59 protein-coding genes and 1 pseudogene (1 of these 60 running past the window's edge) are annotated in these 57,671 nt (G+C 44.2%); 24 read left to right on the top strand and 36 right to left on the bottom strand.

From position 1 onward, the window contains the following. Positions 1 to 283: 283 nt before the first annotated feature. Complete coding sequence (locus MRK00_11230; protein ID MDR4517944.1) at positions 284 to 667, top strand: hypothetical protein; 384 nt, start codon at positions 284 to 286, stop codon at positions 665 to 667. Positions 668 to 1,072: 405 nt separating this feature from the next. Here the strand turns inward: MRK00_11230 and MRK00_11225 are convergent, their stop codons facing one another. Together MRK00_11225 and MRK00_11220 are read right to left on the bottom strand one after the other, a co-directional pair. Further along, complete coding sequence (locus MRK00_11225; protein ID MDR4517943.1) at positions 1,073 to 1,690, bottom strand: hypothetical protein; 618 nt, start codon at positions 1,688 to 1,690, stop codon at positions 1,073 to 1,075. A 292-nt stretch (positions 1,691 to 1,982) separates the two neighbouring features. Continuing rightward, entirely contained in the window at positions 1,983 to 2,750 is a 768-nt protein-coding gene (locus MRK00_11220) for a sulfite exporter TauE/SafE family protein (protein ID MDR4517942.1), read from the bottom strand. A gap of 642 nt (positions 2,751 to 3,392) precedes the next feature. Between MRK00_11220 and MRK00_11215 the strand changes: the two genes are divergently transcribed. Next, on the top strand, positions 3,393 to 4,844 hold the full coding sequence (locus tag MRK00_11215) for a porin (protein ID MDR4517941.1): 1,452 nt from the start codon (positions 3,393 to 3,395) through the stop codon (positions 4,842 to 4,844). A gap of 214 nt (positions 4,845 to 5,058) precedes the next feature. On the opposite strand, the gene MRK00_11210 is transcribed toward MRK00_11215, so the two are convergent. Continuing rightward, entirely contained in the window at positions 5,059 to 6,129 is a 1,071-nt protein-coding gene (locus tag MRK00_11210) for an IS630 family transposase (protein ID MDR4517940.1), read from the bottom strand. A gap of 88 nt (positions 6,130 to 6,217) precedes the next feature. On the opposite strand from MRK00_11210, the gene MRK00_11205 reads away from it, so the two are divergent. Together MRK00_11205 and MRK00_11200 are read left to right on the top strand one after the other, a co-directional pair. Beyond that, positions 6,218 to 6,622: a hypothetical protein gene (locus MRK00_11205; GenBank protein MDR4517939.1), complete on the top strand. Its 405-nt coding sequence runs from the start codon at positions 6,218 to 6,220 to the stop codon at positions 6,620 to 6,622. 57 nt (positions 6,623 to 6,679) lie between these two features. After that, positions 6,680 to 6,885, top strand: a pseudogene (locus MRK00_11200) (IS3 family transposase). Positions 6,886 to 6,955: 70 nt separating this feature from the next. Here MRK00_11200 and MRK00_11195 read toward each other — a convergent pair. Next, the gene (locus MRK00_11195) at positions 6,956 to 7,189 is read right to left on the bottom strand and encodes a hypothetical protein (GenBank protein ID MDR4517938.1); all 234 of its coding nucleotides are present in this window, start codon (positions 7,187 to 7,189) and stop codon (positions 6,956 to 6,958) included. Positions 7,190 to 7,252: 63 nt separating this feature from the next. Beyond that, on the bottom strand, positions 7,253 to 8,185 hold the full coding sequence (locus MRK00_11190; protein ID MDR4517937.1) for a LysR family transcriptional regulator: 933 nt from the start codon (positions 8,183 to 8,185) through the stop codon (positions 7,253 to 7,255). 105 nt (positions 8,186 to 8,290) lie between these two features. On the opposite strand from MRK00_11190, the gene MRK00_11185 reads away from it, so the two are divergent. The 5 genes from MRK00_11185 (at position 8,291) to istB (MRK00_11165) (ending at position 12,969) form a co-directional block, all read left to right on the top strand. Further along, a complete protein-coding gene (locus tag MRK00_11185; GenBank protein MDR4517936.1) occupies positions 8,291 to 8,746 on the top strand; it encodes a DoxX family protein in 456 nt (151 codons plus the stop codon). After that, entirely contained in the window at positions 8,727 to 9,569 is an 843-nt protein-coding gene (locus tag MRK00_11180) for a pirin family protein (protein MDR4517935.1), read from the top strand. Before MRK00_11185 ends, MRK00_11180 begins: the two co-directional genes overlap by 20 nt. A gap of 9 nt (positions 9,570 to 9,578) precedes the next feature. Next, a complete protein-coding gene (locus MRK00_11175; GenBank protein MDR4517934.1) occupies positions 9,579 to 10,550 on the top strand; it encodes a glutathione S-transferase family protein in 972 nt (323 codons plus the stop codon). A 228-nt stretch (positions 10,551 to 10,778) separates the two neighbouring features. Then, positions 10,779 to 12,239 (top strand): IS21 family transposase, encoded by a 1,461-nt coding sequence (gene istA, locus MRK00_11170; GenBank protein ID MDR4517933.1) that lies wholly within the window; start codon positions 10,779 to 10,781, stop codon positions 12,237 to 12,239. Then, on the top strand, positions 12,232 to 12,969 hold the full coding sequence (gene istB, locus MRK00_11165) for an IS21-like element helper ATPase IstB (GenBank protein ID MDR4517932.1): 738 nt from the start codon (positions 12,232 to 12,234) through the stop codon (positions 12,967 to 12,969). The genes istA (MRK00_11170) and istB (MRK00_11165) overlap by 8 nt, the downstream gene beginning before the upstream one ends. 29 nt (positions 12,970 to 12,998) lie before the next feature. Here the strand turns inward: istB (MRK00_11165) and MRK00_11160 are convergent, their stop codons facing one another. Both MRK00_11160 and MRK00_11155 read right to left on the bottom strand, forming a co-directional pair. Beyond that, complete coding sequence (locus tag MRK00_11160) at positions 12,999 to 14,060, bottom strand: hypothetical protein (GenBank protein MDR4517931.1); 1,062 nt, start codon at positions 14,058 to 14,060, stop codon at positions 12,999 to 13,001. A gap of 183 nt (positions 14,061 to 14,243) precedes the next feature. Next, entirely contained in the window at positions 14,244 to 15,116 is an 873-nt protein-coding gene (locus tag MRK00_11155) for a hypothetical protein (GenBank protein ID MDR4517930.1), read from the bottom strand. A 437-nt stretch (positions 15,117 to 15,553) separates the two neighbouring features. Between MRK00_11155 and MRK00_11150 the strand changes: the two genes are divergently transcribed. Beyond that, entirely contained in the window at positions 15,554 to 15,904 is a 351-nt protein-coding gene (locus MRK00_11150) for a hypothetical protein (protein MDR4517929.1), read from the top strand. Between the two features lie 478 nt (positions 15,905 to 16,382). Here MRK00_11150 and MRK00_11145 read toward each other — a convergent pair whose 3' ends face one another. Further along, positions 16,383 to 16,574 carry a hypothetical protein gene (locus tag MRK00_11145; GenBank protein ID MDR4517928.1) on the bottom strand — a complete coding sequence of 64 codons (192 nt, stop codon included), beginning with the start codon at positions 16,572 to 16,574 and terminating at the stop codon, positions 16,383 to 16,385. Between the two features lie 108 nt (positions 16,575 to 16,682). Here MRK00_11145 and MRK00_11140 point away from each other — a divergent pair, with 108 nt between their 5' ends. Both MRK00_11140 and MRK00_11135 read left to right on the top strand, forming a co-directional pair. Then, the gene (locus tag MRK00_11140; GenBank protein ID MDR4517927.1) at positions 16,683 to 18,476 is read left to right on the top strand and encodes an ATP-dependent helicase; all 1,794 of its coding nucleotides are present in this window, start codon (positions 16,683 to 16,685) and stop codon (positions 18,474 to 18,476) included. A 328-nt stretch (positions 18,477 to 18,804) separates the two neighbouring features. Continuing rightward, entirely contained in the window at positions 18,805 to 19,695 is an 891-nt protein-coding gene (locus tag MRK00_11135; protein MDR4517926.1) for a hypothetical protein, read from the top strand. A 144-nt stretch (positions 19,696 to 19,839) separates the two neighbouring features. Here MRK00_11135 and MRK00_11130 read toward each other — a convergent pair whose 3' ends face one another. Then, complete coding sequence (locus tag MRK00_11130) at positions 19,840 to 21,084, bottom strand: phage/plasmid replication protein, II/X family (protein ID MDR4517925.1); 1,245 nt, start codon at positions 21,082 to 21,084, stop codon at positions 19,840 to 19,842. Positions 21,085 to 21,303: 219 nt separating this feature from the next. Then, positions 21,304 to 21,486, bottom strand: a complete 183-nt coding sequence (locus tag MRK00_11125) for an AlpA family phage regulatory protein (GenBank protein MDR4517924.1) — start codon at positions 21,484 to 21,486, stop codon at positions 21,304 to 21,306. A 485-nt stretch (positions 21,487 to 21,971) separates the two neighbouring features. Here MRK00_11125 and MRK00_11120 point away from each other — a divergent pair, with 485 nt between their 5' ends. Next, positions 21,972 to 22,640, top strand: a complete 669-nt coding sequence (locus MRK00_11120; GenBank protein ID MDR4517923.1) for a hypothetical protein — start codon at positions 21,972 to 21,974, stop codon at positions 22,638 to 22,640. 8 nt (positions 22,641 to 22,648) lie between these two features. On the opposite strand, the gene MRK00_11115 is transcribed toward MRK00_11120, so the two are convergent. Further along, the gene (locus MRK00_11115; protein ID MDR4517922.1) at positions 22,649 to 23,875 is read right to left on the bottom strand and encodes a tyrosine-type recombinase/integrase; all 1,227 of its coding nucleotides are present in this window, start codon (positions 23,873 to 23,875) and stop codon (positions 22,649 to 22,651) included. 309 nt (positions 23,876 to 24,184) lie between these two features. On the opposite strand from MRK00_11115, the gene MRK00_11110 reads away from it, so the two are divergent. Continuing rightward, the gene (locus tag MRK00_11110; protein MDR4517921.1) at positions 24,185 to 24,604 is read left to right on the top strand and encodes an Arm DNA-binding domain-containing protein; all 420 of its coding nucleotides are present in this window, start codon (positions 24,185 to 24,187) and stop codon (positions 24,602 to 24,604) included. A 36-nt stretch (positions 24,605 to 24,640) separates the two neighbouring features. Here the strand turns inward: MRK00_11110 and MRK00_11105 are convergent, their stop codons facing one another. After that, on the bottom strand, positions 24,641 to 25,852 hold the full coding sequence (locus tag MRK00_11105) for an IS256 family transposase (GenBank protein MDR4517920.1): 1,212 nt from the start codon (positions 25,850 to 25,852) through the stop codon (positions 24,641 to 24,643). 98 nt (positions 25,853 to 25,950) lie between these two features. On the opposite strand from MRK00_11105, the gene MRK00_11100 reads away from it, so the two are divergent. Then, positions 25,951 to 26,856 (top strand): site-specific integrase, encoded by a 906-nt coding sequence (locus MRK00_11100; GenBank protein MDR4517919.1) that lies wholly within the window; start codon positions 25,951 to 25,953, stop codon positions 26,854 to 26,856. A gap of 29 nt (positions 26,857 to 26,885) precedes the next feature. Here MRK00_11100 and MRK00_11095 read toward each other — a convergent pair whose 3' ends face one another. The 7 genes from MRK00_11095 to MRK00_11065 all read right to left on the bottom strand — a co-directional run bounded on the left by MRK00_11095 (position 26,886) and on the right by MRK00_11065 (position 34,160). Continuing rightward, positions 26,886 to 28,652, bottom strand: a complete 1,767-nt coding sequence (locus MRK00_11095) for a DUF262 domain-containing protein (protein ID MDR4517918.1) — start codon at positions 28,650 to 28,652, stop codon at positions 26,886 to 26,888. Between the two features lie 57 nt (positions 28,653 to 28,709). Continuing rightward, entirely contained in the window at positions 28,710 to 29,144 is a 435-nt protein-coding gene (locus MRK00_11090) for a type II toxin-antitoxin system death-on-curing family toxin (GenBank protein ID MDR4517917.1), read from the bottom strand. Continuing rightward, a complete protein-coding gene (locus MRK00_11085) occupies positions 29,144 to 30,169 on the bottom strand; it encodes a hypothetical protein (protein ID MDR4517916.1) in 1,026 nt (341 codons plus the stop codon). The genes MRK00_11090 and MRK00_11085 overlap by 1 nt, the downstream gene beginning before the upstream one ends. A gap of 142 nt (positions 30,170 to 30,311) precedes the next feature. Continuing rightward, the gene (locus tag MRK00_11080; GenBank protein ID MDR4517915.1) at positions 30,312 to 30,875 is read right to left on the bottom strand and encodes a hypothetical protein; all 564 of its coding nucleotides are present in this window, start codon (positions 30,873 to 30,875) and stop codon (positions 30,312 to 30,314) included. A 154-nt stretch (positions 30,876 to 31,029) separates the two neighbouring features. Then, entirely contained in the window at positions 31,030 to 31,857 is an 828-nt protein-coding gene (gene istB, locus MRK00_11075; GenBank protein MDR4517914.1) for an IS21-like element helper ATPase IstB, read from the bottom strand. Continuing rightward, positions 31,850 to 33,382 carry an IS21 family transposase gene (gene istA, locus MRK00_11070; GenBank protein MDR4517913.1) on the bottom strand — a complete coding sequence of 511 codons (1,533 nt, stop codon included), beginning with the start codon at positions 33,380 to 33,382 and terminating at the stop codon, positions 31,850 to 31,852. The genes istB (MRK00_11075) and istA (MRK00_11070) overlap by 8 nt, the downstream gene beginning before the upstream one ends. Before the next feature lie 115 nt (positions 33,383 to 33,497). Further along, positions 33,498 to 34,160 carry a toll/interleukin-1 receptor domain-containing protein gene (locus MRK00_11065; protein ID MDR4517912.1) on the bottom strand — a complete coding sequence of 221 codons (663 nt, stop codon included), beginning with the start codon at positions 34,158 to 34,160 and terminating at the stop codon, positions 33,498 to 33,500. A 465-nt stretch (positions 34,161 to 34,625) separates the two neighbouring features. On the opposite strand from MRK00_11065, the gene MRK00_11060 reads away from it, so the two are divergent. Next, positions 34,626 to 35,237, top strand: a complete 612-nt coding sequence (locus MRK00_11060; GenBank protein ID MDR4517911.1) for an arylesterase — start codon at positions 34,626 to 34,628, stop codon at positions 35,235 to 35,237. 164 nt (positions 35,238 to 35,401) lie between these two features. Here MRK00_11060 and MRK00_11055 read toward each other — a convergent pair whose 3' ends face one another. The 3 genes from MRK00_11055 to MRK00_11045 are packed head-to-tail and all read right to left on the bottom strand — an operon-like array spanning position 35,402 to position 36,034. Next, positions 35,402 to 35,551, bottom strand: coding sequence for a hypothetical protein (locus MRK00_11055; GenBank protein ID MDR4517910.1), 150 nt, complete (start codon positions 35,549 to 35,551; stop codon positions 35,402 to 35,404). Continuing rightward, positions 35,548 to 35,709, bottom strand: a complete 162-nt coding sequence (locus MRK00_11050; GenBank protein ID MDR4517909.1) for a hypothetical protein — start codon at positions 35,707 to 35,709, stop codon at positions 35,548 to 35,550. Before MRK00_11050 ends, MRK00_11055 begins: the two co-directional genes overlap by 4 nt. Next, complete coding sequence (locus MRK00_11045; protein ID MDR4517908.1) at positions 35,684 to 36,034, bottom strand: hypothetical protein; 351 nt, start codon at positions 36,032 to 36,034, stop codon at positions 35,684 to 35,686. Before MRK00_11045 ends, MRK00_11050 begins: the two co-directional genes overlap by 26 nt. A gap of 247 nt (positions 36,035 to 36,281) precedes the next feature. On the opposite strand from MRK00_11045, the gene MRK00_11040 reads away from it, so the two are divergent. Both MRK00_11040 and MRK00_11035 read left to right on the top strand, forming a co-directional pair. Further along, entirely contained in the window at positions 36,282 to 36,563 is a 282-nt protein-coding gene (locus MRK00_11040; protein ID MDR4517907.1) for a type II toxin-antitoxin system RelE/ParE family toxin, read from the top strand. Positions 36,564 to 36,574: 11 nt separating this feature from the next. Continuing rightward, positions 36,575 to 36,862, top strand: coding sequence for a HigA family addiction module antitoxin (locus MRK00_11035; GenBank protein MDR4517906.1), 288 nt, complete (start codon positions 36,575 to 36,577; stop codon positions 36,860 to 36,862). A 195-nt stretch (positions 36,863 to 37,057) separates the two neighbouring features. Here the strand turns inward: MRK00_11035 and MRK00_11030 are convergent, their stop codons facing one another. The 4 genes from MRK00_11030 to MRK00_11015 form a co-directional block, all read right to left on the bottom strand. Next, positions 37,058 to 37,477, bottom strand: coding sequence for a septal ring lytic transglycosylase RlpA family protein (locus MRK00_11030; protein ID MDR4517905.1), 420 nt, complete (start codon positions 37,475 to 37,477; stop codon positions 37,058 to 37,060). 325 nt (positions 37,478 to 37,802) lie between these two features. After that, on the bottom strand, positions 37,803 to 38,420 hold the full coding sequence (gene coaE, locus MRK00_11025; GenBank protein MDR4517904.1) for a dephospho-CoA kinase: 618 nt from the start codon (positions 38,418 to 38,420) through the stop codon (positions 37,803 to 37,805). Between the two features lie 3 nt (positions 38,421 to 38,423). Further along, positions 38,424 to 39,284, bottom strand: coding sequence for an A24 family peptidase (locus MRK00_11020; protein ID MDR4517903.1), 861 nt, complete (start codon positions 39,282 to 39,284; stop codon positions 38,424 to 38,426). Positions 39,285 to 39,385: 101 nt separating this feature from the next. Beyond that, entirely contained in the window at positions 39,386 to 40,612 is a 1,227-nt protein-coding gene (locus tag MRK00_11015) for a type II secretion system F family protein (GenBank protein ID MDR4517902.1), read from the bottom strand. Positions 40,613 to 40,798: 186 nt separating this feature from the next. Between MRK00_11015 and MRK00_11010 the strand changes: the two genes are divergently transcribed. The 5 genes from MRK00_11010 to MRK00_10990 all read left to right on the top strand — a co-directional run bounded on the left by MRK00_11010 (position 40,799) and on the right by MRK00_10990 (position 45,504). After that, positions 40,799 to 41,491, top strand: a complete 693-nt coding sequence (locus tag MRK00_11010; protein MDR4517901.1) for a YceH family protein — start codon at positions 40,799 to 40,801, stop codon at positions 41,489 to 41,491. Between the two features lie 26 nt (positions 41,492 to 41,517). Next, positions 41,518 to 42,606, top strand: a complete 1,089-nt coding sequence (locus MRK00_11005; protein MDR4517900.1) for an alkene reductase — start codon at positions 41,518 to 41,520, stop codon at positions 42,604 to 42,606. 117 nt (positions 42,607 to 42,723) lie between these two features. Further along, complete coding sequence (locus MRK00_11000) at positions 42,724 to 43,620, top strand: DMT family transporter (protein ID MDR4517899.1); 897 nt, start codon at positions 42,724 to 42,726, stop codon at positions 43,618 to 43,620. A gap of 195 nt (positions 43,621 to 43,815) precedes the next feature. After that, on the top strand, positions 43,816 to 44,217 hold the full coding sequence (gene cheY, locus MRK00_10995) for a chemotaxis response regulator CheY (protein ID MDR4517898.1): 402 nt from the start codon (positions 43,816 to 43,818) through the stop codon (positions 44,215 to 44,217). A gap of 45 nt (positions 44,218 to 44,262) precedes the next feature. Further along, positions 44,263 to 45,504: a protein phosphatase CheZ gene (locus MRK00_10990; GenBank protein ID MDR4517897.1), complete on the top strand. Its 1,242-nt coding sequence runs from the start codon at positions 44,263 to 44,265 to the stop codon at positions 45,502 to 45,504. A gap of 49 nt (positions 45,505 to 45,553) precedes the next feature. Here the strand turns inward: MRK00_10990 and rng are convergent, their stop codons facing one another. From rng to MRK00_10945, 9 genes are all read right to left on the bottom strand, one after another. Continuing rightward, positions 45,554 to 47,008, bottom strand: a complete 1,455-nt coding sequence (gene rng, locus MRK00_10985; GenBank protein ID MDR4517896.1) for a ribonuclease G — start codon at positions 47,006 to 47,008, stop codon at positions 45,554 to 45,556. Between the two features lie 70 nt (positions 47,009 to 47,078). Next, entirely contained in the window at positions 47,079 to 47,702 is a 624-nt protein-coding gene (locus MRK00_10980; protein MDR4517895.1) for a Maf family nucleotide pyrophosphatase, read from the bottom strand. 53 nt (positions 47,703 to 47,755) lie between these two features. Continuing rightward, on the bottom strand, positions 47,756 to 48,226 hold the full coding sequence (rlmH, locus tag MRK00_10975) for a 23S rRNA (pseudouridine(1915)-N(3))-methyltransferase RlmH (GenBank protein ID MDR4517894.1): 471 nt from the start codon (positions 48,224 to 48,226) through the stop codon (positions 47,756 to 47,758). A 955-nt stretch (positions 48,227 to 49,181) separates the two neighbouring features. Next, the gene (gene ubiD / locus MRK00_10970) at positions 49,182 to 50,645 is read right to left on the bottom strand and encodes a 4-hydroxy-3-polyprenylbenzoate decarboxylase (GenBank protein ID MDR4517893.1); all 1,464 of its coding nucleotides are present in this window, start codon (positions 50,643 to 50,645) and stop codon (positions 49,182 to 49,184) included. A gap of 9 nt (positions 50,646 to 50,654) precedes the next feature. Continuing rightward, positions 50,655 to 51,479 carry a 4-hydroxybenzoate octaprenyltransferase gene (gene ubiA, locus MRK00_10965; GenBank protein MDR4517892.1) on the bottom strand — a complete coding sequence of 275 codons (825 nt, stop codon included), beginning with the start codon at positions 51,477 to 51,479 and terminating at the stop codon, positions 50,655 to 50,657. Between the two features lie 50 nt (positions 51,480 to 51,529). Further along, a complete protein-coding gene (locus MRK00_10960) occupies positions 51,530 to 52,018 on the bottom strand; it encodes a chorismate lyase (GenBank protein ID MDR4517891.1) in 489 nt (162 codons plus the stop codon). A gap of 266 nt (positions 52,019 to 52,284) precedes the next feature. Beyond that, positions 52,285 to 54,306, bottom strand: a complete 2,022-nt coding sequence (gene recG / locus MRK00_10955) for an ATP-dependent DNA helicase RecG (protein MDR4517890.1) — start codon at positions 54,304 to 54,306, stop codon at positions 52,285 to 52,287. Between the two features lie 119 nt (positions 54,307 to 54,425). Beyond that, a complete protein-coding gene (locus MRK00_10950; protein ID MDR4517889.1) occupies positions 54,426 to 54,815 on the bottom strand; it encodes a RidA family protein in 390 nt (129 codons plus the stop codon). A gap of 172 nt (positions 54,816 to 54,987) precedes the next feature. Beyond that, on the bottom strand, positions 54,988 to 55,164 hold the full coding sequence (locus MRK00_10945; protein MDR4517888.1) for a hypothetical protein: 177 nt from the start codon (positions 55,162 to 55,164) through the stop codon (positions 54,988 to 54,990). A gap of 461 nt (positions 55,165 to 55,625) precedes the next feature. Here MRK00_10945 and murA point away from each other — a divergent pair, with 461 nt between their 5' ends. Next, positions 55,626 to 56,903, top strand: a complete 1,278-nt coding sequence (murA, locus tag MRK00_10940; GenBank protein MDR4517887.1) for a UDP-N-acetylglucosamine 1-carboxyvinyltransferase — start codon at positions 55,626 to 55,628, stop codon at positions 56,901 to 56,903. 126 nt (positions 56,904 to 57,029) lie between these two features. Here the strand turns inward: murA and MRK00_10935 are convergent, their stop codons facing one another. Beyond that, positions 57,030 to 57,671 carry the 3' portion of an ABC transporter ATP-binding protein gene (locus MRK00_10935; protein MDR4517886.1) on the bottom strand. Its footprint extends 45 nt past the window's final position, so 642 of the gene's 687 nt are visible here — the last part of the coding sequence; its start codon lies off the right edge, out of view; its stop codon occupies positions 57,030 to 57,032.

The following is a 57,671-nucleotide window of genomic DNA, read 5'->3' as shown; positions in this document are numbered from 1 at the left end:
GAGAGTAAACAAACGCAAATCCTATACATCACACCTTACGATGAAACCCACTTCGGTGGGTTTTTTATTACCTTCATAAACCAGCTTCATTCTATTGTTTTACAGATTTATTTTGTCCACCATGTGTGACTGCAACCAGGCAGATTTCAATAGATATCATGTAAATTAAATTGATCATGCTAATAATGGTTTGCCTTAGAGAAAAACAATAGTTTCCCCAATATTTTTATCGGATTGGCTGACATAAGATACGTACTGGTCCTTTTGCTAGGAGTAATCTGTTATGAAAAAAGAAATTTTATTCACCGTTTCATCTTCTTTGGTTTTTTTGATCTCATATTTATTGATGAATTCGATTGTCTTTGCTCACAATAATGAACATGGACTCAGTCATGATTTATTAGCTCATCGATATGCAAATTTAGCCAAAGTAATGGAAAATAAAATACACGAAGAATTAGCGATATTAAAAGTTCTAAACAATAAACCGCATTTCAGTTTCTTTGAAAATAATGGAAGAAACATCAAAAATTATGTGTCCAGTAAAATCGAACGTTGCGAAAAAGCGGCTATAGAATATTCAGATAAAGCTGCTTATCATCATGCATTAGCAATTGAACAAAAAATATCTGAATCAGTTGTAAATAAACATCAAATTACAAATTAATCATCGACATACAAGCAAAAAAGTTTTTCAGCCAGATTCAATCAAGTCAATCTGGCTGGAATCCCTAATAATTCGCACCTTTAATTTTCCCAGTCATTTCGTTTTTCTATAATTTTCTAAAAGGAATTATCACTAAAAGTTATAGACTAGCAGAGACGGACTGTTATTCTAAATAATTGTTAAAATTAAGATGTCAAAAGGTATTGAAATTTTGCCAATCTTTGCACAAAACAGGCGATTAATTCTTTCAATAAGTAATTCCAAGTAATCGTTCTAAAATACTTTCATGAAATCACCTACTTGTCGATTACTGGGAAAAACTCAATGCCGATTAACAACCTCATGACCCAGCGTGCAAAAACGTGGTAATTTTCACAGAATAAAAAGGGATTGTCAGGTTTGCGTCTAGAAATTTGCTGGAGTGACATGTATTACGCGAGGATCATCGGAAAATTCGAGCAGTATGCGCTGTACCCGATCCTGCCATGCCTTAGCAAATGCAACCTGTTGGGAAGTGTCTGCACAATCCTGTAGAATGGCCATCAAACGTTCTCCTTGAGCAGGATCAGCTGGAATTAAAGAAACATTGAGTGTCACAGCCACGCTTACATCATTGTCTAAGCGCTTAAAGATGATTGCTTCGCCTTCACGATGATCCGCAAAACTAAGTAACCCCTTATGTTTGAAGTGTCCACGGATTCCTTGAAAACCATTATCAGACGCAGCACCAGTGAGTAATGTCAATACTTGGGCCATGACACCTGTTACACCGTCATCTTCCGGCGCAGGCATATGCACGGCAATGTTGCCGCGTTCAGCAGGTTGATCCGGATAAAGCGCTCTTAGTGCTGCACGCCCGACCAAAAAAGCGCCAGCGACGGTAGGGCAAGAATGCCCGGCCAGACGCACAGCATCCACATATTGATATTCGAGTATACCCTCGTGGCTAGCTCCCAACATTGCAGCAAATGGATCATAGGTACGAACGGTAGGAGCTTGTTGATAAAAATCAGGAAAATTCACGGCTATAACCCCTTTGTATTAAATTGGACTGAATGTGCTCACAGATGCAATGCCATAATACGCGGCACTGAATAAACAGCACGCACCTTTAATAACATATATGAGTAATTATAAGATCGTCAAATCGATGTGGACATGCAACAGATTAAATGCCGCCCTAGAAGCGTCCTGACATCGTTGGCATGAAAGCCCGGACTAATGCAACAAACGCGCAGGCTTGAATGAGACAATTCGACCTTTTTCCTTAGCCAATTCCAAACTGTTTTACTCCAATCTCATTAAACCTCACCAGTTATTGAAGAAAAAACACTACGGACATTAAACTGCCGACAAGTACGATAAAGCTGCGCATAATTTCTTGAGATACACGGTATGCCAATGCTGCGCCAAAGTAGCCACCAGCAACTGCCGAAATACTCATCAGCACAAGATAACTCCATGCAATTGTACCTCCAATGGCGTAAACAGCAACCGCAACCATGGTCAGTAATGCTGAGATAACGTTTTTTATACCATTCATGCTGTGTAAGCTGGTTTGACCCATTAAACATAGCGTTGCTAGCAATATTATTCCTAGCCCACCATTGAAATAACCGCCGTATATACAGACAGCAAGCAAGACCAGACAAGTGGTTACGACTTGCTTTCTGGAAAAATTGAGTTCACACCTTGTTTTTTTTAGAACTGTGTTTTTTCTTCGTAAAAACCAAGGCCCAATCACAAATGCGACCGTAGCGAACAAAATCAACCAAGGAATTAGCATTGAAAACAATTGCTCATTTGTTATTAATAGGATCGTAGCACCCACTACACCACCAAACATTGCTATCCATGTTATGGATATAATATTTAAGCCAGCTGGATAATCAATATCATGCCTGAATCGCCAGGCGCTTGCTATATAGCCAGGAAGAAGCGCCGCAGTGCCTGTAGTATTGGCTGAAACGGGAGAAACACCTATAAAAATCAATGCTGGCAATGTAATAAAACTCCCCCCGCCTGCGACTGCGTTTAGCATTCCACCGAAAAATCCGGCTAGACTAACTACGATCCATTCCATCTCTATGAAACTCCTGCAAGTAGAGGTTATGCGTAGGTATTACTGGAATTTTGTAAATAATTATATTGCTCTCTTTTTCCAAAGGTATAGTGAGATACCGACTTAACCTGTTCGTCCTATATCTTTTCCATTCGAATGACATTTGGAATGCGTCAAATTTAACAAACCAACAAACTCAGACACATCCAAGTCATTTCCATTTATAACGTGACAACACTTTGCTGCCACGTGTCGAATCAGCTCTGAATGCAACAATCGCCAGATTCTCGATTGCAAACTTGGTGTAACAATCCACCATATTCCTGGACTTACAGCCGCCCTGGTCTTTGAGTTAATCACAGCTCACGCCAGCCTGCTGACGCCATGAAGCCCAAGTATGCCGAAAATCATGAAATTGCGGCAACGCAACTTTCAATATGAATGTTTTAAAAAGAATTGTCTATTTTAGGAAAGCACTGAAAAAACCACTTTTATCATTTCGATGACAGATATAAATTATTGATAATAAATACAATACAAATTTTTTCAACTTAAAATGCTGCCATTGAGTATTTTTTATGCTCAATTATGTAACGCTGTTGTAACAAAACTGTAACAAATCTGTAACAATTAGACCTTTTACAGATACAAGGTGTGGAGTTCATGCGCAGTCCTTTTACTTCCCGATTAATAGCCTACTTTGTTATTTTATTGTTATTCGGTTTTTTTCAGAAGGTTTCGATTGCATCGACAGGATTAAAAAACCCAGAACTCTACAAACAAGAACTTTTAGCGATTGAAAAACGCCTTGATGCCAAGCTGAAAGAACTTGATGAGAAACTTGAACGACTCGAAAAACTGGAATCAAGGGCTGGTTCGGTATCAGTTACAACACCTCCTGCTCCTGACGACGGTGAAGTTGCAATAAAGGAAGAACTCACACAAACTCAATCCGTTAAAGAACCCGTAGCAATAGAACCCAAATCCAGACCACTCGAAGGTTTTGCAAATGTTAGCTACGGTAAGAATGGGTTTGCATTCAGAACAGAAAACGATAGATTCTCTTTAGCCATCCAAAATAGAATACAATTTCGCTACTCAAATCCTTTCGACAGTGATCTGCGCTCAATCGAAGATCTGGAACGTGACGAAAGCTCATTCAGAATTCGCCGCGCAAGAACCAGACTCAGGGGTCATGCCTACTGGCCATGGCTGAAATATTACTTGCAATATGACTGGTCTCAGCCGGTACTACGGGATTTAAACCTGACCATTGATAAATACAAATGGGCCAAATTATGGGCTGGTCGTGGTAAGGTTATTTATAACGATGAACGTGTAACTTCTTCTGCTAACCAGCAGTTTGTCAATCGTTCTATCGTCAATGACATTTTCACCGTAGACCGGCAACAAGGTATACAGGTATTTGGCAATTTGTTTCCTCAAACCTGGCATGATATTAGTTACTATGCTGGCATCTTCACTGGCTTGGGTGTGGGTGAAAACAGCAATGACGACAGTCATATGATGTACTCGGGGCGACTACAGTGGAATGCCTTAGGCGGCGCAATGCCATTTTCTCAATCCGATATCGAGTTTCATGAAAAACCGGCGCTTAATTTCGCATTTGCGGCAGCTACAAATCGGAGTAAATGTACAGCATTTCAAACCGACAGCCGGAGTTGTCGTGACCTGCCCGGATTCGCTCCAGGGCAAGACGGGCAATACCGCATCAACCAGATGATGGAAGAAGTACGTTTTAAATGGCTTGGTTTTTCATTACAACATGAGATGCATTGGAAAGAAGTTATCGATTTATTTAAAGGTCAAGGTGATCCTGCAAGAAAAACCAATCTCATGGGCGGCCTAGTACAGGCAGGCTACTTTCCTCATCATATTCTTCCGTCTATACCCAGCAATCTGGAATTCGCTGGAAGATACGCGTTCGTTGACCCTAATGTCAATTTTAAAAATGATCTTCAAGAAGAATATAGTGGGGTAATGACTTATTTTTTTAATGGCCATATGAACAAGATAAATTTTCAGGTCAGTCATCTGGTTATTCAGAATCAATCGGATCAACGTTTTTGGCTGCAATGGGACATAACCTTTTAGACCAAACTGATCGCAATGAAATTACGCTACTGTTACAAAAGTCTTTAAATCAAACTCAAACATTACAAATCTGGTGTTTTTAAGAGCCATGACCATATCTGGTGTATGACAGGGGAAAAGAAAGCGGTGTAATCTGTTCTTTATGCGTAATGGTTTCTCTTAGTGAGAAATAAGGATTACCCCAATATATTTGTTGCATTGATTAACCTAGTGTTTAATTGCATAAATTAGATAAAGTATTCTTTATTTGACTCCCCCTCACTTCCGGGCAGCGCCATTTAAATGGCTGCGCATTTTGATTGTGACGTTCGATAAATGCTTCGATTGCACCTCTCAATTCCGCAACATCTTTAAAGCTTGCATTTTTCAGTGTCTTGCGAGATAAAATACCAAACCAAATCTCAATCTGATTTAACCAACTTGCTGATGTGGGGGTAAAGTGGAAGTGTACCCGTCCGCCATATTTGTCAAGCCACTCATCATTCTTTTTATGGGTGCAATAGTTATCCAAAATCACATGCACTTCTTTGTGCACGGGTAAATCTTGCATCACGCCGCTCATAAAATTCTGGAAATCCTCTCGCGTTTTGGTTTGAGTGGTCTGAGCCGTAATGTGGCCCGTAGCCACATTCAGCGCCGCAAATAAATTCAATGTCCCATGACGCTTGTACGTACTTTTATAGGCGCGCATCATTTTTTGGTCACGTGTTTCAATGTATCCAACTTCTCGCTCTAAAGCTTGGATACTGGGCTTTTCATCCACACTCAACACCAATGCATTCAGTGGCGGATTCAGATACAACCCAATTATGGCTGCAGATTTCTCTGCAAATTGAGGATCTGTACTGACACACCAACTGCGCGCCCTGTGCAAATAAATTCCATCTTTCTTTAGTGTTCGCCATACCGCATGGATACTTGCATCCAATCGCTCTGCCAAAGTAGGACAGTCCCATCTGGATAAACCGTCAGGCGGTTTCAATTTTAATGTGGCGAGCAGTTTGCCCCTAAAATCCTCACCGTACTGCCTGGGCTTCCCTGGACGCTGCTCATCTTCAAGTCCGGCAATACCGTATTGCGCAAACCGTTTGCGCCACTTACTGACTCGTATTTCTGATGTTTCGTGCTCCTGTGCAATTTCTTGGTTCCGCTTGCCTGACGCACAGGACAGAATAATTTCAGCCCTTTCAACGAGTCTGCGCTCAGCGCTATGACTGCGAACAATTTTCTCCAGGTGTTCTTTCTGATCTTGTGTAAGTGTTATTTCTATAGCTTTTCTAGGCATAATGCCTAGGATATCATATTAATGAATATTATTAATGCAATTAAACACTAGAATATCTACAAGTCAAATCGAAAGAGGAGTAGATATCATGAAAACAGTAACAACAAAGATATACATCATTGTTTCTTTAGTTGCATTTTTATTAGTCACAATGCCAGTAAGTGTTTTTGCTGCAGGTCAGGATATGACGCTTGATCAACAAGATAATATTAATCACGCAATATTGGCACAATATCACAAACAGCAGGCCAATGAATATAAAGATAAAATAGCAGATGTAATTCAAGCAGTAAAAAGTAGACCAAGTACTGCCTCCTTTGGTAGAAATGCAAAAACGTTCAAACAGCATATTGAATTCAAACTTCGTAAGTTCGAAGTAGCTGTCGAAGAAAACTTGCAGAAAGCTGCTTATCATGAACATATGGCCGTAGAGGAATCATATCGCTATTCATTTGCCAAATCAGGTAAGGTTAATATTAACCCGGCTCCATAAAATCTCCACAACACTAAAGAACCCGGTAGTATTAAAGGCTGTTGGGGGGAGAGCCGGGACAATTCAGTGACTGAAAACCTCTTTGGCAACCTTAAACAGGAACGCTGTCATTGGCGGCATTACCAGACCCGATATGCAGCACAGCAAGATGTATACGGTATATCCCTGTGTTTTACAACAGCCAAAGGCTTATTCATACTTGGATTGCAAAAACCCCAAATCAATACGAAGCAGAGGCAGTAAAAATGGTGAAAATTGCTTAACAGAAGTGTCCGGTTTTACTTGACTATACACCGGACGCACATCTACCCCCGAATCTTCACCGCAGCACTATTAGCCGCCTCCCGCAATGCCTTGGTGGACAAATGTGCGTACCGCATAGTCACTTTCGGGTCGGAATGACCGAGTATCTGCTGCCACATACAGCGTCCTGCCATCGTTGACCAGGAAACTGGCGAATTGATGCCGAAGATCATGCAGGCGTAGATTCGGCAATCCAGCTGCCTTTCTCAGCCTGTCCCATACTTTGGTGATGGTCGTATAGGGCTTGTCGGTCTGCTGATTCATGATGTGATAGTTTCAACTAGCCGAAGATTCTCTTGATGTGTAAGCGGCCTGTCCCATCTATCGTCAATTAGCGATGCTTTGATCGACTTTAATCGCTTCATCCCAATAGGGATTGTCGCCAAATCGCTTTACTAGAAAATCAATCAGAATTTTTGTTCTATGCGATAAATAGCGTTTTTGTGGATAAACTGCATAAGCATTTAACTGAGGCGGTTTATATTCAGGTAAGACGGGAACAAGTTTTCCTTCAGTAATCGCTTTCCATACAATAAAAGTTGGCATCATGATGATGCCGTGCCCGGCAACGGCCATATCCTTTAGAAAATCACCGTTATTGGCGATAATTTTTGCAGAAACAGGTATCACGTGTTGCTTGCCTTGTTTATCGATCAACTTCCAGGAAGAAGTGCTGGATAAATTGTAGTGCAGTAATTGATGTTGTTTTAACGCATCAAGTGTTGTGGGTGTGCCATGCTCCTGTAAATAGTCAGGACTGGCACATAATACCGTTCTGATGGGTGAAAGCTTGCGCGCTATCAGGCTTGAGTCCTTTAGCTCTGCAATGCGTACCGCGAGATCCATGCCTTCTTCAACCAGATCCACTTGCCGGTCGGAGAAATTGATGTTGATGATCAATTCGGGATGCTGTTTCATGAACAAATCGATCGCAGGCGCTAAATGTGATAAGCCGAACGATAGTGGTGCTGCCAGATTGATGGTGCCTTCAAGCGCGGTGTTGGAAGCTTTCGTCAAGGTATTGAGTTCGGCGACATCATCCACAATTTTAATCGAGCGTTCATAAAACGACCGGCCTGCATCAGTCAGGCTTGAGGTACGTGTTGTCCTGTTTAATAAACGCACGCCCAATCTTGTTTCAAGATCAACAAGCTTCCGGCTGACCGCCGATTTTGCCAAACCAAGTTGTTCTGCTGCACGACTGATGCCGCCCGCATCAACTACGCGTATAAAAACCTGCATATCTTCCAGTTGACCCATAATTGTTCCAATTCTTCGAACACTGAATTGCAATTATCAATGTTTATTTATTTTTCGGCAACTATTACACTGCGCCCAATGGTTAATGATTAATTCACACTCAATTTGGAGGAAAAAATGAATTTATTAAGCACACTTTCAGCACCATTGGGCCGAATTTTTATCGCATTGATTTTTGTGATATCAGGATGGAACAAGCTGTTTGCTTATACTGATACCCAGGGCTATATGGAGTCAATGGGTGTTTCAGGAGAATTATTACCATTTGTGATTGGTATTGAATTGCTGGTAGGAATTGCAGTGATCATAGGCTGGCAAACCAGGTTGGCAGCTCTGGCGCTGGCAGGATTTAGCATTGCTTCTGCATTGATCTTTCATATGAATTTAACGGATCAAATACAGTTCATCATGTTTATGAAGAATATTGCGATTGCAGGTGGGTTATTGCTGCTCGTTGCTAACGGGCCGGGCGCCTATGCATTGGATAATCGCATTGGACAGCGTAACAGCAACAACATATTGGATATAAGGAATGGTCAAAATGAATATACAAATTCGTAAATTACAGAGGATTATTTCAGGTCTTCCGGTTAGCGATGGGGATGGCGTAAAAATGACACGTGTTATTGGAACACCGGAATTGAATATGCTCGATCCGTTTTTACTACTGGATGCTTTTGAAAGTGATCAGGCTCAGGATTATATCGGTGGTTTTCCGGACCATCCTCATCGTGGTTTTGAAACCGTCACGTATTTATTGGCGGGGCGTATGCGGCATAAAGACAGCGCAGGTCATGAAGGCGTCATTGAAGCGGGTGGAGTGCAGTGGATGACTGCTGGCAAGGGAATTATTCATTCAGAAATGCCGGAACAGGAAAATGGCCTGTTGAAGGGATTCCAGCTTTGGGTCAATTTGCCTGCCAGCGAGAAGATGAAACGTCCAGCCTATCAGGAATTTCCAGCCAATAAAATTGCCGTGGAACATCTGGATAACGGCGGTGAAGTCCGTGTGATAGCAGGGTCAACAGATAACGGCACAACCGGGCCGGTGGTTAATCGTTTTGTTAAGCCAGTATATTTAGATGTTTCTCTGCCTGAGGGGAAAGTCTTTCAACAGACTGTTGACGCCGGTGACAATGTTTTTATTTTTGTGATTTCAGGGGAATTATCAGTTGGCAATTCAATGCAGGGGATAAACCATCGTCAAATGGGCGTGCTAGGCAAAGGCAACCGGGTTAGTGTAACTGCAAAAAAAGAAACCCGTCTTCTATTAGTCGCAGCGCAACCTCTGAACGAGCCGGTTGCACGTGGCGGCCCGTTTGTGATGAATACCAAGGCAGAGGTTTTGCAGGCATTTGAGGATTTTAAACAGAATAAATTTTAGGGCAATGAGATGGGTATATTGATTGATGGAGAATGGCAGGATATTTGGTATCCGACCAAGGAAACTGAGGGACGTTTTGTACGCTCGGCGGCACAGTTCAGAAACTGGATTACCGTTGATGGGTCAGCAGGGCCAACTGGACATGCCGGGTTTAAAGCAGAAGCGGGACGGTATCACTTGTACGTATCCTATGCATGCCCATGGGCAAATCGTACATTGATTTTCCGCAAGATTAAAGGGTTGGAGAAAATGATTTCCTTATCTGTCGTTCATTGGCATATGGCAGAAGAAGGTTGGACCTTTAACGATGGCGAAGGCGTCATACCTGATTCTATTTTTAACGCCAACTATTTGCGAGAGATTTATCTTAAAGCAGATAGTCGCTACTCGGGTCGTGTTACCGTTCCGGTCCTCTGGGATAAAAAAACCAATACGATAGTATCCAACGAATCCTCGGAAATCATACGCATGTTTAATGCTGCTTTTGATAAGCTGGGTGCTGCTACAGGTGATTACTATCCTGAAAACTTGCGCAAAGAGATCGATACACTGAATACACGTATTTACGATACCGTGAATAATGGCGTATATAAAGCTGGTTTTGCCACAACACAGGAGGCGTATGAAGAGGCCGTGAATCCATTATTTGAAACGTTGGATTGGCTGGAACGAAGACTGTTAAAACAGCGTTACTTGACCGGTAATCAAATCACTGAAGCTGACTGGCGCTTGTTTACGACGTTGGTTCGTTTCGATCCCGTATATGTGGGCCATTTTAAATGTAACTTAAGACGTTTGGTTGATTACCCCAATCTCTGGGCTTATACACGTGATCTTTATCAGCGGCCAGGTATTGCGGAAACCATTAATATGGCGCATATCAAAAATCATTACTATCGCAGCCATAGTAGTATAAACCCGAGTGGAGTTGTACCTTCAGGGCCAATACTGGACTTTAATGAACCCCATTCGCGCACTTAGCAAGAAAACATCTTGTCCTATTGATGCTGCTGATCATGCATATGCATCATACCCCGGTAACCACTTAAGCAGACTGAACCAGTCTATTAGACGACAATTAACCTGTCCGGTCAGGCGACAATTATCTTGACCGGTTGAGTATGGATGCCAGAATAAGTTCTCACCCTGTTGAATAGGAGAAAGAACTTGCCTGGAAAACATATCACACCAAAACAGGAAGCTATTTATATGAAGAGTCGTCACACAGGACATACACAGGAAATTTCAGCAGCGAAGTCGGGAATCAGTATACGAAGCGGTCGGCGTATTGAAAAAACCGAGAAGCCGCAAAAAGTACAACATAACTGGCGAACACGCTGCGATCCTTTTAGTGCGGTCTGGGAAACGGAATTGATTCCGTTGCTGGCCAGAGAACCTGGATTGACTGGCACTACGCTGTGGGAATACCTTGAAGACCGGTATCCCGGGCAATATCCAGAGAAGCATCTCAGAACACTGCAGCGCCGCGTCAAGCATTGGCGCGCAACGCAGGGACCTGCAAAAGAAGTGATATTTCGTCAATCGGTGCCCGCCGGATTTCAAGGCATTTCCGATTTCACCTGCCCGCGCACGACAATTACCATTGCCGGTGAACCCTTTGATCATTTGCTGTATCAGTTTTGCCTGACTTATAGTTACTGGCGTTGCGTGCATATCGTTCAAGGCGGGGAAAGCTACAGCGCATTGGCCGATGGTTTGCAAACTGCTTTGCATAAGCTCGGTGGTGCGCCTGCTGAACACCGCACAGACAGTCTGAGTGCCGCTTATATCAACACAACAGAGAAGCAGGCATTGACGCAAAGTTACGAGGCGCTATGTCAACACTACGGCATGAGGCCGACGGTTAACAACCTGGGCGTCAGTCATGAGAATGGCGCAGTCGAATCGGCCCATGGTTCACTCAAGCACCGGATTGAACAGGCCATCAAGTTGCGCGGTTGTGCCGATTTCCCGACCATTGCAGCCTACCGCCGTTTCCTGGATCAGATCGTTGATCAATTGAATAAACGTTGCAAAGGACGTCTGGCGGAAGAACAGGCGCAACTCAAACCTTTGCCACGCTACCGATTCATGGATTTTAGTGAATTGACCGTTAAAGTCACGACCAGCAGCACCATATCGGTTAAGCGTGGACTCTATAGCGTCCCCTCCCGATTAATCGGTGAAAAGCTCAGAATCCATCTGTATCATGACCGGCTGGAATGTTTTGTGGGACAAACAAAGGTGATTACACTGCCGCGCATCTATCCCAAAACACCTGAAGAGCGCACCAGACGGATTGATTACCGTCACATCATCCATGCACTGTCCGCCAAACCACAGGCTTTTCGTTTCTCCCGGTTGCGCAACGACCTGCTGCCAACTCCCCAATATCGCCAGTTATGGCAACGAGCGGAGCAACAATTTGATCCGCAACACGCCTGTAAATGGATGGTATCCGTTTTGCGATTTGCCTGTGATTACGATTGCGAGGGTCAGTTAGCTAATGAACTGCTGCAGAAAGAACAACTCCCCGAACTCAAAACGTTACAAAAACGATTTCTCCGGCATCACCCACCACAAACCGCAGTCCCCAAACAGCATGCTGTCGACACCTACGACAAATTACTCTCCGGGCACTGGGCAAAACAGGAGGCAGCCCATGTCTGAAGCGCTGCCACTCATGCTCAAAGAACTCAGGCTGCCTGCCTTTGGACAATATTATCGAAAATACCAGGAGCAGGCTGCTGAAAGTGCCTGGAGTTACAGCCAGTATCTTGCTGCACTGTGTGAACAGGAAGTCGCACAGCGTTTTCAAAGCAGAATCAGCAACTGGACGCGCGAAGCCAGACTGCCACGCGGCAAAAGCTTTGCCACACTGGCGCTAAATGCCATGCCCCAGCCTGTTCAGCAACAGGTCATCCTGCTTCGTGACGACACCCAATGGGCGCATCAGGCTGATAATGTATTGCTGATTGGCCCATCCGGTGTCGGAAAATCCCATGTAGCGGCAGCGCTGGGACTTCATTTGATCGAACAAGGTATCCGGGTCAAATGGATACCGGCAACAGCACTGGTGCAGCTTTTACAGCAAGCTAAAAAAGAACTGGATCTGATGACCGCCATGACCCGGCTGGATAAATACCGTGTGCTGATTATCGATGACATCGGATATGTCAGAAAAACAGATTCCGAAACACAGGTGTTATTCGAGTTTATCGCACACCGTTATGAAAGCGGCAGTCTGATTATTACCTCGAATCAGCCTTTCAGTCAGTGGGATCAGATCTTTCCAGACACCATCATGACGGTAGCCGCCATCGACCGAATCATTCATCACGCGACAATTATTGAAATCGACAGTGAAAGTTACAGGAGGAAAAACCAGAAAAAATCATGACATCATAAAAACAAACTCAACCGGCCATCTTAATTGTCGCCAAACCGGACAAAGTAATTGACGCGAGACACCAGTCGATCAATCAACTCCACAACATCAGCAGCTTCCATCATTACGCTGATCTCATGTGCTTCCTCGGCTAATAGTGCTTCTTTCACGCGGTTCAGCTCCAACGATCCAAAATCCGAACGTAACAACACATAGCTAATCAGCTCGTACCGGAGCCGTGGTAGGTTATCGACCACAAACGGCAGCCCGTACCGATCAACGCAGGTCAGTAAAGCACGCCGCTGCGCCCACAGGTCATTGGCCAACGAATCCGGCACAGAATGAGGCGGCTCGAGCGCAATCTTCTTGATCACATCGGCATCGACGTGAACCTTGGATACCAGAGAAAGCGAGAACGAAACAATGGGGAAGATGTTGCAAAACGTTTGCCAATCAGAGGTGCCATCAGACCCAACATCGCTGTCATTTGTGTCCTGGTCTAGGCCATCCGTTCTGCCGTTACCACCGATCCACCAGTCATGATAATCATCCAATGTCCGTAGCGCGGTGTGCAGAACAACGGGATCGGCAATGATGGCACCCCATTGATTTTTATCGTGGTAGATAACTTCATCGGCAAGGTGGGGCCATAACGCATGCGTGCCACGTGATCGAAAAGAGCCTACTATATCGGTGCCCGCAACCAACAATCGGTCGATAATCGACGCGTCGTGGCCCTGGGTGATGAATCGATCTAAGACCCTACACGCCACTATATCTTGTTGGTACTGCGTGGCACAACGTCCATAGGTTGCAATATCGCTCGCAAAGTCAGCTTCCTGCAGATAAATCGATCGGTTATGACCACGCATCACACCGGATGATAGATATTCAACAACAAGGCCTTCAGTACAATAGCCGCACATGGTTTCTCCTTCGGGATGATGTGTGGCATCGTAACAGCGTGGCCAACGAGCTCCAAAGTCGAATGCCCAGGAAATAAACCACTCACGCCGGGCTATATGGGTGTAGCGATAGCGGCTACAGTGAAGTTTGTTGAACCATTCCCCTGGACTAACATCAAGTACAAAACTTGCGGGCATGAATCGAAAATTACGACCTTAATGATGTTGCTTGTCCGTAAGGTTGAATAGCTTGAAAGCACTAGTACTAGTGACATCAGCCGGTGCGACCAAACATAGGCAGCTCACGCCGGGCAACCCACATAAAATGAGTGCCCGGAACACAAGCAATTGATTTAACAATTTTTATTGCGCCGATATGATTTAGCTTGAGAAACTAGGTTGGTCGTTATAAAGCTCATCATCTTCATCTTCTTCTTGAAAACCCAAGATCGCCATCTTTATTCTCCGCAGATCATAGACCCTAAGGTTAGCTTTCAATATCACGTAATCCAGCAAGCAATCGGTCAAATCATCTAAATGGTCAATAATAAATTGCGGCCCCCATACGTTGGCACAGGACACCAACGCTCTTCTCCGTAACCACAAGCCATTACCTGCGCTATCAAAAGAATTACAGGGATGTTCTAATGCAATTTTGCTAATAATTTCGGCACCACCACAGTGTTTTGTTAAATACAAGAGTGCAAATGAGGCAGCTGGGAACATTGCATAAAACTGTTCAGAATTAGCCGCCGCATTATTGTCCGTTTCTAAATCTGGGCCTGACACATCCTCTTGGCTAAAAATACGATCATGGCCGTCTATAGCATCACCATTAACCCACAATTGATAATAATCAAACAAAGTATTGTATGCGATTTTCGGCAAATCGCTGTTGCAAATGAGCTGGTTCCAATAATCTTCGTTTCGGTAAATGGCGCTATTCTTTAGAAGCCGGCCCATTTCATGATCACAATTCCGAGCAAAAAAAGAATTTATTGCATCGCGACCGACAACGTTCTCCAACATTTGGATTATCGACTTATTGTGCCCATATGTAAAATAATACTCAATAGCACGGCACATGAGGATATCAACATGAATAGGCATTACTTCGATATTACGCATTCGTTTAATTTCCGTTTTGAGATTGCCCTCTTGCAGATAACTGGTCATATCTCCTTTAAGCCGTATTCCAGATTGTACAAATGGTAATACCACATAGGCTTCATCATAGTTAACATTTTGAAACATAATACTTCTCCATAAAAATTAAAATTACTAATTTCTCTTCCGGTCAAGAAATAACACCAAAATTGCGCTGTTTCTTGATCTAGATAGTCGTTGGTACTGCAAAGTCAACACATAAACACGCGAAACAGATCGGGCCATTAGCAGGCATAAAACTAATCATGGTGTTACATACAATCCATGGACTCATGGATGCATGTAAAATTTTATATTTAGTTCTAAGCCTATTTAACGGTTTCTGTACAGCTATGTGTGCTGACTTAAAAACAATAATGACCAAAATTAATACAAATTTCAACAAAAAAATCACTATAAAATATTACTGAACACACTATTGAATGCTTATGGCACAATATAGGACATTATGGAACAACAAAAAAATTTAGTGCTTTTTGCAACAATCGGGATGATTTACGCAATTTTGGAGGGAGAATTTAAAAATGAAGACATTAACAGGCTCAAATAACCAATGGCTTGTTGTTGAATTAAGAGTATGCCGCAGTGTTTTAGGCATAACTCAGAATCAATTGGCCGAATTATCTGGAATGGGTATTGATTCGATCAAAAGATTAGAAAGGAAAGGAGCCGAACCAAAATACAGCACAATAAACAAACTTAGGCACATATTTTTACACCTTGGAATTAAATGCCATATAGACGACAATGGTACAACACGCATTAAAATGAGAAATTCATTGGTCACCGCAATCAATGAAGGCAGGCTGAAAGAATATGTCAACGAAAGAGCCGAATCATATGATGCTGATGCGATGCCTGAAGTTTTCGAATAATCTATATTAGCTTGATCTGACACCGTGCCAAATTAATCTCGATCGTGTAAACACACGTACGGGGCCATATACACCGTATTTAGGCACTCTAGGAGCAATAGAGTCATACTTAAGTATCTGAGAAACAGCAGAGTTCCAACATCGATGCCTATGATTAGAAGCCGTGGATTAATGCGCCAACGCTCATGGTGCTTTAGTCGGCGCAGATACCTGATACGCGTGTTACGCTCCAACAGGCTAAGCGCTGCGTTCAGACCGTCGTTGCGCACAACGGCCAGGAAATCGGGGTCAACATCCGCACTAAAATAGTCATCGGATAGCAAACCGCGGTCAAAGAAGTGAAATTTCTTGAAATGATTCCTTAACTTTCGGCGGATATGGGCTATGGAGTGTCCCAGATCACGCAGCACCTCTAGCCTGCACCAGTCACCATCTGTTGTTCAACGGGTTTGTCAACATCATGCGAACCAGCTGCCAGTTACATCTTTCTGGCAGCATTCATACCTAAACACAAGCGATGTCGCGCCTCACACCAACGGCACCCAACTGTGTTATGTGCCGTTTTTCCGGCCACTGTTACACGTCCCGCATTGACAAAATCACGCAGGGTAAACCCGTCATTGCCATTATCTAATAACGTCGACAGCTGCCGGAGTTGGGCGCGTCTCATTCAGCAACAGGTTCAATTAAGGTGGTACCGGCATGGTGGGCAATATCAAGTAGACCACGACTATCAATGTTGTAAAGGATAAGTGTTAACTACTTAATCCAAATCATTATGAAATTGACTGCCGAGCAACAACAGATACTGAATCACAACCAAGGCGTGGCATTAATCCAAGCAGGTCCCGGATGCGGTAAAACGCAAACACTTGTCATGGTTATCAAGAATATCCTTCGGTCAGGCGTCAAACCCAGGCAAATGCTGGTTTTGACCTACAACAGAAATACCGCATCAGACTTTAAAATTAGGTTGGAAAAAGAAGGAATAAACGGTCATATGGTCATGACATTCCACGCCTTCGGGAAATCCGTGATTAACGAGCACTGGGCATCACTCGGTTTTTCGTCGCCTCCCAGGGTTATGAATGGAAGGCGTGGACTGAACAAAATAATAGACCGTTTGGCAACAAAGTGCGGGATCACTAACAAAGCGCTAGGAAAAACCTTTTATACGCACCGCAATGACGACACAGTCGAGTGCCCCAAGGTAGGAAAAGCGCTATTAGAATTGTCAAAACAACACCAGGAGTACAAACGTCAAAGAGGAATCATTGATTTCGATGATATGGGTCGCCTAACGCTGCAATTATTCAAAGACCCGGGCATTTTGGACAAAACCGCAGGGAGATACGGTTATTTGTTTGTCGATGAACTGCAGGACATCAATGGACAACAGGCCAGATTACTTGAACTGTTGGCACCCAAAATGACGACCTTTATGGTCGGTGACGCGCGGCAGATGATCTATGGATTCCGACAAGCTGCGACTAAGCACTGGAACAACGTGGTTAAACAGCTCGGTCCCCGGATTTATCACTTGACCGAGACATTTCGCTGCCCACAGCAATCTATCCCGATGATTAACGCCGTTGGGGCCGATATTGGTAACGACAGGCCCTTGGTTAGCAATAAGATGGGCCTACGACCAGCGTTCCATGTTTTTGCCGATGTTGACGAACAGGCTGATTTCCTGGCCCACAGGATTCAACAGCTAGTTGATCGGGGTGTTGATCTGAGTGATATAGCATGCCTGACCAGAATAAACAGAACCGCAGAGGGTCTCTGTCTGGCGTTAGAAGCACGGGGCATCCCATGTAGTGAGGGCGCGGCCAAATATAGCGCTCGCTTCATAGAGGATGGGTTCAAGCTCATTCGTGCCTTGTTGAGAGTAGTCAGATCGGTGGGTGACAAGAAACCACACAGGGTGCCAAAGAAAGCAATCCGGTACATAACCGAGGTGCTTCGTGTTGATAAACGGTTAGCCCAAAAGATAATGAAAAACGGCTGGAACGCATTACGTACGCCCAGCGCAGACAGTAAATACCGCCAAGTTCTGGACGTCAATAAGGCAGTACGCGAGGCAGCCCAGTGCGAGGACATAGAGCAAGCGGTTCAGTTGCTGATCGATGGCCTGCGTCCATTGATCAACAAACGATATAGGCGCCACAAACGGCAGGTGTTGCGTGACCTGAGTGGTATTAGGCTGTCCGTGCGTGGCACAACTTGGGCTGATTTAAAGATTGGCGATATTTTGCGGCCTGCACACAATGGGGGCGTAACGATCACTACAATCCATGGCTCAAAAGGCAGGGAGTGGAAATATGTGGCCCTGATTAATGTGGTAGAAGGCGAGATTCCTCATTATGCGGGTAGCGACGAGAGATTGGCCGAAGAGAGGAGGCTGTTTTATGTTGCTATTACCCGCCACAGCAAGAAACTCTGGGTTCTTCAATGCCCCACAAGTAGGCCCCGTTACAAGAACAAAGGCGGTTATCGCTATGAACATGCGGTATTTGAGGGTGAGAGTTCATTGATTACACCCATCAAGAAGTATCTGGTCACCCGTTGATTTGGCAGGTGTATCGGGTCAATTACTTTGACCGGAGAGGACAGGTTAATTGTCGTTTAATAGGCGGACTGGTTGACCGGGTTGCTGACCAATTTCAGGCCATGGGTAATTTGTGATTGGTTGAGGGGCTAGCTAATTTAATGAAAAGTATACATTTAGAAATGGGCCAAAATTGCCCGTTTATAGGAACGGCGGTGTCTGTGGGCCTTAAGGAGCTATTGAAACGCACCTGACCCGTGATTATAACATTCTGATTGTTAATATATTAATCATAAGAGCTGGCTGTTCCGAATGCCATCCCGACCCACTTAAAACAGGAACCAGATAAATGGCAAACAAAGACCTCATTGCGCCAATCATGCAAAATGCAATGGCCCAGTATGGTATCCGGATAATCTGTTATGTTGATCGATTACATTTCTATACGGACGCCCGAACTCACAAAGCTAAATTAGATGCCATAACGGTTTCCAACAAAAAGAATACGGTGGCGTTTAAAACACTTTCCCACCATGAACACTTGGATAAAAAAATAGAGTTATTTCAGCCCAGTTATGAAACCATCGCCACATTAAAGGACATTGTTACCGGGGATTATGCGATCAACTACATCGAGTTTGCAATTGACTTCTTGGTGCCAAATAAGGGGATATTGCGCCGATTACAGTATTTCTTTGATAGACACCTTGTCTTTAATCGAAAACCGGAATCGTTGGTCGAAAGTGAGTTCCATTTTAAACTGGCCGGAAAAGAAGGAGCCGTATGTGGCTGTAAAAACGTCTGCATTTGCCAGACCCGTTATTTCACGCCAACAGACGATAAAGAACGGCTGGTAATGTATGGTGACAAACCCTCAAAAACAGATAATGCTACTGCCTGCGTCCATATTGAAAAAAGGTTCGCTGGTATTAACGAAATCAAAAAATTAGGCCTCTACACGTTTAACAACATCATTGACCTTGACCTCGAGCAATTCTGGTCACACCATCTTGATCTAAGAACGCCGAATTTAACAGCATTAGGTAGAATGAATACCTTTAAAAAAGACACAAAACGTGTTGCAGATAATAAGAGGGGCAAAAAAATATGGGCCACGATTACGTGTTTACAAGAATACCTGCGAAATAATAGCCATAGCGCTTCGGCCTTTAAAAGTATTTCCACTGCCGCATCTCTGGAAAAAGCACTGGGTGCGGTCTTTGATACACAAGGGCTATGATTGTTTCCGGTGTGAAGGGGAAATTAGCAGATCTGCTAATTTTTTACTGGCTCAGGTCGGCTCTGATTCTTGCAGTTTGCCGCCATTACAATGAGTGACGGGCCATGACTTATTTTGCCATGACCCGACGCTAATCAGATAGGCCTACTTCGTAGCCGGTCGCACCAATCCGGCATCTATCATCCACTTCGGCGCTGATTTTATCGCCGCATCTTTCGACAACAGCTGCGCCAGAGGCCTAACAGCATTGTTCTCCTGATTCGGGCACCTCAAATCGATACCCCTTTTCTTGAAATCACTGTGGTGACGCCTAAGCGTACGTTCGCCAAAGAAAGGCTTTAACTCAACACCTGCTTTATGCAGTCCCAACACAGGACGCAACCGGCTAGGCAAATCAGCCAATTCTTCGTCCGTAACAGGCCCGGAAGTAACGGACAAGAAATCAAGCCGTTTGCCAATATACTGAGCAAACACTTTCTCGGCAGTATCGCGCTCCCAGGCACCAAGTTTATCGAGTCCTAGTTTGCGTAACTCACTGGCCCGCAGTCTAAGTTCAACCCGGAGTATGGGTTTACAGTGTTCAAGCAATTTACCCGAATATGGCAACTTTCTGAAACGACTCTCTTTTCTTATTTGTGGCCCTTTAGCATATAAGGCAATAGAAAACTCCTTACCATCACGCGGCGATAGGGTCACCGTTGCGTCATTGATTCGGATAGTTCCTGGTCGTTCAATCATTTGACGTTTGACTTGGCAAAGAACGGTCAAAACTTCCGACTCAGATTTGAGCCTGTAATTAACGGCCAGATCGACACGTTTCAGGGTAATGTCACCTTTTGCCCATATTTCTCGTTGTTCGGCTTCTGTTTTGAGACCTAATTTAGTACACGCACGCCTCAAACATATATGCGCGGCTCCACGCATATTCGATGCGGTATAGACATTTTGTCCATATCTGTGAGCAAACGGCGATCCTTCTATATGGAGTTCCTTGCCATTTTTCATGGTTCTAACGTGTAGTGCGTGGATACCATGTTTGCCAGGGATAGGTACTCTATTTTGGTAAGAGCTCATGTTTTCGCCGTCACTACTCATAACCCTGGCCGTTTTGGCACCAGGAATATTGAAACACTCATCTTTATCCCCATTGACTATGATTTCAATGGTGTCAATATTAACGGTCAGCTTGGGTTCGCAAACATTATTTTGGCCAGAACTTACTTTCCGGCTAGTTTTTAGCCTGCCCGTTTTTGGCCTCCTTGTTTTATTCGACACAGGCCTATCTGTCCTTTTTCCGGTAACCGTTTTGGTTGTGGATTTGGCCAGTTTGGCCTCGTTCGACGTTCTGGATTTAGATGTTATAGTTTTGTTTCTTTTGCTATTAGGCATAATGCCCTCCAAAATTATTTGACCCATGGCGGTGTTAAATTGAGCTATATAGATATGTGTTACAGTCCCTTACAGAAAACCTAAAACCACCTGGATCATTCAAGATTTAATTTCTTTCGAGTGACAATTTGTCACAGCGCGAAATTGGCTACCCGTTTTCTAACCATGACAAATTGGCATTTAACTAACCGCCACAAAAAGCAGCGGTTGTTGCTTTATTTACTCAGTAGATTGCAAGCGTTTTTCTAACCATTCATCCAAGTCGTCTTCATAGAAACCAACGGCTCGGCTTGAAAGCTGGACTGCTGGTACAAATTGTCCCGCTTTCTGTAATCTATGAATGGTTGATCTGGACAAACCCAGCTTTGCTATCACATCACGCATGCGCAGTACTTTTTTCATAAAAAGCATCCTTATAAAGAAGTTATCAATGGGTTGAAATACTCATCCCGCTACGCAAAACCAAAATCACTTTCAAAATGTTTTTTGGCGTTGCGCAGGCTCTTTACAAACTTCAATTTTTTGTCGTTACCGGCATGCAATTGATAAAAATGGATTGCGTTTAATAGAAAAACCAAGAATTAATAGAAAAGCTTTCAGTTAATAGAAAAATTCTGGTTAATAGAATTGGTGCTGAATTAATAGAAAACTAAAAATTAATAGAAAAATACGAATTAATAGAAATGACCCGGAGGTAATAGAAAACTTCTTGATCAATAGAAAATTTGATTGGAAGTAATAGAAAAATTTTAAGAATTAATAGAAAAATGACGTATGGAAATCTTAATCAATAGGTGATTTCTAATTCATTAAGCAATGATGAGATTGTTAGCAAATTGGTCACCAAATTGTCCGTGTTATTTTTTAAATGAACTCTGGGTTTTGTTATGGTTAAAAATGATCTTGCAACCGAGAAGGCTACTTCACGCAGAAAAAATGCGCTGATTGAGGAAGTAAATGCTGCCAGAAACAAATGGAAGAAATTTGCGGAAACTAAAAGTATTCGCGTTTATGAAATGGAACGTGATTTCGATCGCAGCCCGATGAAATATATTTATATGGTTCCTGCTAGCCCCAGATGGAATGCCATTAAATCTGAAATAAACAATTTAGAAACCAAAATAAAGCGTGCGGGCTTTATAGGGCGTAAAAAACCGAGGAGTTTATGGATGCCTACAATACTGGAAGATGCCAGCGACATTACAATTAAAAAATATCAGGCAAAATCCAATCGACGTGTTTCTTTAGATACAGCCAAATCTTTTGCGGCAAGGGAAGGATTAAGCAACAGCAGAATTAGTAACAATCAAAAACTAAAAGGAAAAAAGAAACGCAGCATAGACACATATACTGGCTACAGGTACAAACTTCACGTTTTAACGAAATCCGATGAAACTTATTATTCAGACTTTACAGAGTGGGTTGTGTGTATATGTTCAAGTAGGAAGCGTCCTCAAATAACTGAAGAAACGCCATGTTACAGACCTAGAAGTAATACAAAAAAGACCATATGTAGCAGCAAAGATCAAAACAGGGCATTGGTTGTAGAAGTCTAGAAAAACAACTAAATTGCCAGATACCGCGCCCATTCATTCATCAGAGCCTTTCGTTTATCGAACAGGTCACCTCGACGATAGGCTGCTTCTACTTTATTGGTGATGGTGTGTGCGAGTGCCATTTCACAGACTTCCCGAGGGTAAGCTGTTGTTTCGCTTGCCCAATCGCGGAATGTTGATCTGAAACCATGTGCAGTCAAGTCGCCACGTTCCATTCTTCTTAGCACTGCTGTCAGACTCATATCGGATAACGGTTTGTCATTCTTGGTGCCTGGAAAAACATAATCCGAGACATGATGTTGCTGCATCTTTTCGATGATCACCATCGCCGCATCAGTCAATGGTATTCTGTGTTCACGTCCTGCTTTCATCCGATCGCCTGGAATCACCCATATGCGTTCATCCAGATTGATTTCAGACCACAAGGCACCGCGGACTTCACCGGATCGAGTGGCGGTTAAGATCGCGAACTCAAGTGCAGCAGCACCTATACCTTGTTGTTCACGTAATTGCTGCATAAATTGGGGAGCGTCTTTATATGGTAACGCTGTGAAATGTTTTACCTTTGCTACTTTAGAGGGAGAAGGCAACAATTTATCCAAGTGTCCTTTCCACCTGGCAGGATTATCACCCTCACGAAATCCTCTGACAGTCGCCCAATCCAGAACGCTTTCAATGCGCCCACGCAACCGGCTGGCTGTTTCTGTCTTGGTTTTCCAGATCGGTTCCAGGATTTGCATGATCAAGCCCGCATCAACCATTGCAACATTTATGTTTCCAATCACAGGGCCAGCATAGGTTTCTAAGGAACTTCTCCAAGTTGCTCTATGTTTTGCATTTCTCCATGAATCTCCATGCGCATCCAGATAACTGTTAACGCAATGCTGAAAGGTTACTCGTTTGACATGTGCTTTTTTATTGGCATCTGTTTGTTGCCGCTTGTTATCAATTGGGTCAATACCCTGTAAAACTTGTTTACGATAATTAGTTGCTTTATGGCGGGCTTCTTCTAATGAAAAATCTGAAAAACTTCCTAATCCCATATCTCTACGACGACCACCGAGTGAGTAACGATATATCCATGAGGTTCCGAAAGCAGGAATTGAACTCGTTGATCGCGGATTCGTACTAACGCAAAGATATAAACCTTGCACTCCACCGACAGCGTGCATACCTGGTACTTTAGTAAGCTTCTTTACTGCAAGTGCAGATAAAGGGAGTTTTATCTTTCCCATCATTGCTCCCATCAATATAACTGAGATTTAATGATATCGTAGGAGGCAACTTGAAACAACTATTATTTATATGTTATTGATTAACAGATTAAAATAATACTTATTGGAACTATCTGGCACTTCAAATCGGCAGACGCCGTCTCCACCATTAATACCCACAGTAACATCCAACACCGTCCTAGAGACGGTGTTTTTATTTATATTTCAACAGCTCTATTATCCAGTATAATTTCACTGAATCCTGTAAAATCCATCTGTATTGGGGGTATCACTAGGGGTATTTCGATTAATCGAACAGGAGAAATTATTATGGCTGGGGGTATCGGCGGAAGGTTGACAGATAAGGCCTGCAAAGCATTCGCTGCTCAAAAGGCGCATGGCAGAAAGCTTTCAGACGGAGGTGGCCTGTATCTCTTTATTACACCTGCGGGTGGCGCAGTCTGGCGCATCAAATACCGTATCGATGGAAAGGAAAAAACATATTCAATTGGCAGTTATCCTGCTATTTCTTTGGCTGCCGCGCGCACCGATCTGGCAGAAGTCAAGGCACTGCTCCGGGAAAATAAAGATCCGGTTACACAACGCCGCATTAACCGCGCCGAATCCAGCTCGGCCAGCGAAAACGAGGGTGTTCAAAATTCTGTGTCAGTTTGCCAATCACCTAACGCGCTTCGCTTGTTGACCACTGAAACCGGTGACCGATCGACACAATTCGTGTCGATACGCTAACCAGTTTCAGCGGTGACATAAAAATCTGTATTAAATTCATAAATCCAGCGCCGCATCCAAACGCCCCTCAAAATATATCGCAAGCTGGGATAATGTCAAATTCCAGTTTAGTATTGGCATTGTCCATTTTTTGCTGGCGTTTTTGATACCAACATACAATAATTTCAACAGACTGTTTTCATTCGGAAATCCACCTTTGGTTTTTGTCAGTTTGCGAAATTGGCGATGTACGGCCTCAATGGTGTTGGTTGTATAAATCACACGGCGTATCGGTTCAGGATATTTGAAGTATACCGATAAATTTTCCCATTTGTTGCGCCAGGATTGAATCACGATGGGATACTGTTTTCCCCATTTGGCTTCCAATGCATCAAGCGCATCTTCAGCTGCATCAATGGTCGGCGCTTTGTATACCGGTTTCAGGTCAGCCATGAATGCTTTTTGATTTTTTGACGCCACATATTTCATCGAATTGCGGATTTGATGAATAATGCATAACTGAACCTCGGTTTCTGGAAAAATACTGTTGATTGCCTCAGGAAAACCCACGAGTCCATCAACGGCGGCAATAAGGATATCCTGTACGCCACGGTTATTTAAATCTGTCAGTACGGAAAGCCAAAACCGGGCGCCTTCGCTTTCCGATACATACAACCCTAGTACTTCCTTCTTTCCTTCAATGTTTAAGCCAAGTACGGTATAAACTGCCTTGCTGACATACCGGCCATCGTCTTTCACTTTGTGATGTATGGCATCCAGCCACACGAACGGATAGTGACTATCCAATGGCCGTTGCTGCCATTCCCTAAGCTCCGGAATAAGCTTGTCAGTGACTGCACTGATCGTCGCCGATGAAACGTCAATGCCGTATATCTCGGCAATATGCCCAGAGATATCCTGATAGCTGGAGCCCAACGCAAATAACGATAGAATTTTGCGTTCGATTTCATCGGTAAGATGAGTCTGATGCTTTTTAACCAACTGAGGTTCAAATGTACCGTTGCGGTCTCTGGGTGTTTCCAGTTGAAAACTACCTGATGCTGATTTTACAGTCTTTGGCGTCGTGCCATTCTTCCGGTTCTGTTCATCCCCGGATTTGATATGCTGTTCAAGTTCCGCCGCCAATGCAGCTTCAGTGAGTTGTTTGATCAATGGCGTTAATATGCCATCTTTTCCATTCAAATTCCGCCCCGCTTTCAAGGATTCCAAGGCTTCTTCAAAATCAAATTGCACTGTAGTCTTGTTCATTCGTCACTCCTATAAAATTTAATACTAAAGGAATGACACAGAATTTCTAATACTCCCGCGAAAACACATTTGAAGCCATAGCAGCGCAATGGTTTGCCATGAAACAACGGGAATGGAGTGAGGGACATTTCACCAAGTCAGTCAGAGCATTTGAACGTGACATTTATCCGCTACTGGGTAAACTTCCTGTTGCAAGCATTACACCGGCGATCGTGGCAAAAACAATAGAAGACATTCATAAGCGTGACGTATTTGAAACCGCCACGCGTATCTTGCAGCACACAAATGGGGTATTTCGTTATGCGCAGGCAAAAGGCTTGTGCCGCGATAATCCTGCTCTACCTGCTCGTGAAATTCTGCCGCGCAAAAAAGATAGCGGAAGAATGCCAGCCTTGTTAGATTTTGTTTCACTGGGCGATGTATTACGCCGTGCGGATATGGCAAGAACCTCACCATCGGTACGTATGGCGCATCGTTTAATTGCGTTCACTGCTATGCGTATCGACAACGTTATCACAGCCGAATGGAAAGAATTCGATCTGGAAAGCGAGCAACCCGTTTGGACAATTCCACGGCCAAAAATGAAGGTCAAAACCCGTTTCATAGATCATCGCGTTCCTTTATCCTATGAAATTGTTTCGGAACTGAAACAATGGCAAGCGATTTACGGCAAAAAAGGTTTTGTTTTCCCTTCACCTGCTGGAAACAAACATATCGGCTGTGAAGCCATCGAGAAAATGTACCGTGTTACCCTGAAATTAAGAGGCATACATGTTCCACATGGCTGGCGCAGCTCATTTTCTACACTGGCAAAAGACAACAACTTTGAACGCGATGTTGTCGAACTGGCACTCGATCACGCGCATGACAACGAAGTCGCACGAGCTTATGACCGGGGTGAACGATTTGAAAAACGCATCCAGTTATTCGACTGGTGGGGAAAACAGCTTGCTGCTGCGCAACAGGGTGCGGCAATCATTCCACTTAAAGCCAAAGCTGTTTGATAGTCAACTTGCCTATGTTTGCATATCGTCTATTTCAATGAATCAAAGCCACGCCGAATAATTGCGGCCATAAATTTCCGCCGTTGCTGAAGGAAATCTTGGTATGGCAACACTTCCCAATCTTTAGGTAATGCATGATATACATGCATCGATTCCCAAGCTTCATCACTAAAGCGAGGTCGAATTTTCGGTACATAATCTTCTGGAGCTGTATCGCTAATATTGATGTTGTCAGGCCATTCGATGAGTGCAAAGTTGGCTTGCTGATTGATTATTTTCAGATCACTGATGCCTTGTCTTTCCAGCCAGGCTCTCGGGAAAAGATGATGGCGTTCTAATGGTTTTTTATTTGCTTTTAGTGATGGATCGAGTAATTCAGGCACTTTTTTGTGCGAGAAAAGAACTGGGGCCGATAGTTTGTTCTGTGCAGCTATGTAGGCGAACAACTCGGGATTCCTGGCTGATGAACTCTCCAAATTGGCAGGAAGTGTTATTCCCCAAAAATCATTCGTCAACTCCGAAACCATTATATCTTCCAAAACATTGATAAATAGATCACCATCCTTCGCCACACGCACTCGGTTCAAGTCACTATCCATTGCCGATTCTGGTGAATTGCTATATCTTCCAGTCAAAGAACTGAAGAAAAACCAGCGGCCAATTAGGCGTTGCAAGATATGTTCAGCAACATTAAAGCGTTTTTTTCCTATCAAGTAAAAGGCATAAGCATAGAGCAACGCATTCTTAGAGGAGATCATTTGACCACCACGGAAACCGGCACCTACAAGACTGCTTAGAAACTGATGCCAGTTTGTGATATTCAACACTTCAACCTGCGCCGCCTGCAGCACTTTAAACTGGGATTCGCGTTTATCAGCCGAAAACTCGCCAGTATCCATGTCCTTGCCGCGTAACACCTGATAAACACTTTTGAGCCGACCGCGCCAGAAGCCGTAGGCAATAGATACTCTGAGCAATTGGTCAGGATCTGGTTGTATGAAATAGTTAAACGGCGAAGCACCGCTGCCTTGATTGGGTATTTTGCGGGATTGTCGGCAAAAATCTTCAAGTGCCTTGCGCCCTGTATCCCAAAAAACAGATAACAAAGTCAGAATAAAGTCTGCCTGGTTTAACTTCACGCCTTCACTATTGATGCGTACAAAAATATCTGCGACCTGTTCTTCATCAACTGATGGCGCAATTTCCAATGCCGTGAAAGGAAATATTTGCAAATCAAACAGGCGATCAAGGTTATGAGATATTGCTTCCTCTTCATCTTCAGTTAAAGGCGCTTTCTCGGATAGCCGTTGAATAAAATCATTTACCAGCTTTCTGCTTGATTTGCCGGATGACCAGATTTCAGAAATATTTGCAATCCACTCCGGATCACGGCGAATCGCAGCATCGGCCACATCAAACTTACTATCACGCGGTCGAAAAGCTACTTCAATCCGCCGCTCCTGATAGTCTTCATCGAGTACCGTTTGGCCGCGAAATACTGCGTAAAGCGAGGTAAGGCGCTGTTGACCATCCACAATGAGCAATGACGGTACATGATGCACCTTGTCACCGGTTCCAATCTGCTTAACGCCTTGTACAGCCTGGTTAGCCCAGAACAACAAATAACCAACAGGAAAACCTCTATACATCGAATCAAATAAATCACGGACTTTCGCGTTAGACCACACAAAAGGACGCTGAATGTCAGGTAAACCGATGTCGCCAATGTCAATGTAATGCAGTAAACCTGCAAGATCGTAATCAACGCGTTTGAAACATGTTTTTAATTCGCTCATATATTCACCGATAACCTTTCACTAATTGCACTTATTACTTGAACCCAAATTATCTTTTCATTCTGAAATCGCATTCAATATCTTCAGCTTAAGCGACTCGTCGCTTTCTTCTTCCAGCAAATGCGCAGTGATGATTTCCTGTAACAGCGCTTTATCGATTCTACCGGCGGCAACATGGTAGCTGATGTTCTCCATTTCTCGCAGAAAACTGCTGGTGCAGTACATATAACCGTTGAACAGCAATATTTGCGCACATAGCGTTATCGCAATCCGTTTATTACCGTCTTGAAAACAGTGAAATTTGCAGGCGCTGAAAAACAAATGTGTCAGTTTGTCTTCGAATGTCGGGTAATAGTCATCGTTTTGAATATTTTGCAGCACGCTCTCCAGTTTGCCGAGATCCAGATGTCCCAGCGTACCGCCGCCGCTTACTTCCACTGTTTTTGCATGAATCTCGATGGCTTGTTCCAGGCTCAGGTAGAACAATGCCACTATTCCCGCTCCTTCAGGCGTTTCATGACATCCTTGGCTTCTTCCAGCCGTTCAGTCAGTTCTTTGCTTTTCTCCCCAAGAAAACGTTCGTAATCCTCGCGCTGCACCGGTGTGACGTATTCCTTGAGCTGTAGATGCAATGCATCCCGGAACGCCAGATCACGGCTGGCCATCTTCACACGTGCTTTTTCGATCAACGGTTTCCAGTGCGCCTGCGATTCAAACGTTTTGAACAGACTATCGACTTCACTAATTGTTAACTTGCGTCCTTCTAGTACCGCTCGTTTTTGCAGCATGTCGCCAAAACCACTTTCATAGGCAGCAATCAGATCAAGCACTTCTGCATAAAAAGTGGCGCGAACGTTGTCCCGGTTATCAAGCTTTAAAATTTTACGGTACTCATTCGCTTTTTCACGGAAAATGCTGACATAAATCTTGTCGGTATAAACCGCATACTTGAAGTTTCCCATTGCCACGCAGTCCTTCAGCGCATCGGTGAATTGCTTGCGATAATTTTCCTCGACAAACGCGGAATGCAAAAAATCTTCATCACGCTGGTTAATGTACTTGGTGCCGCCGCCGGTGCGCTGGTTAATGGTATCAATAACAATATCGAGTATCGCCTGGCGCAACAATTTCGCCCGTTCGCTTTCTGAGATCAGCATCGCAAGATTGAGAAATGCACGAAAATCAAAAATACCCAGTTGTGGCGTCTTGCTGATGTTCCCGAAATCAATTTCGGGAACATGCCGCTCCTTGATAACTTCTTTAAATGATTTCAGTCGGTTACCCTTCAATACCTCATAACCGTTATGCAATAATTCCCGAGCATGCTGCTCAAGATAATTTTCAATCGTACGAAGCGTTACTTCGAAGAACGCCGCGACCTGCTCCTTGAGTAACACCGTCTTCCCTTCAAACACAACCCCCTGTATGCCTGCAGCTTTCTCAATTTCTGCCACGGCATAAGGATTATTGAGAATATTCTGCCGGTCGATGGTTGAATTGGTCAGGTCTTTGCTCATGAGACTTCCCCCCAGACACGGTTGGTGGTGGTTTTGATCTTATCTTCAAAAATATAAATCAGTTTTTGTTCGCTATCTCTATGAGCACCGGTACGGACTAACCAGATTGCCATATCAATTCTTCCTTGTTTTTTAACAAATACTAATTTAACAGTGTATTAAGCTTGGTTAATGCTTCTGAAATGATGCGTCCTTGTGTTTCAATATTCTGGATAATCTGCTGCGGTGTGCGGCTGTCGATTTTTGCAACGGCATTAGGATTAACGGCTTTCAGGTCAAATACAGCAGCATCAAGATCGGCGGCCTTGTTCTCCAGTTCCCGGATGGCTTTTTCTTTATCTCTGATCTGGGTTTCCAGTTCAGCAGTACCCGCCTGCTCTTTTTTTAAGCGTTTAAGCTTCTCTTTCAAGTCAATCACAGTTGCTTTAATTTGCGTGGCTTCATCCAATAATGGCTGCATCGCTTCACGCGCTTTTGCTCGCCGCGCTGTAAAATCAACTGTCCAGGAATAGCGGCTTTCACCTTCTTCCATGCCGTGATGTTTGAGCATCCGCGCATAACTCGGGAATGATTTGTCTGCATTCGCATTATCCTCGCGCCATTCAGCAGTCAGATTGTTTGGCAGTAGGTTATCGTCGAGTATTGACCCGTCACGATCAAAACCAAAATGTGCTAATGTCAGTGGCGTTTTTTTACCCACTTTCACATAAGAAAGATTGTCAATAGCGGAGCAAAAATGTACCAGATAGCGCGTTAAAAGTGTACCAGTAAAGTTAATAAAAAAGAGGAATTAATCCTCGGGTTTAGCGCTTTTATTTTTTATATTCCGGGGTTGAAATAAAGCGCAGTGTATTCCCCAACTACTCATTATTTTTTTTGGTGTTCTCCTTTCCTATAAGTGTGGAATTCATTGATTGTTTTTGTCGCTTCTTACTTGCAGCCAGGCGATACGATTCACCATTCATTTCCAGGATATGGACATGGTGGGTCAAACGATCCAGCAGTGCGCCGGTCAATCGTTCTGACCCCAGAACACTTGTCCATTCGTCAAACGGTAAATTCGATGTGACCAGGGTGGCGCCATGTTCGTAACGGCGACTAAACACTTCAAACAAGAGCTCTGCGCCTACTGCAGTAAATGGCACATAACCCAGTTCGTCGATGATCAACAATTTGGTGTTAGCCAGCTGTTTTTGCAATAGACGCAACCGTTTCTCATCACGCGCTTCCATCAATTCATGTACCAAAGCTGCGGCCGTCTTAAAGACAACGCTCAAACCTTTCTGACAAGCGGCCAGCCCTAAAGCTAACGCTGTATGCGTTTTGCCAACGCCCGAAGGCCCCAATGCAATGACATTTTCACGCTTGTCAATCCATTCGCAGCGCATCAGCTCTAATACCAACGATTTATTCAATTCTGGAATTGCAGTGAAATCGAAGGTATCCAGGCTTTTAATCACCGGGAATTTTGCCATACGTATACGCCGCTCAGTATTGCGTCGCTCACGGTCGATACGCTCAAGCTCACATAACCGTAATAAGTAACGCGCGTAATCAACACCTTCATTTGCGCATTCGATTGCAACCTTCTCATATTCACGAGCAAAGGTCGAAAGCTTCAATGCCTTGAAATGATTCTCCAGCAAAACCTGTGGTGTAACTGTCGTGGAAATCGATGTTTCATTCATAATGACTCTCCATTACAGGTTTTTGAGTTGCTTCGGATATTTGCAACAGGCTTAAGTACGTCCTAGGTTCGGTGGGTAGTACATTGGCATTGGGTAGATAGGGGTAACACGTCAGATCGAGTTTCGCTGGCCGTTGTTCAATTGCACACAGAATCAGATGCTTGATCGCGTCAAATCCAATTGAACCCAAATCAATCGCTTTTTTTATCGCATGTTCAACTTGCGCTTGGCTAAAATTCTCCAGTAGCCGCAAAACCTGGATATATTCCTTGCGACCACGCCGTTCCAACCGCGCTTCAAGCAATCGGCGCAAACGATCAAATACTTCGGGCAGCACCCAATCCTGGAGGGGCGCCGCCTGATCCAATGCGCGCGGCTTTTGTTCCAGCAATGCCAAATAATGCAGCGGGTTATAGATGAATTCTTCCCGGCCATAGCTGCGTTGATGTCGTGCAATGGTGTCCGCACCCAGACAAATATCAACATGATCAACGTAACCTTTGACCAGCACTTCCCGATGACCGTACTGAGTGGGTACCGAGTAGTCGTTGGTTCGATAGCGCACCAGAGACAGAGAAGATACACGAGTCGAAATCTTGTGGCATGCATCAAACTCAGCTGCAGGCAATGCCATGAGTGCAGCAGCATCACGCTTCATACGCTCAGCAATGGTTTCAGTTTGCCCACGTAGCTTAGCTTGTTGGCGTTTGATACAACCGTCCAGCAACCTGGTGTTCAAGGCATCAAAATTATCAGCTATCGGCAACGGCACCATGAAATGGCGACGATTGAAACCAACCATGCCTTCAACATTGCCTTTATCATTACCCCGCCCTGGACGTCCAAATTTGTCTTCAAACAGATAATGACTTTGCAGTTCACTGAATGCTTTAGTCCGCTTACGCTTGCCATCACCCAGTATTTTAGCGACGGCGAGCCTGGTATTGTCATATAAAATAGATTGCGGCACACCACCTAAAAACGCAAATGCAGCAACATGCCCATCCAGAAAGGATTCGGTATCTTCCGTCGGATAGGCTTTGACAAAGCAGCCGTCCGAATGTGGCAGATCAAGACAGAAATAATGAAACCGTACCAGCTTGCCACCAATATAACCGTCAGCTTCGCCAAAGTCTACCTGAGCGTGGCCAGGTAAATGGACCAGCGGCATAAACATCTCCTTCTGCTGAATCTTGGCTTTATAAACATAATTACGCACAATGGTATAGCCGCCAGTGAATCCATGTTCATCGCGCAATCGCTCCAATATCCGGGTTGCCGTATGACGTTGTTTGGGATGAACTGTTTTATCAGCTTCAAGAATGGCATCTATAATGCCAGTGAAAGCGGCTAGCTTTGGTGAAGCAGGAGAACTCTTGCGCCGGTAACCTGGCGGTACCGCATATTGACACATCTTCTTAACAGTCTCGCGGTGAATACCAAAATAACGCGCGACTTCTCGCTCGCTTTTGCCTTCAACCATCACCGCCCGTCGTATTTTTACATATAGTTCCACTGAATACATCCTTTCGCCTTTCACTTGGTGCTAAACGCATCAGCTTACAGGCATCAGACTGGCACACTTTTATTCCGCGATATTCGCAAAATCTTGTGCGCTTCAGTGGTACATTTTTACTCCGCTATTTACACGAACCGCTGTTGCCTGCAATCTGCAACCAGCGGAAGTATTGCTCGCCACTGGTGCGCTGATACTTATCCGGATGAATAAGCTGTTGATCACCCAGGCCTTCCAGTGCCTTCAGTGCTTCCTGCCGGCGGCCAAAAAATAATGGTGCATCCTTCCTGCCAAAGGTACTCAAACCCAAAAAAGGACAACCGTCGAATAAGGCGATGCTGTTGCCAACCGGGTGGGGTTTGATGGCTTCGAGTAACTTGTGCGGTAGCGGTTCGGGAAAATTCCAGTGGATCGCTTGAAATGACTTCAGAAACGATGGTATTGATGCCGCTGAAGCATCTTCCAGTAAGATCGGAAAAATTGACAGTGGCCTCATATCTTCAGCTTTTGCGTAATGCCGCCGCAATGCCACATGATATTCCGCACTCACCCAGCGCTGCACACCATCTTTACCAATCAACAGCACAAACGCAGTGCAGTGCTCCAGCGCCTTTTCCAGTTCGCTTACCCATTGATCACCGGGGTAAATATCATCTTCATCACGAAATACGCTGAACCCTGATTTTTCCAGCTCGGAACGCAACTGGATACATGCTTCACGGTCTGCGCGGCTATAGCTGATGAATACCTGCTGATTTGAGGATAATGAATTGTTATTGTTTGCCATGAAAAATAAAAATCTTTCTTCGCGTAATGGTAATCAATGTACGGTAAGCGAACTGCTGTAGCAGTATAACATCGACGCTTGATATATGTTCAGGTAGCGGTCGCCCCAAAGAAACCCATAAAACCCGCGTAACAGCGGGTTTTTGATTGATTTTGTTGGCCATTCCGGTGTTTTATTATCCACGTACATCCGCAAGTTTATAGCGGTAACTCTAAAGCTGTGATCCTATCTGCTGTCCCTCATACAGCACCTCACCATCTGATTCGGCTTGAATTCCGTCTTGCCGAGCTAAAAATAACTCGCACTTTTTGCTAATTCAATGGAAGTAATAGCCGCTAAGATTTGCCGTTAATATTAAGTCTATCCATCACTTGCCGCCATTGTTAGTAGAGCAAACAAAGTTACCGGATAAACCATTACTTTTCTCACAACCTCCGCGAAAATATGCAAAGGCATTCAAAACAGATGACTAGACAAAGAATATTATTTATTTTCATTGCTTTCCTGATTTTATCAGCTTGTTCTGACAAGCAACCGGGATTGCCCGTATTATCCACTAATGCAGTTATCCTGGCCTATGGCGACAGTCTCACCGCCGGCAATGGTGCGCCGCCAGCACAGAATTATCCGAGCCTGCTGGCAGAAAAATTACAGCGTACCGTTATTAATGCGGGCGTACCGGGTGAAATTAGCGAAAACGGTCTGAAACGCCTTCCCACCTTGCTGGACAAACACCAGCCGACATTACTGCTTTTATGCCATGGCGGCAATGACATGATACGCAAGCTGGGCAAGAATGAATTAGAGAAGAACCTCAGAGCCATGATTGACGAAGCGATCAGCCGTGAGATAAGTGTCGTGCTAATCGGTGTTCCAAAGCCGGGAATCTTCCTTGAAAGCCTGGACATTTACGACCAAATCGCTGCCGAATACAATTTACCGATTGAGCGTGAAATTGTGCCAAAAGTGTTGGCTGATAATGCCTTAAAATCAGATTTGATTCATCCGAACGCACGTGGATATGCTTTGATGGCTGATTCGATCTATTTGCTCTTGCAAAAGAACGGGGCCATTTAAGCGATGGCGGACTCGATGATGTGATGTGGCTACACTAAACCGGCATGAACAGTTCACTGATCAAGGCTGACCATACCATGTGGAGCGACCACCACCATGGCAAAACCAGGAAACCTTTCGCTACCAGCTTTCAGAGCGGGCTCGCCCCTGTCTCGCGCACCATGTCACGGGTTGTAACACGGCCCATGATCCTGCACATAATCCTGGATTTTAACAACCAAGTCCGACAAAGCAGATAAGGCATTTTTCTCTCGTTCCACTTTCGTGGCACGCCGGCGCTTCTGTTGCTGCAAAGCGCGAATAAAATACATCATCCACGGCTGCCGGTTTCGCGGGCATAGCACAGCCAAGTAACAAGCTCGATCATCCGGCGTGGCGTATCAAAAGGCGGCGCCGTTTCGAACACAACACCGATCATTTTTCCATCAGCGTCAAATGTGTCGACATCATTGCGCACGGGTTTTGTATTCACCGCGATGCCGCTCGTCTTTCTCGCTATAACGTAGAAGATCACGGTGGAGCTGCTTGATATGATTTTCGGTGACAGGAATGTCTTGCCAGGCCTGGAAGATCGACTCCATGACTTCGGCATAACCGGCAACTTCTTGCTCATCACGGGTGTCAAATTTTTTGATTTCCAGCCGACCTAATAGACGCTCCACTTCACGATCACTGAGTTTGCTTCCTTCGATACGGTTGGAAGAACCGATACTCACAATCGTTGCGATGCAGCGCAAAGCCTTTAGCTGATCTGGTGCCAGTGTGCCAAGGGCACGCCAGCCCCTTGAACTCGTCAATTTCGAATAACAGGGCCAATAATTCGTGGGTAAGCGGGATAGTGTCAGTTTTGATCACACCTGAATATATACCGGATTACACCGGAATAGCAACCGGAATAATTACCGAATTATGCCGGAATAAATAAAGTGTGTACGCAGTGTTCAGTGCACTGAATTTAGTGCATGCCGGACAAAAAAGTGGTTTCACTAAGCTAATGAAGTATTATGTTTTGATGTTATTAACGGACTACGTTAATATACATTCATGATTAAAAGCTATCACAATAGAGAAACGGAACATGCACACAAAGGAATATTTTCCAAGAAAATTCCCAGTGAAATTGCCAAACGGGTAAAAATGAGACTCGACAGAATCAATGCCGCCCACGAGATTAATGACTTGAGAATTCCACCTTCTCACAACCTCGAATCACTCTCCGGTGACCGCAAAGGACAATACAGTATTCGTATTAATCACCAGTGGCGCATCTGCTTCAGATTTGAAAATGGAGATGCTTACGATGTTGAGATAGTTGACTACCATTAAAGGATTAAATAATGACGACAATAACCGAACCTATTCACCCCGGTGAACATCTTGCCGAGTTCATTGAAGAATACGGAATTACTCAATACCGACTTGCAAAAGAAATTCACGTGCCAGCACGTAGAATCAATGAAATCATTAAATGCGTTCGCAGTATTAGTGCTGATACTGCTATCAGGCTTGGCCTGTATTTCGGCAACAGTCCGCAATTCTGGATCAATTTACAGACAAACTATGATATCGAAATAGCCAGCAAGAAAATATCGGAAACAATAAATCCAATATCTGCGCAAAAATAATGCGTTATCAAATCTATACCGTACGATTGTCAAAAAGCATCAAAAATTTTCCAATTTTTGAACCAAATAGGCGTTTATTTTTTTCAGTCAGTAATTCCAAGCACTTGTTCTAAATAAATTTCCTAAAATTACCAACCTGCCGATTACTGGAAAAAACTCAATGCCGATTAACATGTTATAGGTTATGAGTAAGATCTAATTAGTGGCCAATACATCAAGATACTCTACTTTCACCTTGGATAATCCTTGTTTGTCCAAACCGATTTTTTTTGCTGCGCCATAGGATAAATCAATTAACCTGTTTTTCTTAAAAGGACCGCGATCGTTCACAACGACATTAACAGAGCGTCCATTACGCAGGTTGGTAACCTTGACTTTGGTGGGCAATGGTAAGGTTTTATGTGCTGCTGTCAAACCGTGTGGGTTAAACCGCGTTCCCATAGCTGTCCGATTGCCGGATTCCGAACCATACCATGAAGCAATACCTGTTTCGCTATAACCAACTGCTGTACGTATTGGATGATATCTCTGGCCTCTCACTGTATAGGGTCTGTTATATGGCGCATTTACATTTTCATGTATTTGCGGTGCCTGAATGGTTGTTGTTTTCGGCATAGGCGCTCTGAAGGGTGTAGTGCACCCTACAAATAGACTGGTAATTAAGACAAGCATGACTCCAAAAATAACTTTATGAGTCCACTGAGTAGGCGGATCCAATAGAATTGATGGATTCAGTCGTTTTGTTTGATATTGTGTATTCAAAATTCTGTTGGTAGATATAAGATTCATAGAATAATGCTCGCTTTTTTAAATCGAGTTTAAATTAAACTCCGATTATTTTTTGGTTTTAACAATAATATTGATTTAACCTGTAAATTATTTTTTACTACAGGTTAGGCAATCAAATCAAGTTAATTTCTAACACACAGCTTACTACTATTCAATGTTTCAGACTGTTTTGTTTTGACAAACCGAGGTAAATCTTATGTAGTTTAGTAATTTGAGCTTTTAGAAAATCGATATTTTTATTGTTGACTATAATATCGTCTGCCTTTTGCAAACGATTCTGGCGGCTGATTTGGGATGCCATGATGGCTTTAACTTCTTCGGCGCTTATTTTGCTGCGCGTAATGGTGCGTTCAAGTTGTAAGTGCTCGTCGCAGTCGATGACGAGAATACGTTGGATCAAATGATTGTAATCTCCCGTTTCGAATAACAGTGGAATAGCCACAATTATATAAGGCGAGTGACTTTGGTGGATGCGCCGAGCGGTTTCTTTAAGAATAAGCGGGTGCAACAGGTTTTCCAGCTTAGTGCGTTGGTGGTTGTCGGCAAATACCAATTGGCGCATTTTTTTTCTATCTAGCGCGCCATTGGCGGTGATAAATTCACCGCCAAACTGGGCGTATATTTGCGATATGGCAACACCATCAGGTTGCGTTAACTCATGAGCAATCTGGTCGGTATCAATTACATCGATACCCAGATCCATAAAAATTTTACTGGCGATGGATTTGCCGCTGCCGATTCCTCCTGTTAGGCCAACGACAAATGTCACCGATCAGAACAATCCAAAATAAGCATGGTTGATCTCTTGTCCCCAGAATAATGCGATCAGCGCACCACCCGCCAGGTAAGGACCAAACGGTATCATAACGCTTTTGTTGAGTTTGGCTGCAATAATCAGTCCAACACCGACAACTGCACCAACCAGTGATGACAAGAGTATAACGAGCGGTAATAAACTCCATCCGAGCCAGGCGCCTATAGCAGCCAGCAGTTTGAAATCACCATAGCCCATGCCTTCCTTTCCGGTAGCCAATTTGAATATCCAGTAAATTATCCACAACGATAAATATCCTGCAACTGCGCCAATAACAGCGGATTGCAGATTCGTAAAACCATCATGCATATTGTAAAGTAAACCCAACCACATCAATGGCAATGTAATATCATCTGGCAGTAACTGCGTATCGATATCAATAGCCGCCAAAGCGATGAGCGCCCAAACAAAAATTAACGCAGCTATCATCAAAAAACCAAAACCAAAATGCCAGGCAATAAAACCACTCATCATGCCGGTAATAATTTCAACAAGCGGATAACGAAATGATATCGGTGCGTGACATTCTACACAACGACCACGTAACACAAGATAACTGAAGATGGGAATATTTTCCCAGAAAGCGATTTTATGATGGCAAAGCGGGCATGCCGAGCGGGGCGTAACAATATTAAATGTCGGCAATGATTCAACCGGTTCACCTCTAAATTCCGCGCACTGTTGATGCCAGCTTCTTTCCATCATTTTAGGCAGACGGTAAATGACGACATTGAGGAAACTGCCCACCATTAATCCAATAATTGTAGTGAACGTGATCAAGAATGAAGGTGATTGCTGCAGCTGAGTGATCAATGACATGCCAATATTGAATATACGTTAAATATTGTAAATTTACCTGCAGCCCAGATTTTAACCTCAGACCGCAGGCAAAGAGAAATTTTTATAATTTTTTGCTGTGCTTAATTGATTGCCATACCCATTTTAAAGATTGGCAAATACATGGCAACAACCATGCCGCCAATTAAAGTGCCAAGCACAACCATAATCATCGGTTCCATCAAACTTGATAATGCTTCGACTGCATCATCTACTTCTGCTTCAAAAAAATCAGCTATTTTGCTTAACATGGAATCCAGTGAACCGGCTTCTTCTCCAATGGCAACCATTTGCAGCACCATGTGGGGAAACAATTCCGTGCCTGTCATAGACGAAGTTAGTGAATTACCAGTACTAACTTCGACCTGAATTTTCTTGGTGGCTTCATAATAAACATAATTGCCGGCGGCGCCTGCAACAGAATCAAGTGATTCAACGAGTGGCACGCCTGCGGCAAACATTGTAGAAAGCGTTCGAGACCAGCGTGCAATGGTTGCCTTGCGAATCACTTCGCCAAAAATTGGTAACCTGAGCGTCAGCCTATCCATAACACGCTGCACGGCTGGTGAACGTTTCCAAATATAAAGAAAGGTATAGATACTACCACCCAGGGATCCAAAAATAGCCCACCAATAATCCACAAAGAAATCGGAAATCGACATAATGATCAGCGTCGGTGCTGGCAGATCAGCACCAAATCCGTCGAATAGCTCTTTAAATGAGGGGATAACAAAAATCATCATGACCGCGGTAATTACAAAGGCCACGACAATGATGGATAGTGGATAAAACAACGCAGATTTGATTTTTCCTTTGATTGCCTGGATTTTCTCTTTATAGGTTGCCAGTCGATCAAGCAGGGTATCTAGAATACCTGCTGCTTCGCCAGCGCCAACCAGATTGCAAAATAAGTTGTCAAAATAAAGCGGATACTTTCGGAACGCATCGGCTAAATTTGTACCCGTTTCCACATCGGTTTTAATATCCATTAACAACTTGCTCATGGCTCGATTGCTATGACCTTTTCCAACGATATCAAATGCTTGCAGCAACGGAACGCCAGATTTCATCATGGTAGCCAATTGGCGCGTAAAAAGTGTTATGTCTTTATCAGTAACTTTTCCACCAGATTGATTGACCTTTTTGACTTTTGTAACTTTGATGCCTTGACGGCGCAATGTGGATGAAACAACCACGGATCCGGCTGCGCGCATTTCACCCTTAACCTGCTTTCCGTTTTTATCCTTACCTTCCCATGAAAAATTAATTTCCTTAACTTTCTTTTCTGTACGTGCTGTAACAGCGCCCATATTTACTCCTTAAAGCCGGGGATATTCACATTAAATTCAAGAACTAGTCAGAATTGATCTGATCAATTGTTGAGTAAACGGCACAGTGCGGTAAATCACTTAGGTACTGTGTCAATATTTTCCTGACGCCGGTAAGCGAAAACCCTATAATCCCGAGAAAATGCTACACTTAAGCTATTTTTTGATATGACATATAGTGATGAAGATTTATTGCTTCCGGTGCTGTCGTTACTTGAGGCACGCGTATTAGGCGTACTGGCAGAGAAACAACATACTGTTCCAGATATTTATCCTTTGACATTGAATGCACTAATTTCTGGTTGCAATCAAAAATCCAGTCGTGATCCCGTTATCAACGCTTCTCATACAGAAGTGGAGGAAGCAATAGAAAATTTGAAACAGATGTCGCTGGTAGGTGAGTCAAGCGGCGGGCGTACGGCGCGCTTTTCACATAATATTGAACGTGTTCTAAAAATACCCTCACAGTCAGTTGCATTGATAGCGTCATTAATGCTGCGTGGACCACAAACTGCAGGTGAATTGCGTATTACCAGTGAACGGCTTCATAAATTTGCTGATATCTCATCGGTTGAAAGTTTTTTGGAGGAATTGGCTGAGAGAACGGATGGAAGTCTTGTGGTGAAGTTGCCACGCCAATTGGGAGCACGAGAAAATCGCTGGATGCATCTGCTTTCAGGAACGCCTAAAATTAAGGAAGATACCCATTTAACCCATAAAGATCAGGCTAATAATATTGTGTCAAATTACGAATTTAAAGCATTGCAATCGGATATCGCCCGCTTAGAGACCGAAGTAGCAACGTTACGAAAAATAGTTGAAAATCTTTCAGCACAGTTGGGATTGGATATAAATTCTTAAAATAATAGAAATCCTGTGATTTTGTTATGAATAAACCATGTACTGTTTTATCTAACATACAACTTGGGTTTTGTGAACTACCTAACAGAGTTGTCATGGCGCCTTTGACACGCAGTCGCGCTGGCAAGGGAAATGTACCAACAACTCTTAATGCACATTATTATGCACAACGTGCTGGTGCAGGTTTAATTATCACCGAAGCATCGCAAATTTCGCCTGAAGGAGCAGGATATCCTTCCACTCCCGGAATTTATAGCACCGATCAGGTATCCGGTTGGCAGCGTGTAACTGAAGCAATTCACGCTAAGAATGGTCATGTGTTTCTACAATTGTGGCATGTTGGACGTGTTTCACATCCTTCCATGCAACCGAATGGCGCTCTGCCTTTGGCTCCCTCTGCGATAAAACCAGTTGGACAAGCGGTTACTTACACTGGACATCAAGATTTTGTAACACCCCACGCACTAAAATTGGATGAAATTCCAATTATTATCGAACAGTATCGCAAAGGTGCTGAAAATGCAATGATAGCCGGTTTTGATGGCGTTGAAATTCATGGAGCAAACGGATATTTACTGGATCAATTTTTACGTGATGGCACTAATCATCGGAGTGATGCATACGGCGGTTCGCTTGAGAAGCGTTCACGGTTGATGCTGGAAGTTGTCGAAGCAGTTTGCTCTGTATGGGGTGGAAATCGTGTTGGTATTCGTTTATCGCCTTTGCAACCGTTTAATGGCATGTATGATTCTGACCCGGAGAAAACATTCAGCTTTGTGATAAAACAACTCAATCAGTTTAATTTAGCTTATTTGCATATAACTGAAATCGGCAAGGAATTTCCTGATGCAGCTGGCCCTGCTTTTGACTTAGCCAAGTTGCGACTTATCTGGAAAAGTATTTTGATAACCAATGGTAATTATGATTTGGAATCTGCAAATGCAATTCTGGCTAACGGAGGAGCCGATATGGTTGCTTTTGGCAGGCTTTTTATCGCAAACCCTGATTTGCCATTGCGGTTTGCTAAAAAAGCATCATTGAACAAGCCAAATCCTGAAACCTTTTATGGTGGTGATGAAAGAGGCTATAGTGATTACCAATTCCTAAATGCTTAAATCAATTCTCGTGTAGAGACAGCTTTTGAGGTGTAACATTCAACGACTCCATTTATAAAGCATGAGACATACTACTCGATTGGGTGGAAGTCGTTTTCATACTGTAACCTCAGAACCGTGTTAACCCAACACAATACAAGTCAATTTCTACCAATAGCAGCATTATTATTTGGTGCTTTTATCTGGGGATTAGTATGGTACCCGATTCGAGTATTGGAAAATGCTGGAATCAGCGGTGAAATTACCACTACCATTACCTATTTTATCGCTTTACTAATCGGACTGATTTTGTTCCGAAGACATATCTATTACAACGTTATCTTCAACGGCAATGCACATTTACTATTTTGGATATGCTTTTTTGCTGGTTGGGCGAACATCGCTTACATTCTGGCTGTAATTTTTGGGGAAATAGTTCGTGTATTGTTGTTATTCTACTTGGCGCCGCTATGGACAATTTTCTTTGCCAGATTCTTGTTAGATGAAAAGTTAAGTGTGTCTGGTTATGCCGTGATGGTCCTCACGGTACTGGGTGCGATAGTTATGCTTTGGCAACCGGAAACACATATTCCACTGCCTGCTACTTTTGGTGACTGGATGGGATTGTTGGGCGGTATAATGTTTGCGTTAGTCAATGTTCTTATTCGTAAGGACCAATCCCATTCCATTCAGTTGAAATCAATCGCGATTTGGCTCGGTGCAACTCTAGTTGGACTTGGGTGCAGTATCATTTTAGCTTCACCACTGAACATTCCAGAAATCACACTACAAGCGTGGTTGATCTTGCTCGCTGTCGGAATATTAATGTTTATTTTGAGTGTTGTCATCCAATATGGCCTTACATATATTCCGGCAAATCGCGCCATTATTTTTTTAATGTTTGAATTGGTAATTGCCACTGCAGCTGCTTACATACTTGCAAACGAGATACTAACGTGGCGCGAATTGGCCGGTGGTGTAATGATTATTTCTGCAAGTTTGTTTTCCACAAAATTGTATCCATTTTCAGCATAACACTACATTGAATTATAAAAAGCGATTTTTACAACTTTCATTCAGAATTCGTTCAGGTAAATTAGATGACAATTTAATTAAGTTTTTTAATATACCGCCGTTAAGTGGAACATGGATATGACTTCCATCGCGACGATTCATTAATAATGAGTATTTTTTGTATTTGTTTGAAACTGAGTTTAATTGGAGCACAGAATGCCAGATAAAAATCTAAAATTCTTGGTAGTGGATGATTTTTCCACAATGCGTAGAATTGTTCGTAATTTATTGAAGGAATTAGGTTTTATAAATGTTGACGAAGCCGAGGATGGTGCTGTAGCACTACGAAAACTTCAAGACGGCAACTATGATTTTGTAGTGTCTGATTGGAACATGCCGAACATGGATGGACTTACAATGTTACAAACAGTGCGGGCAGATGAAAGACTGCGCAAAATACCGGTGCTAATGGTGACTGCCGAAGCCAAAAAAGAAAATATCATAGCAGCCGCACAGGCTGGCGCAAGTGGCTATATTGTAAAACCATTCACTGCTGCTATTCTTGATGAAAAATTAAATAAAATTTTCCAGAATATGGAAAGTAAAGTTTCGGCCTAAAATTTATTTTGGCATCCAGTTTATAACGAACCAGTGAGTCTACAAATGAATACCGATTCTCTTATTCGGGAAGAAATTGATATGCAATCTTCTAAAAAGACACTTGATGAATCTGATTTTATGGAGTTGGCTAGAATTGCTGAAATGGGAATAGCAGAAGAACAAGCAAATTCAGCAGAGTTTCAAGCCAAGCGAGATAGTTTGCTACAAGATGCTGGCATTGAAGACCCAACTAAAAAAAACAAAGACAACCATATGGAAATGGAAAGTGCTGAAACGATAATTACAAATTCGACAGAAGAAATGTCGGACTCAGTTGATAATTCAGAACTGGATTGCGTCATGCAGCATAGTATTTCCAATAAATGCGGGGAGCTTATGGCTAATCAAGACAGCCGTAACCATTTAGAGATTCCTGAAATTGACGAGATGACTACTGCAGAAGTGGCCAACGAAGTTGAAGCGATAACTTCTGCTGTGAATGTATCTCAGGATACGAATGACCGACAAGGATGTGAAGAATCAACTGAAACACTACAGAATAATGCTGGTCTTGTTCCAATTCCTGACAATGTGCTCATGGACGCGGTTGAAGAAATAACACACTCAACTGTTGAAAAAACACTAGAAGAAAATGTCTCAGATGAGGCGATTGCAAAGGATAACCCTGTAGATAAAAAAATTATTGATCAGGTAGGTCATTTGACAAGAAATTTACATAACAGTCTTCGTGAACTTGGGTATGATAAAAGGCTACAATCGTTTGCATCCGAAGTGCCTGAAGCGCAGGATAAACTTTCCTATGTAGCGAGCAAGACCGAACAGGCGGCAGACAGAACCTTAAATGCGACTGAAATAGCGATGCCAATTCAGGAAAAGCTTTCTATAGAAGCAACTCAGTTATCAGAAAAATGGGTGAAAGCATTTGAAGAACAAAAAGAACAACCGGATACCGAAAAATTCAAACTGCTGCTTATTGAAACGCTCAGTTATATTGACAAAATACCCGAACAAGCTGATGCAACAAATGCACAATTAATGGAAATTATGATGGCACAGGATTTTCAGGATTTAACGGGACAAGTAATTAAAAAAATTACATATATGGTGCAACGACTTGAGCATGATCTTGTTCAGCTATTACTTGCCAATGTTCCGCCTACTAATAAACCACTAGCTTCAGAGGAAGGATTAATGAATGGCCCGGTAGTTAATCCCGAAAAATCGCCGGATACCTTAAACAATCAAGACCAGGTGGACGATCTTTTAGCCAGCTTGGGCTTCTGATTTTTTACAGACAATGTGAGCAAAAACCAATAATTAAGTTGGTTTTTGCTCACATGATGATCACATCATATTGTTCTTGAGAATAGGTTTCTTCAACTTGCAGGCTGATTGGTTTGGCAATAAAATCGCCCAATTGCGCAAGACTCTGGGATTCTTCATCAAGAAATAAATCAATGACTTGCTGAGACGCGAGAATTCGAAATTCATTCGCATTAAATTGTCGGGATTCACGTAATAATTCGCGCAGAATTTCATAGCAAATCGTTTGTGCAGTTCTTATCTCTCCACGTCCGCCACAAGTTGGACAAGATTCACAAAGTATATGCGAAAGACTTTCTCGCATCCGTTTGCGTGTCATTTCGACGAGCCCTAGTGGACTGAAATCATTGACAGTCATTCGAGTTCGATCTTTTGAGAGTGCCTTTTTGAATTCTCTTAGCACAGCATTCTTATGTTCATCAGAATCCATATCGATGAAGTCGACAATGATAATACCGCCAATATTACGCAAACGAAGTTGTCGGGCAATTACCTGGGCAGCTTCTAGATTCGTTTTAAAGATGGTGTCATCAAAATTACGTACACCGACAAAACCACCCGTATTAACATCCATGGTCGTTAGCGCTTCAGTCTGGTCTATGATGACATATCCACCCGATTTCAAATTAACACGTTTAGCCAGTGATTTCTGAATTTCGTCCTCAACCCCATAAAGGTCGAACAAAGGGCGCTCACCCGTATACAATGTTATACGATCAGCCATATTGGGCATATAACTGCGTGCAAATTCGGCCAAACGTTGATAGTTCTCGCGAGAATCTACTTGTATATGTGAAGTACTTTTATTTACAAAATCGCGCAGCACCCTGTGACTTAGATCCAGGTCTTGATATAACAATACAGGAGCTGCAACTGTTAAAGCGGTTTCTTGTATATCCCGCCATAGCTTATGCAGATACTCGATGTCCGCGCGAAGATCATCCTCATCAGCTGCTTCTGCCATTGTTCGAATGATGTAGCCACCTGTCTCGTTGTCTGGCAAAACATGCATTAATTTCTGGCGTAACAGTTCACGTTCTTCATCGTCTTCAATTCGTTGTGAAATTCCAATATGAGATTCTTGCGGAAGATATACCAGCATTCTCCCTGCAAGACTGATTTGAGTAGACAGGCGTGCACCTTTCAGTCCAATGGCATCTTTGACGACCTGAACAAGAATGTTATTACCCTCAAAAAGTAATTTTTCGATCGGTTTCGCCAATTCGCCATTATGGCTGGATTCCCATATATCAGCCACATGCAAGAAAGCAGCACGCTCAAGCCCTATATCGATGAAAGCCGATTGCATGCCAGGCAGAACACGACTAACACGTCCATTATAAATATTGCCAACAATACCACAGCAGCTTGTTCGTTCAATATGCAACTCTTGGGTAACACCTTGTTCCAGTATAGCTACTCGTGTTTCTTGGGGCGTGATGTTGATCAGAATTTCGTTATCCATAAAAGATTAATGCAACTCGAAACGAATGCGCGGGCTTAATGGTTGGATTTACGTGCAAAAGCAGATGATTTTACTTAAATATTTCTATTCCCACTTCTTCCAATAACTGTGATGTTTCAAATAAAGGCAAACCTTTAACACCACTGTAACTGCCGCAAATTTCAACTATAAAAGCAGCGGCTAGGCCTTGAATAGCATAAGCGCCCGCCTTATCATATGCCTTGTCATAACTGATGCAGTAGCGCATTTCTTGCGGGGTTATCTCACGAAAACGAACAGTTGTTGTTGACAGTCTGATTTGAATCTCATTTTTATACACAACACCAATGGCTGTTAGCACCTGATGTGAGCGACCAGAAAGAGAAGTCAGCATTTCCTCTGCATGCGCTTGATTTTTTGGCTTTCCTAAAATACATCCATCCAGCGAGACAACCGTATCTGCTACCAGGATGGGTAATAGCGGCAACTGTCGTTGTGTCAAACGCAACCAGCCTGCTTCTGCCTTTGTGTTGGTTATGCGATAAACATAATCGTTAGGTGATTCATTTTGTAGCGGTGTTTCATCAATATCGTTTGGTCGACTCAAGGTTTCGCGCATCAGAAGAATTTTGTATTTTACCCCTATTTGCTTAAGCAATTCGCGCCTGCGTAAACTACGTGATGCGAGGTAGATCCGGTTTTCAGGGAAAGCCATAGTGTGAGTAATCTCGGAATAATGATTTTAAAATGAAATTTCTTGTTCTGACATTATATGCGATGATACGGATGATTCTTGATCAATGATACAGCACGATACAATTGCTCTATCAATAGTACCCGAACCAGCGCATGAGGAAAAGTTAGTCTGGAAAGTGAAAAAATATCTTTGGTTGATGTTTTAATTTCACCATGCAATCCATCCGCACCCCCAATAATGAAAGCAACATCTCCACCTTCTTGCATCCATTTCCGTATATTATTGGCTAGTTCTGCCGTTGTCCAATGCTTGCCATGCTCGTCCAATACAATATGCCGACACCCGGAAGGTAGTGCCTCTTTTATCCGTTGACTTTCGGCTAATAGTATTTGTTCTTTATTCTTACTGCCGATTCTCTTCTCAGGCTTGATTTCGAGCAAATGAATTCTGGTCTCTTGGAAAAGACGTTTCTCGTATTCGGAGAATGCAGTATTAATCCAATTTGGCATCTTATTCCCCACGGCCAGGATATAGAACTTCATATAAACCTATCTACAAAAAATAAAACATCTAATACTATACTATGAAACCAAGGCTGAAATTATCCCAATATCTAACAGTTTCATTATTTACACACAGAGAATTATAGAACCGGAATCACATAATTGATCAATAGCGCTAGCACTCTTTCAACTTGATAATGCCGGGTACAACCCTATCGTGGTGTTTTGCAACAAGGCGCAGTGCAAAGAAAAGGGTTATTTCTTTCCCGTATTCAAAATTCAAGCGCCTGAAGAAATTTCATTAATGAAGAACAAAACGGTACAGGAAACAAAATCAGCGGCTATTCGTTGATTATCCCGGCACCCTGATAGACTGCTTAAAAGCATTACTTACAGCAACGGCTCCGAGAATGTGCTGCATCAGGAAATCAATGAAAAACTGGGCATTCAGTCTTATTTCTGCGAGCCATACCATAGCTGGGAAAAAGGTTCAGTAGAACAGGTGAACGGTTTAATCAGGTGATATTTACCAAAACACTGACTCTAACAAAATCACAACTGCTGAAATTAATCGTATCGAAAAATTAATCAACAATCGTCCACGAAAATGTCTGAATTACAAAACTCCCTACGAAATGTTTAGGCTAGCTTATGGTGCATTTGAAGGTTGAATGTGGCGACTCTAATTTTGCCAATTTTCTTCGCAACCCCAATCTTCTTAAATTCTTAATCCTAGCATTTTACTGATTTGTTGAGTTTTGGCATACCAAACTCCATTGATATGGATTGGAGGAATTTTTTCTCCTTCACGATAAGACTGTGACAGCTTCTTCTCGCATAAGACTGGGAAGTCCATTTGTAGCAATCGCCACATCTGTTGGAAAAACTAGCGATTTTTCATTGATTTATTAATTGGACTTAACTATAAAAGAGTAAAAAAATTAAACGAGTTGGGCTTGATCAATCACTCAATCTCAGTAGATCGCCCTGTTGATTACAACCCCAAATTTATCCACAGATTATCAATCCGTTCTTTTATTGCCTCATCCATCACAATCGGCGTTCCCCATTCACGGTTGGTCTCTCCTGGCCATTTGTTGGTGGCATCGAGTCCCATTTTCCCGCCGAGGCCTGAGATCGGGCTAGCGAAATCGAGGTAGTCGATCGGGGTGTTCTCGACAATGAGCGTGTCGCGTGCGGGATCGACGCGGGTGGTGATGACCCAGATAACTTCTTTCCAATCGCGGATGTTGACGTCATCGTCGGTGACGATAATGAATTTGGTATACATGAATTGGCGCAGAAAGCTCCAAATGCCGAACATCACGCGCTTGCTGTGTCCGGCGTATTGTTTTTTCATGCTCACCACTGCCATGCGGTACGAACAGCCTTCGGGCGGCAGGTAGAAGTCGGTGATTTCGGGAAATTGTTTTTGCAGCAATGGCACAAACACTTCGTTTAACGCGACACCGAGAATTGCAGGCTCGTCGGGCGGTTTGCCGGTGTAGGTGGAATGATAAATCGGATCGCGCCGCATCGTAATGCGCTCGATGGTAAAGACAGGAAAGGTTTCCTGTTCGTTATAGTAGCCGGTATGGTCGCCGTACGGGCCTTCGAGCGCGGTTTCGTCTGGATAGATCGCGCCTTCGAGCACGATTTCAGCGCTCGCGGGCACCTGCAGATCGTTGCCGATGCATTTAATCACTTCCGTTTTGGAACCGCGCAGGAGCCCGGCAAACTGGTATTCGCTCAAGGTGTCCGGAACGGGTGTTACCGCGCCGAGTATCGTCGCCGGATCAGCACCCAATGCCACGGCGATGGGATACGGTTGGCCGGGATTTTTCAGGCAGAATTCGCGGAAATCAAGCGCGCCGCCGCGATGTGCGAGCCAGCGCATGATGACTTTATTCGGTGCAATCACCTGCTGGCGGTAAATGCCGAGATTCTGGCGGGTTTTGTTCGGCCCGCGCGTCACCGTCAGTCCCCAGGTGATCAGCGGCGCAATATCGCCTGGCCAGCAAGTTTGAATGGGTATTTTACCGAGATCAACCTGATCGCCTTCCCAGACGATCTCCTGACACGGCGCGCTAGTCAACACTTTGGGCGCCATGTTCAAGACCTGTTTAAGTACCGGCAGTTTTGCCCAGGCATCTTTCAGTCCCTTCGGCGGATCGGGTTCTTTCAAATAGGCCAGCAGCTTGCCGACTTCGCGCAACGCTTCAACGGACGCCTGCCCCATGCCCATCGCAACCCGTTTCGGCGTGCCGAACAGGTTGCCAAGCACCGGCATGGCATGACCTTTGGGCTTTTCAAATAGAACCGCAGGCCCCTCGGCTTTCAGAATACGATCGCAGATTTCAGTCATTTCGAGTCTGGGATCGACTTCAACAGAAATACGCTTGAGTTCGCCGATGGCTTCGAGTTGTGCGATAAAATCACGCAGGTCTTTATATTTCATGGTATCTGGTTACCGAATCAGAAAATCGAACGCAATACCGATAAACACCACCATGCCGACATAATTGTTGTGCAGAAATGCTTTAAAGCACAGCGCCCGGTCGCGGTCGCGAATCAGGGTATATTGATAGCCCATCAAACCCACAGCAATCAACAATCCGGCGTAATACGCCATACCCATGGCCTGCAGTTGTCCGATATAAATCATAATGGCGATAAACAAGGCATGGCAAATCATCACGCCAGCCACATCAAAACGCCCGAAAGTAATGGCGGATGTCTTGATACCGATTTTCAGATCGTCCGGCTTGTCAACAATCGCATACGCGGTGTCATACGCGATTACCCAGAAAAGATTAGCCAGCATCAATATCCAGATGATCGAAGGCAGCGCATTTGTCTGCGCAGCGAATGCCATCGGAATGCCAAAACTGAATGCAATGCCCAGATACGCCTGCGGCATGGCGAAAAACCGTTTGGTAAACGGGTAGGAAGTCGCCAGAAACAATGCAGGCACCGAAAGCGCTATTGTCAACAGATTGAGCGGCAATATCAGGATAAATGCAACAAGACTCAAACCCGCAGCGAGCAGCAGCGCTTCTTTGGAACTGACCAGCCCGGCCGCCATCGGTCTGGCTTTAGTACGTTCGACATGCGGATCTATTTTACGGTCAGCGAAATCATTCATCACGCAACCGGCTGAACGCATCAAAATGGTGCCCATGACAAAAATAAACAAAACATGCCAATCGGGGAAACCCTGCGCCGCAAACCACAGCCCCCACAGCATCGGCCACAGCAGCAGTAAAATGCCGATGGGCTTGTCCAGCCTCATCAGGCGCACATAAAGTATGAATCGGTTTGTTTGGCCGGATTGGGCGGAAATCATAACAACGTTAAATCCAGGATATCAGGTAAAAATACTTCAGTCACCAGAATCGATTGACCTTGCAAAGTAAACAGCGATCGTCTTGCCCATAGGTGAGTTGGTTTGTCCTTCAATCGCAACACAGCACGGTCAAATAAAAAATGTCCCCTGCGGACTTTTTTGAATTCGAGCGGCGTGCGTTTTATTCTGGGGTTGGTGAACAGCATACTGCCTAACGACCGGTTACCAAGGCCATTCAAACTGCGCCATGCGCCACGCAGGTTCTTGCGCTGTACAACCGAATGCGCAAATACGACCGGTTTGTCGCAGCAGTACAAGTAAACTTCCCGCACTACCGCCAATTCATCCGGACGCAGTCTCATTTTAATCAACTCGTCACCATTTACGCGCGCAAGTTCCTGAAACACAGGTTCAACGTAAAACTGCGCACAACGCTCCTGAATGCGGCGAGTGAGCGATCCACGGTCCTGCAGCCAGTAACGCATTCGGGGAGAAATGACACTTAATGCCGGAAGCCACGCCAGTGGATGCGCAGTATTTAGTTTATCCACGATAAGCCACCAAAGTTACCGCATGCCAATGATACGGATTCAGGACAATAGAACAAGATAATGTCATTTAAATCAGGTTGATCAGTCAAAGCACGTTATTGGCCTTAAATAAAGCTAGGCATTATACAATAGTCTGTACACGAAAATTGACAAAACCCATATCCCAAAACAATGTCTTGCACAGTATCCGAATGTTCTATTCAAACACGCAGGTATTCCGTTTTATCTCCCAGCCAGCGCTGCACATGGCGCTGCGCCCATTGCGGATAATCATTGAGCAATTCATCGGCCACGGCCTGCGCTGCTTCCAATAACGCGCCATCCTGTTCCAGATCGGCGAAACGCAATAACGGGATACCACTCTGACGCGCGCCCAGAAACTCACCCGGTCCGCGCAGGTGCAAATCCCGACGCGCGATTTCAAATCCGTCGGTATGCTCAAAAATAATTTTTAGCCGTTTTCGTGCAATTTCTGACAAAGGTTTCTGGTACATGAGTATGCAAACACTGGCGTCAACGCCACGGCCAACACGCCCGCGCAACTGATGCAGTTGCGACAGCCCCATGCGCTCGGCATTCTCAATCACCATCAATGACGCATTTGGCACATCCACACCGACTTCTATCACTGTAGTCGCCACCAGCAACTGGACTTCCCCGAGTTTAAAGCGCATCATAATTTCAGTCTTTTCCTGTGCCGACATTCGTCCGTGCACCAGTCCAACGCTTAACTCCGGAAAAGTCCGATTCAGACTGTCACAGGTTTCCACAGCTGTTTGTAACTGCAATGTTTCCGATTCTTCAATCAACGGACACACCCAGTAAACCTGTTTACCCTGCCTGCAGGCCTGCTGTATGCGCGCTACCACTTCATCGCGGCGGCTGTCGGCAACCAGCTTGGTCACCACCGGCGATCTGCCCGGCGGCAATTCATCGATAATCGACACATCCAGATCGGCAAAATAACTCATCGACAGCGTGCGCGGAATCGGCGTCGCGCTCATCATCAGCTGGTGCGGCAGGGTATCGGCATGCATGCCTTTCATACGCAGCGCCAACCGCTGGTGCACGCCAAAACGATGCTGTTCATCGATAATTGCCAGGCCCAACTGATGAAAACTGACTTGCTCCTGAAACAGCGCATGCGTTCCAATCGCCAGCATGGCTGCACCCGATTCAATGGCCGATAATACCGCCCGCCGTTCTTTTTTCTTCTGGCTGCCCGACAACCAGGCCACCTGGATATCCAGCGGTTCAAACCAGGCGACCATTTTCTGGAAGTGCTGTTCGGCCAGAATCTCGGTCGGCGCCATAATGGCCGCCTGATAACCATTCTCAATGGCCTGTAACGCAGCCATTGCCGCCACAATCGTCTTGCCGCTGCCGACATCGCCTTGCAACAACCGCTGCATCGGATGCTGCGATGCCAGATCACGGCTGATTTCAGTGATCACGCTTTCCTGCGCTGTTGTCAGCGTGAATGCCAGTTGCGCCTTGAATGCTTTCTGCAGCGTTTTCTTTTGCAGTAATTTCGGAGCCGTCAGGCTGCGCCGCTGGCGATAATGCAGGCGCATTGAAAGCTGTTGCGCGAGTAACTCGTCGAATTTAATCCGTTGCCAGGCCGGATGCGATCGCGTCTGCAGCAGATCAATCCGGGTGTCCGGTGGCGGATAATGCAAAGACAGTATGCTTTGTTTGAATCCGGGTAACTGGTTTGTCCTGACGATTTTTTCGGGTATCGTTTCATCCAGTAACGAAGCAAGCAATGGATTGTTCAAAACCTGATGAATCAGTTTTCCCAGCATCTTTTGCGACAATCCTGCAGTAATGGAATAGACCGGCGTCATGGCAACCGCCAATGGCTCATCTTCCGCGACGACGCGGCATTTCGGATGCACCATTTCCGCACCAAAAAAACCGTGCCGCACTTCACCGAGCAGCCGCACCCGCATTCCGGGGGCATATGCCTTAATCTGGCTGCCATAAAAATTCAGCAAGCGCATCACCAATATGCCGCTGTTATCCGCTACACGGCACACGAACTGACGCCTGGGTTTCGTCATAACTTCATGATCGACGATGGTGCCTTCAACCTGCACCACCCTGCCTTGCGGCGCTTGATCGATGGGAAACAAATGCGTTTCATCCTCATAACGGATAGGCAAATGCAGTATCAGATCCATCTCACTGCGTATACCCAGCCGCAGCAGCTTTTCCTGCATCTTCTGGCCGGGTGTCAATGCCTTGATGGATGTCCTGGGTGTAACAGTGTGGCCGGACACATTCGTTTCAATTTATGGTGCAACGTTTTGAACAAAGTATTGCATCATTTTTGTAGGTTCTATCCTTGTATGACCATGACGGCATCCATTTCGACCAATGCGCCGCGAGGCAATGCTTTGACGCCTATGGCCGCGCGCGCCGGATAGGGTTGATCGAAATAAGTCGCCATGATTTCGTTAACCAGGGCAAAATGATCGAGATCGGTCAGAAAAATGTTCAGCTTTACAATATCATTCAAACTGCCGCCACTGGCCGTCGCAACTGCTTTCAGGTTAAGAAATACCTGTTGTATTTGCGCATCGATGCCGTTGACCATCTGCATGGTTGAAGCGTCCAGCCCGATCTGCCCGGACATGTATACCGTCTCGCCGCCGCTGATCTTCACCGCCTGCGAATAGGTGCCGATCGCCTGAGGTGCGTGCTGGGTTTGAATAATTTGTTTGCTCATACAATCTCCTTAAATTTAAAAATATCGCAAATAATTGAATGTGCCAGCTTACCATTATTGAGCGGTGGCCGTCATCAGACGGTTTATATTCATTATTTTTCACCTTATTTCTGCAACAGCCAATTCATCAAAGACGAAGCATGTTGATTCTTGACTTTGACGGGCGTTTCTATCAAACGGGCATATTCACCAATTTCCTTCGCTTGCCCGTACTTATTTTTTCTCCGGGTTCAAACCAGGCTTCACCATTCGCCGCCGTTTTGTCCAGGCCGAAACCAGGCCACCATTTTTTTTCAAATTCCTGTGTTTCGGGATTATCTTCCTGAGGTGTCCGGGAATGATGTGTCATTTCTAGGCCCTTATAAATCAGTGTGGAATTCTCAGTACCCAATTCTTAGCGTACTAAGACGTAGTCCGAGCGAGCAGATTTTATTTCATCCCAATGTATCAGCAAAAAAAACAATTTTTATCCGATATTGATCGCATCGTATATTGTGATGACCCGAGAAGGTTGCCCGAAAATAGATTGCTCTCCTGTGGAAAAGCTATTTTGACCATATTTCCCGATTATTTTCGTTAAAATAGGACAACTATTCGCCTCAAATATTCAAGAAATCTGTCTCAAAATTGTTTCCTCGCTACGATCACTATTTCCGGACAGCTCGAAGCAACCTTTCACTGCGTCAAAACACGTCTATAATCAATATATTATATGTATAATACAATTTATACCAAAGACATCTATAGAAAATAACCTGCTCAGATATAATTACCCGTCATTAATTTAACATATTCGTTTAAGTTGTTCCTATGCATGAATCAAAACCAAAATTGATTATCCGAGGTGGAAACCCGCTACACGGAGAGATCCGCATTTCAGGTGCAAAAAATGCTGCGTTACCTATCCTGTGCGCTTCATTACTCACCGAAGAATCACTCAAGATTAATAATGTGCCCCGTTTAATGGATGTCACTACCATGCTGTCACTGCTCGCTCAAATGGGTGTCAAAGTACAGGCCGGAAATCCCAGTGACGTGATATTGTCCGCTGCAAATCTGACCGATCTGACAGCGTCCTATGAAATGGTTAAAACAATGCGTGCGGCTATTCTTTTACTTGGGCCATTGTTGGCACGCGCGGGCGAGGCAAACATATCCCTGCCGGGCGGCTGCGCTATCGGCATGCGGCCGGTCGATCAGCATATCAAAGGCCTGGAAGCGATGGGCGCTGAAATTTCGATTCAACACGGTTATATTCATGCTGTTGCCAAAAAACTGCACGGCGCACGGATTATTATGGATCTTGTCACGGTCACCGGAACAGAAAACCTGATAATGGCGGCAACGCTCGCACAAGGCACTACGATTATTGAAAACGCGGCGCGAGAACCGGAAGTTATCGATTTGGCCAATTGCCTGATTGCAATGGGCGCCAGAATCAAGGGTGCGGGCAGCGACATCATCACCGTTGAAGGTGTATCCGCTTTGCGGGGCACCGAATATACTGTCATGCCTGACCGTATCGAAACAGGCACATTCCTGGCCGCAGTCTGCGCCACAACAGGTGACGTCTTATTAAAGGATACAGATGCCCGCCTTCTGGACGCTGTGCTTGATAAACTGATGGAATGCGGCGCTGAAATCATGACCGGTGAACATTGGATTCATTTAAAGATGAACAAAAGACCCCGGTCAATTACTTTGCGAACAGCACCCTACCCGGCTTTCCCCACCGATATGCAAGCGCAATTCATGTCATTGAATTGCATTGCCGACGGCACTGCCGTAATCACAGAGACTATTTTTGAAAACCGCCTGATGCATGTTCAGGAATTAAAACGCATGAATGCGGATATCAAGGTAGAGGGACATACGGCGATTATCCGTGGCACTTCCCAACTTGATGGCGCCAATGTTATGGCAACCGATTTGCGCGCCTCGGCCAGCCTTGTCATTGCAGGATTGGTTGCGCAAGGCGAGACAGTTATTGACCGCATTTACCATCTTGATCGCGGCTATGAATCGATAGAAGAAAAACTCTCTCATCTGGGCGCCAAAATTGAACGTGCAAGCACGCTATCCATATGACAGCCATTTTCAGAACGCTTATCAGCTTACATGGCAGGATGTGTCTCACAGGAAACCGTTCTATTGCCATAAGGACACCGCAGCGTCCATAGGCACTGCACTGTTAAACTCCCTGGAATGAACGATTCAGGCCAACATGCCATCGACCAGCCGGATCTGGCGTGAGCAGCGCTGCGACAGATTTTCGTCGTGCGTAACCAATACCAGAGTAGTCCCGTGTTCACGATTGAGTTCAAACATCAATTCGATAATCTGCTTTCCGGTGACGGAATCGAGATTACCTGTCGGCTCATCGGCCAGCATTAATTTAGGGTCTGTTGCAAAGGCGCGCGCAATCGCCACACGCTGCTGCTCACCGCCCGAGAGTTGTTTCGGGTAATGGTGCAGACGCAGTTTAAGGCCAACACGTTCCAGAAATCTCTGCGCGGTTGTTCCGGCGGAACTGTTACCCGTGAGCTCGAGCGGCAACATGACGTTCTCTATCGCGGTCAATGCGGGAAGCAACTGAAACGACTGAAAGACAAAACCGAGGCGCTTTCCGCGCAAAGCAGCCCGGCTATCTTCATCAAGGGCAAAAATATCCGTTCCATCCAGATGAACTTTACCTGACGTCGGTGTATCCAATCCAGCAAGAAGCCCTAACAAAGTCGATTTGCCCGAGCCTGATGCACCGACAATTGCAATTGCTTCACCGGCATTCACTTCGAAATCGATGTCTTTTAGAATAGTGAGTTCTTCATCACCGGTACTTACACGCTTAGTGAGTGC

The sequence above is a fragment of the Nitrosomonas sp. genome, assembly GCA_031316255.1.
GTDB lineage: Bacteria > Pseudomonadota > Gammaproteobacteria > Burkholderiales > Nitrosomonadaceae > Nitrosomonas.
This window is presented reverse-complemented; position numbering and strand designations above follow the sequence as displayed.

What these genes read in the sequence shown, in the direction of transcription:
- MRK00_11040 (MDR4517907.1), top strand. Translation starts at nt 36,282, where the DNA reads ATGATTAAAAGCTATCACAATAGAGAAACGGAACATGCACACAAAGGA.
- rlmH (MDR4517894.1), bottom strand. Translation starts at nt 48,226, where the DNA reads ATGAAGTTCTATATCCTGGCCGTGGGGAATAAGATGCCAAATTGGATT.
- MRK00_11150 (MDR4517929.1), top strand. Translation starts at nt 15,554, where the DNA reads ATGAAGACATTAACAGGCTCAAATAACCAATGGCTTGTTGTTGAATTA.
- MRK00_11055 (MDR4517910.1), bottom strand. Translation starts at nt 35,551, where the DNA reads ATGATGTATTTTATTCGCGCTTTGCAGCAACAGAAGCGCCGGCGTGCC.
- MRK00_11010 (MDR4517901.1), top strand. Translation starts at nt 40,799, where the DNA reads ATGACATATAGTGATGAAGATTTATTGCTTCCGGTGCTGTCGTTACTT.
- MRK00_11190 (MDR4517937.1), bottom strand. Translation starts at nt 8,185, where the DNA reads ATGGGTCAACTGGAAGATATGCAGGTTTTTATACGCGTAGTTGATGCG.
- MRK00_11230 (MDR4517944.1), top strand. Translation starts at nt 284, where the DNA reads ATGAAAAAAGAAATTTTATTCACCGTTTCATCTTCTTTGGTTTTTTTG.
- MRK00_10945 (MDR4517888.1), bottom strand. Translation starts at nt 55,164, where the DNA reads ATGACACATCATTCCCGGACACCTCAGGAAGATAATCCCGAAACACAG.
- ubiD (MDR4517893.1), bottom strand. Translation starts at nt 50,645, where the DNA reads ATGAAATATAAAGACCTGCGTGATTTTATCGCACAACTCGAAGCCATC.
- istA (MDR4517933.1), top strand. Translation starts at nt 10,779, where the DNA reads ATGAAGAGTCGTCACACAGGACATACACAGGAAATTTCAGCAGCGAAG.
- MRK00_11085 (MDR4517916.1), bottom strand. Translation starts at nt 30,169, where the DNA reads ATGAGCAAAGACCTGACCAATTCAACCATCGACCGGCAGAATATTCTC.
- MRK00_11095 (MDR4517918.1), bottom strand. Translation starts at nt 28,652, where the DNA reads ATGAGCGAATTAAAAACATGTTTCAAACGCGTTGATTACGATCTTGCA.
- MRK00_11125 (MDR4517924.1), bottom strand. Translation starts at nt 21,486, where the DNA reads ATGAAAAAAGTACTGCGCATGCGTGATGTGATAGCAAAGCTGGGTTTG.
- recG (MDR4517890.1), bottom strand. Translation starts at nt 54,306, where the DNA reads ATGCAGGAAAAGCTGCTGCGGCTGGGTATACGCAGTGAGATGGATCTG.
- MRK00_11015 (MDR4517902.1), bottom strand. Translation starts at nt 40,612, where the DNA reads ATGGGCGCTGTTACAGCACGTACAGAAAAGAAAGTTAAGGAAATTAAT.
- MRK00_11060 (MDR4517911.1), top strand. Translation starts at nt 34,626, where the DNA reads ATGACTAGACAAAGAATATTATTTATTTTCATTGCTTTCCTGATTTTA.
- MRK00_11035 (MDR4517906.1), top strand. Translation starts at nt 36,575, where the DNA reads ATGACGACAATAACCGAACCTATTCACCCCGGTGAACATCTTGCCGAG.
- MRK00_11120 (MDR4517923.1), top strand. Translation starts at nt 21,972, where the DNA reads ATGGTTAAAAATGATCTTGCAACCGAGAAGGCTACTTCACGCAGAAAA.
- MRK00_11215 (MDR4517941.1), top strand. Translation starts at nt 3,393, where the DNA reads ATGCGCAGTCCTTTTACTTCCCGATTAATAGCCTACTTTGTTATTTTA.
- MRK00_11065 (MDR4517912.1), bottom strand. Translation starts at nt 34,160, where the DNA reads ATGGCAAACAATAACAATTCATTATCCTCAAATCAGCAGGTATTCATC.
- MRK00_10980 (MDR4517895.1), bottom strand. Translation starts at nt 47,702, where the DNA reads ATGGCTTTCCCTGAAAACCGGATCTACCTCGCATCACGTAGTTTACGC.
- MRK00_11030 (MDR4517905.1), bottom strand. Translation starts at nt 37,477, where the DNA reads ATGCCGAAAACAACAACCATTCAGGCACCGCAAATACATGAAAATGTA.
- murA (MDR4517887.1), top strand. Translation starts at nt 55,626, where the DNA reads ATGCATGAATCAAAACCAAAATTGATTATCCGAGGTGGAAACCCGCTA.
- MRK00_10990 (MDR4517897.1), top strand. Translation starts at nt 44,263, where the DNA reads ATGAATACCGATTCTCTTATTCGGGAAGAAATTGATATGCAATCTTCT.
- MRK00_11100 (MDR4517919.1), top strand. Translation starts at nt 25,951, where the DNA reads ATGAAACAACGGGAATGGAGTGAGGGACATTTCACCAAGTCAGTCAGA.
- MRK00_11020 (MDR4517903.1), bottom strand. Translation starts at nt 39,284, where the DNA reads ATGTCATTGATCACTCAGCTGCAGCAATCACCTTCATTCTTGATCACG.
- MRK00_11130 (MDR4517925.1), bottom strand. Translation starts at nt 21,084, where the DNA reads ATGCCTAATAGCAAAAGAAACAAAACTATAACATCTAAATCCAGAACG.
- MRK00_11210 (MDR4517940.1), bottom strand. Translation starts at nt 6,129, where the DNA reads ATGCCTAGAAAAGCTATAGAAATAACACTTACACAAGATCAGAAAGAA.
- MRK00_11180 (MDR4517935.1), top strand. Translation starts at nt 8,727, where the DNA reads ATGAATATACAAATTCGTAAATTACAGAGGATTATTTCAGGTCTTCCG.
- MRK00_10950 (MDR4517889.1), bottom strand. Translation starts at nt 54,815, where the DNA reads ATGAGCAAACAAATTATTCAAACCCAGCACGCACCTCAGGCGATCGGC.
- rng (MDR4517896.1), bottom strand. Translation starts at nt 47,008, where the DNA reads ATGGATAACGAAATTCTGATCAACATCACGCCCCAAGAAACACGAGTA.
- cheY (MDR4517898.1), top strand. Translation starts at nt 43,816, where the DNA reads ATGCCAGATAAAAATCTAAAATTCTTGGTAGTGGATGATTTTTCCACA.
- MRK00_11005 (MDR4517900.1), top strand. Translation starts at nt 41,518, where the DNA reads ATGAATAAACCATGTACTGTTTTATCTAACATACAACTTGGGTTTTGT.
- ubiA (MDR4517892.1), bottom strand. Translation starts at nt 51,479, where the DNA reads ATGAGGCTGGACAAGCCCATCGGCATTTTACTGCTGCTGTGGCCGATG.
- istB (MDR4517914.1), bottom strand. Translation starts at nt 31,857, where the DNA reads ATGAATGAAACATCGATTTCCACGACAGTTACACCACAGGTTTTGCTG.
- MRK00_11160 (MDR4517931.1), bottom strand. Translation starts at nt 14,060, where the DNA reads ATGCCCGCAAGTTTTGTACTTGATGTTAGTCCAGGGGAATGGTTCAAC.
- MRK00_11195 (MDR4517938.1), bottom strand. Translation starts at nt 7,189, where the DNA reads ATGAATCAGCAGACCGACAAGCCCTATACGACCATCACCAAAGTATGG.
- MRK00_11135 (MDR4517926.1), top strand. Translation starts at nt 18,805, where the DNA reads ATGGCAAACAAAGACCTCATTGCGCCAATCATGCAAAATGCAATGGCC.
- istA (MDR4517913.1), bottom strand. Translation starts at nt 33,382, where the DNA reads ATGTATTCAGTGGAACTATATGTAAAAATACGACGGGCGGTGATGGTT.
- MRK00_11110 (MDR4517921.1), top strand. Translation starts at nt 24,185, where the DNA reads ATGGCTGGGGGTATCGGCGGAAGGTTGACAGATAAGGCCTGCAAAGCA.
- MRK00_11140 (MDR4517927.1), top strand. Translation starts at nt 16,683, where the DNA reads ATGAAATTGACTGCCGAGCAACAACAGATACTGAATCACAACCAAGGC.
- MRK00_11220 (MDR4517942.1), bottom strand. Translation starts at nt 2,750, where the DNA reads ATGGAATGGATCGTAGTTAGTCTAGCCGGATTTTTCGGTGGAATGCTA.
- MRK00_11145 (MDR4517928.1), bottom strand. Translation starts at nt 16,574, where the DNA reads ATGAGACGCGCCCAACTCCGGCAGCTGTCGACGTTATTAGATAATGGC.
- MRK00_11205 (MDR4517939.1), top strand. Translation starts at nt 6,218, where the DNA reads ATGAAAACAGTAACAACAAAGATATACATCATTGTTTCTTTAGTTGCA.
- istB (MDR4517932.1), top strand. Translation starts at nt 12,232, where the DNA reads ATGTCTGAAGCGCTGCCACTCATGCTCAAAGAACTCAGGCTGCCTGCC.
- MRK00_11105 (MDR4517920.1), bottom strand. Translation starts at nt 25,852, where the DNA reads ATGAACAAGACTACAGTGCAATTTGATTTTGAAGAAGCCTTGGAATCC.
- MRK00_11115 (MDR4517922.1), bottom strand. Translation starts at nt 23,875, where the DNA reads ATGGGAAAGATAAAACTCCCTTTATCTGCACTTGCAGTAAAGAAGCTT.
- MRK00_11155 (MDR4517930.1), bottom strand. Translation starts at nt 15,116, where the DNA reads ATGTTTCAAAATGTTAACTATGATGAAGCCTATGTGGTATTACCATTT.
- MRK00_10960 (MDR4517891.1), bottom strand. Translation starts at nt 52,018, where the DNA reads ATGCGTTACTGGCTGCAGGACCGTGGATCGCTCACTCGCCGCATTCAG.
- MRK00_11175 (MDR4517934.1), top strand. Translation starts at nt 9,579, where the DNA reads ATGGGTATATTGATTGATGGAGAATGGCAGGATATTTGGTATCCGACC.